This window comes from Microcoleus sp. Pol11C3, from assembly GCF_036701485.1.
Lineage (GTDB): Bacteria > Cyanobacteriota > Cyanobacteriia > Cyanobacteriales > Microcoleaceae > Microcoleus.
Genome location: NZ_JAUBQW010000036.1, coordinates 1 through 48,179 on the forward strand (window position 1 = coordinate 1; position 48,179 = coordinate 48,179).

The 48,179-nt window shown below is 46.0% G+C and carries 41 protein-coding genes, 1 tRNA gene and 1 pseudogene; 23 read left to right on the forward strand and 20 right to left on the reverse strand.

Going from position 1 to position 48,179, the window contains the following annotated elements; all coding sequences use genetic code 11:
• Nucleotides 1–298 (forward strand): transposase (locus QUA40_RS10955; RefSeq protein ID WP_333125153.1); only part of this gene is annotated, 298 nt, incomplete at its 5' end.
• Nucleotides 299–1,413: 1,115 nt separating this feature from the next.
• On the forward strand, nucleotides 1,414–3,036 hold the full coding sequence (locus tag QUA40_RS10960; RefSeq protein ID WP_333125156.1) for an MBL fold metallo-hydrolase: 1,623 nt from the start codon (nucleotides 1,414–1,416) through the stop codon (nucleotides 3,034–3,036).
• A gap of 460 nt (nucleotides 3,037–3,496) precedes the next feature.
• Here the strand turns inward: QUA40_RS10960 and QUA40_RS10965 are convergent, their stop codons facing one another.
• Complete coding sequence (locus QUA40_RS10965; protein WP_006633466.1) at nucleotides 3,497–3,808, reverse strand: DUF6679 family protein; 312 nt, start codon at nucleotides 3,806–3,808, stop codon at nucleotides 3,497–3,499.
• 752 nt (nucleotides 3,809–4,560) lie between these two features.
• Here QUA40_RS10965 and QUA40_RS10970 point away from each other — a divergent pair.
• From QUA40_RS10970 to QUA40_RS10995, 6 genes are all read left to right on the forward strand, one after another.
• A complete protein-coding gene (locus QUA40_RS10970) occupies nucleotides 4,561–4,716 on the forward strand; it encodes a hypothetical protein (RefSeq protein ID WP_333125159.1) in 156 nt (51 codons plus the stop codon).
• Between the two features lie 12 nt (nucleotides 4,717–4,728).
• Nucleotides 4,729–6,807, forward strand: coding sequence for a CapA family protein (locus tag QUA40_RS10975; RefSeq protein ID WP_333125161.1), 2,079 nt, complete (start codon nucleotides 4,729–4,731; stop codon nucleotides 6,805–6,807).
• 137 nt (nucleotides 6,808–6,944) lie between these two features.
• Complete coding sequence (locus tag QUA40_RS10980) at nucleotides 6,945–7,814, forward strand: aldose epimerase family protein (protein ID WP_445301144.1); 870 nt, start codon at nucleotides 6,945–6,947, stop codon at nucleotides 7,812–7,814.
• A 67-nt stretch (nucleotides 7,815–7,881) separates the two neighbouring features.
• Nucleotides 7,882–7,953, forward strand: a tRNA-Lys gene (locus QUA40_RS10985).
• A 193-nt stretch (nucleotides 7,954–8,146) separates the two neighbouring features.
• On the forward strand, nucleotides 8,147–9,226 hold the full coding sequence (gene fba, locus QUA40_RS10990) for a class II fructose-bisphosphate aldolase (RefSeq protein ID WP_333125165.1): 1,080 nt from the start codon (nucleotides 8,147–8,149) through the stop codon (nucleotides 9,224–9,226).
• A 206-nt stretch (nucleotides 9,227–9,432) separates the two neighbouring features.
• Nucleotides 9,433–10,071 carry a type I restriction endonuclease gene (locus tag QUA40_RS10995; RefSeq protein WP_333125168.1) on the forward strand — a complete coding sequence of 213 codons (639 nt, stop codon included), beginning with the start codon at nucleotides 9,433–9,435 and terminating at the stop codon, nucleotides 10,069–10,071.
• A 1-nt stretch (nucleotide 10,072) separates the two neighbouring features.
• Here QUA40_RS10995 and QUA40_RS11000 read toward each other — a convergent pair whose 3' ends face one another.
• Both QUA40_RS11000 and QUA40_RS11005 read right to left on the reverse strand, forming a co-directional pair.
• Nucleotides 10,073–10,414 (reverse strand): DUF5615 family PIN-like protein, encoded by a 342-nt coding sequence (locus QUA40_RS11000; protein WP_333125170.1) that lies wholly within the window; start codon nucleotides 10,412–10,414, stop codon nucleotides 10,073–10,075.
• 3 nt (nucleotides 10,415–10,417) lie between these two features.
• Complete coding sequence (locus QUA40_RS11005; protein ID WP_333125172.1) at nucleotides 10,418–10,759, reverse strand: DUF433 domain-containing protein; 342 nt, start codon at nucleotides 10,757–10,759, stop codon at nucleotides 10,418–10,420.
• Here QUA40_RS11005 and QUA40_RS11010 point away from each other — a divergent pair.
• The gene (locus QUA40_RS11010) at nucleotides 10,758–10,925 is read left to right on the forward strand and encodes a hypothetical protein (RefSeq protein WP_333125174.1); all 168 of its coding nucleotides are present in this window, start codon (nucleotides 10,758–10,760) and stop codon (nucleotides 10,923–10,925) included. The two genes, QUA40_RS11005 and QUA40_RS11010, sit on opposite strands and share 2 nt — an antisense overlap.
• Here the strand turns inward: QUA40_RS11010 and QUA40_RS11015 are convergent.
• Nucleotides 10,884–12,260, reverse strand: a complete 1,377-nt coding sequence (locus QUA40_RS11015) for an NB-ARC domain-containing protein (protein WP_333125176.1) — start codon at nucleotides 12,258–12,260, stop codon at nucleotides 10,884–10,886. The genes QUA40_RS11010 and QUA40_RS11015 overlap by 42 nt on opposite strands.
• A 205-nt stretch (nucleotides 12,261–12,465) precedes the next feature.
• Between QUA40_RS11015 and QUA40_RS11020 the strand changes: the two genes are divergently transcribed.
• Complete coding sequence (locus tag QUA40_RS11020; RefSeq protein ID WP_333125180.1) at nucleotides 12,466–13,047, forward strand: RNA polymerase subunit sigma-24; 582 nt, start codon at nucleotides 12,466–12,468, stop codon at nucleotides 13,045–13,047.
• A 67-nt stretch (nucleotides 13,048–13,114) separates the two neighbouring features.
• A complete protein-coding gene (locus QUA40_RS11025) occupies nucleotides 13,115–13,459 on the forward strand; it encodes a hypothetical protein (RefSeq protein ID WP_333036310.1) in 345 nt (114 codons plus the stop codon).
• Nucleotides 13,460–13,763: 304 nt separating this feature from the next.
• Here the strand turns inward: QUA40_RS11025 and QUA40_RS11030 are convergent, their stop codons facing one another.
• The 7 genes from QUA40_RS11030 to QUA40_RS11060 form a co-directional block, all read right to left on the reverse strand.
• Nucleotides 13,764–14,828: an NAD-dependent epimerase/dehydratase family protein gene (locus QUA40_RS11030; RefSeq protein ID WP_333125183.1), complete on the reverse strand. Its 1,065-nt coding sequence runs from the start codon at nucleotides 14,826–14,828 to the stop codon at nucleotides 13,764–13,766.
• Nucleotides 14,821–15,582: a glycosyltransferase family 2 protein gene (locus QUA40_RS11035; protein ID WP_333125186.1), complete on the reverse strand. Its 762-nt coding sequence runs from the start codon at nucleotides 15,580–15,582 to the stop codon at nucleotides 14,821–14,823. Before QUA40_RS11035 ends, QUA40_RS11030 begins: the two co-directional genes overlap by 8 nt.
• 3 nt (nucleotides 15,583–15,585) lie before the next feature.
• Entirely contained in the window at nucleotides 15,586–17,361 is a 1,776-nt protein-coding gene (locus QUA40_RS11040) for a hypothetical protein (protein WP_333125189.1), read from the reverse strand.
• A gap of 226 nt (nucleotides 17,362–17,587) precedes the next feature.
• Entirely contained in the window at nucleotides 17,588–19,594 is a 2,007-nt protein-coding gene (locus tag QUA40_RS11045; RefSeq protein WP_333125192.1) for a chromosome partitioning protein ParA, read from the reverse strand.
• 45 nt (nucleotides 19,595–19,639) lie between these two features.
• Nucleotides 19,640–22,645: a peptidase domain-containing ABC transporter gene (locus QUA40_RS11050; protein ID WP_333125195.1), complete on the reverse strand. Its 3,006-nt coding sequence runs from the start codon at nucleotides 22,643–22,645 to the stop codon at nucleotides 19,640–19,642.
• A 133-nt stretch (nucleotides 22,646–22,778) separates the two neighbouring features.
• Complete coding sequence (locus QUA40_RS11055; protein WP_333125198.1) at nucleotides 22,779–23,528, reverse strand: peptidylprolyl isomerase; 750 nt, start codon at nucleotides 23,526–23,528, stop codon at nucleotides 22,779–22,781.
• 295 nt (nucleotides 23,529–23,823) lie between these two features.
• A complete protein-coding gene (locus QUA40_RS11060) occupies nucleotides 23,824–27,624 on the reverse strand; it encodes a glycosyltransferase (protein ID WP_333125200.1) in 3,801 nt (1,266 codons plus the stop codon).
• Nucleotides 27,625–27,993: 369 nt separating this feature from the next.
• Between QUA40_RS11060 and QUA40_RS11065 the strand changes: the two genes are divergently transcribed.
• From QUA40_RS11065 to QUA40_RS11075, 3 genes and pseudogenes are all read left to right on the forward strand, one after another.
• Nucleotides 27,994–29,667, forward strand: coding sequence for a methyltransferase domain-containing protein (locus QUA40_RS11065; RefSeq protein WP_333125202.1), 1,674 nt, complete (start codon nucleotides 27,994–27,996; stop codon nucleotides 29,665–29,667).
• Between the two features lie 75 nt (nucleotides 29,668–29,742).
• Nucleotides 29,743–30,609 (forward strand): calcium-binding protein, encoded by an 867-nt coding sequence (locus QUA40_RS11070; RefSeq protein WP_333125204.1) that lies wholly within the window; start codon nucleotides 29,743–29,745, stop codon nucleotides 30,607–30,609.
• A 43-nt stretch (nucleotides 30,610–30,652) separates the two neighbouring features.
• Nucleotides 30,653–31,480: pseudogene (locus QUA40_RS11075) on the forward strand (Uma2 family endonuclease).
• 12 nt (nucleotides 31,481–31,492) lie between these two features.
• Here the strand turns inward: QUA40_RS11075 and QUA40_RS11080 are convergent.
• The 3 genes from QUA40_RS11080 to QUA40_RS11090 all read right to left on the reverse strand — a co-directional run bounded on the left by QUA40_RS11080 (nucleotide 31,493) and on the right by QUA40_RS11090 (nucleotide 33,822).
• Nucleotides 31,493–32,299 carry an MOSC domain-containing protein gene (locus QUA40_RS11080; protein ID WP_333125207.1) on the reverse strand — a complete coding sequence of 269 codons (807 nt, stop codon included), beginning with the start codon at nucleotides 32,297–32,299 and terminating at the stop codon, nucleotides 31,493–31,495.
• Nucleotides 32,300–32,607: 308 nt separating this feature from the next.
• The gene (locus QUA40_RS11085; protein WP_333125211.1) at nucleotides 32,608–32,907 is read right to left on the reverse strand and encodes a putative quinol monooxygenase; all 300 of its coding nucleotides are present in this window, start codon (nucleotides 32,905–32,907) and stop codon (nucleotides 32,608–32,610) included.
• Between the two features lie 237 nt (nucleotides 32,908–33,144).
• The gene (locus tag QUA40_RS11090) at nucleotides 33,145–33,822 is read right to left on the reverse strand and encodes a hypothetical protein (RefSeq protein WP_333125214.1); all 678 of its coding nucleotides are present in this window, start codon (nucleotides 33,820–33,822) and stop codon (nucleotides 33,145–33,147) included.
• 142 nt (nucleotides 33,823–33,964) lie between these two features.
• On the opposite strand from QUA40_RS11090, the gene QUA40_RS11095 reads away from it, so the two are divergent.
• Nucleotides 33,965–34,444, forward strand: a complete 480-nt coding sequence (locus QUA40_RS11095; RefSeq protein WP_333125216.1) for a hypothetical protein — start codon at nucleotides 33,965–33,967, stop codon at nucleotides 34,442–34,444.
• A gap of 147 nt (nucleotides 34,445–34,591) precedes the next feature.
• Here the strand turns inward: QUA40_RS11095 and QUA40_RS11100 are convergent, their stop codons facing one another.
• Nucleotides 34,592–35,095 (reverse strand): hypothetical protein, encoded by a 504-nt coding sequence (locus QUA40_RS11100; RefSeq protein ID WP_333125218.1) that lies wholly within the window; start codon nucleotides 35,093–35,095, stop codon nucleotides 34,592–34,594.
• Nucleotides 35,096–35,522: 427 nt separating this feature from the next.
• Here QUA40_RS11100 and aroA point away from each other — a divergent pair, with 427 nt between their 5' ends.
• Complete coding sequence (aroA, locus tag QUA40_RS11105) at nucleotides 35,523–36,878, forward strand: 3-phosphoshikimate 1-carboxyvinyltransferase (RefSeq protein WP_333125220.1); 1,356 nt, start codon at nucleotides 35,523–35,525, stop codon at nucleotides 36,876–36,878.
• A gap of 134 nt (nucleotides 36,879–37,012) precedes the next feature.
• Here the strand turns inward: aroA and QUA40_RS11110 are convergent, their stop codons facing one another.
• Nucleotides 37,013–37,450 (reverse strand): CAAD domain-containing protein, encoded by a 438-nt coding sequence (locus tag QUA40_RS11110; RefSeq protein ID WP_333125223.1) that lies wholly within the window; start codon nucleotides 37,448–37,450, stop codon nucleotides 37,013–37,015.
• A gap of 196 nt (nucleotides 37,451–37,646) precedes the next feature.
• Nucleotides 37,647–38,654 carry a 2-hydroxyacid dehydrogenase gene (locus QUA40_RS11115; RefSeq protein ID WP_333125225.1) on the reverse strand — a complete coding sequence of 336 codons (1,008 nt, stop codon included), beginning with the start codon at nucleotides 38,652–38,654 and terminating at the stop codon, nucleotides 37,647–37,649.
• 244 nt (nucleotides 38,655–38,898) lie between these two features.
• Between QUA40_RS11115 and QUA40_RS11120 the strand changes: the two genes are divergently transcribed.
• Nucleotides 38,899–39,903, forward strand: coding sequence for an ion transporter (locus tag QUA40_RS11120; protein WP_333125227.1), 1,005 nt, complete (start codon nucleotides 38,899–38,901; stop codon nucleotides 39,901–39,903).
• 192 nt (nucleotides 39,904–40,095) lie between these two features.
• On the opposite strand, the gene QUA40_RS11125 is transcribed toward QUA40_RS11120, so the two are convergent.
• The 3 genes from QUA40_RS11125 to QUA40_RS11135 form a co-directional block, all read right to left on the reverse strand.
• Complete coding sequence (locus QUA40_RS11125; RefSeq protein ID WP_333125230.1) at nucleotides 40,096–40,830, reverse strand: ABC transporter ATP-binding protein; 735 nt, start codon at nucleotides 40,828–40,830, stop codon at nucleotides 40,096–40,098.
• Nucleotides 40,831–40,921: 91 nt separating this feature from the next.
• On the reverse strand, nucleotides 40,922–41,578 hold the full coding sequence (locus QUA40_RS11130; RefSeq protein WP_333125233.1) for an energy-coupling factor transporter transmembrane protein EcfT: 657 nt from the start codon (nucleotides 41,576–41,578) through the stop codon (nucleotides 40,922–40,924).
• Nucleotides 41,571–42,500: an energy-coupling factor ABC transporter permease gene (locus tag QUA40_RS11135; protein WP_333125236.1), complete on the reverse strand. Its 930-nt coding sequence runs from the start codon at nucleotides 42,498–42,500 to the stop codon at nucleotides 41,571–41,573. The genes QUA40_RS11130 and QUA40_RS11135 overlap by 8 nt, the downstream gene beginning before the upstream one ends.
• 628 nt (nucleotides 42,501–43,128) lie before the next feature.
• Here QUA40_RS11135 and QUA40_RS11140 point away from each other — a divergent pair.
• From QUA40_RS11140 to QUA40_RS11165, 6 genes are all read left to right on the forward strand, one after another.
• Nucleotides 43,129–43,764 carry a hypothetical protein gene (locus QUA40_RS11140; protein ID WP_333125239.1) on the forward strand — a complete coding sequence of 212 codons (636 nt, stop codon included), beginning with the start codon at nucleotides 43,129–43,131 and terminating at the stop codon, nucleotides 43,762–43,764.
• Between the two features lie 66 nt (nucleotides 43,765–43,830).
• Nucleotides 43,831–44,304, forward strand: coding sequence for a hypothetical protein (locus QUA40_RS11145; RefSeq protein WP_333125242.1), 474 nt, complete (start codon nucleotides 43,831–43,833; stop codon nucleotides 44,302–44,304).
• An 18-nt stretch (nucleotides 44,305–44,322) separates the two neighbouring features.
• Nucleotides 44,323–45,066: a hypothetical protein gene (locus QUA40_RS11150; RefSeq protein WP_333125246.1), complete on the forward strand. Its 744-nt coding sequence runs from the start codon at nucleotides 44,323–44,325 to the stop codon at nucleotides 45,064–45,066.
• Nucleotides 45,067–45,182: 116 nt separating this feature from the next.
• Nucleotides 45,183–45,617 (forward strand): ferritin-like domain-containing protein, encoded by a 435-nt coding sequence (locus tag QUA40_RS11155; RefSeq protein WP_333125249.1) that lies wholly within the window; start codon nucleotides 45,183–45,185, stop codon nucleotides 45,615–45,617.
• A 96-nt stretch (nucleotides 45,618–45,713) separates the two neighbouring features.
• Nucleotides 45,714–46,676, forward strand: a complete 963-nt coding sequence (locus QUA40_RS11160; protein WP_333125252.1) for an FTR1 family protein — start codon at nucleotides 45,714–45,716, stop codon at nucleotides 46,674–46,676.
• A gap of 313 nt (nucleotides 46,677–46,989) precedes the next feature.
• Nucleotides 46,990–47,727, forward strand: a complete 738-nt coding sequence (locus QUA40_RS11165) for a response regulator transcription factor (protein ID WP_333125255.1) — start codon at nucleotides 46,990–46,992, stop codon at nucleotides 47,725–47,727.
• Nucleotides 47,728–48,179: the final 452 nt, after the last annotated feature.

A 48,179-nucleotide genomic window follows, 5' to 3' on the forward strand; every position in this document is an offset into this window, starting at 1 on the left:
ACCAATGCTCTTTATGGGTAGTTTGAATGCAGAAGGATTTGAAGGATGGTTATCTTTATATTTGTTGCCAGATTTAACAAGTCCATCTATATTAATTATGGATAATGCACCCATTCATCGTAAGACGGTCATTAGACTATTGGTTGAGGAGGCGGGTCATCAGATAATATTTTTACCAAAATACTCTCCAGACTTAAATGATATTGAGCATGATTTTAGTGCATTAAAGAGAGCTAAAATGTATGCGTCTCCTGGCACATCTCTTGATGAAATTATTCGTGCTTATTGTGCAGTGTAATGTCTCATACTTATTTGAAATGACTATAATTGCTGCGTTATATAACTTTGAATTGGCTCAGACAGCTTTAGCTGGCTAATCTGCAAGAGGTCTATTGTCGGGATTGATGTGGCTATGTTTGGGGTAAAACAAAAGAACGTATGGTTTTGTCCCCTAGTCAATGAGCGGAGTAAACAAACTTCTTATGGGGCAGTCAGTCGATTTGAGATTTGAGGTTTGAGCCTTCGGCGTAAGACTTCGCCGAGAGGTTCGACGCTCAATCGAGCCATGCTCAGACGTTCGGCGAGCACTCAGCCGAGTCGCGCTGAGTCGAACAATTTGAGATTTACTCCTGATGAATCTGGGAGCTAGAACAAGAGTCTACAACTTTGGGTGGCTGGCGACTACTGTCGGAAACTTGTATCCGTTTTTGGGCGGGGTCAAAAAGCCATTTAAACTCTCTCGTGGATACCCACAAGGTTTGCTTAGAAGAATGTATCAAACTTTTACAAAGCAACCGCTCAAACTCATAAAGTCTCTCTCTGCCCTAGCAAAATCAGTTAGCTCGCACGATGCTGGTTCTCCGTTTTTCAGATTGGACAATACACGGCCCTCAGCACCCTAAAAATGAAGAATTGTAAAGTTTTATCAAGATCTTTGGACATCTGAATTAAAATCTTCTCATAAAAAAGACTAGCTTTTAGCAGGCGCAAATTGTGGAAAAAGATTTAAAACTCAGAATATGAGATCGAGTTCGCTGGTCTTACATGGTGCAATAAAATGTAACTTTTGATGCCAGAACCAGTAGCATGAACTTTGTCGAAAGCCTAATGCCCGTCCGGCCAATGCCTTCGGAAAATCGCTTTCTTGGCGCTGCATCAAATCTTAAGTGCAATGACTTCCCTTTGACGGGAGCCGGAGCCTTCGAGCAAACATTTAGCTCCAGGGCTTACGCACCAGAACTGTGATAAACCGGGTTTTTTAACCGGGAGCGAGGGCGGCAACAAAGTGTTTTCGTTCATCAAACCCGGTTTCAGCGTCCGAGACTGAACTCGATCGAATGAATGCAGTCGCAACCAATGTTTAAATGTGGCGATATTGCAAGTTGCGTGCAAAGCAGGGAGCTAACCGCAGTGATGGATCTCGATTGTTTACCTTACGGCGCAGGCCACGCACAGGAAGGGGTCTGTCTGCTAGTGCGAATGGGGCCGCACCGCATTTTACTCGACTGCGGTGTAGAGGATATTGCACCCCTGTCAGCGACACTAAATCGATCGCTGCCAGCCGATTTCGTGGTGTGCAGCCACGCCCACTCCGACCACGCCAGAGGTTTGCTAGCACTCCATCAATCTTTCCCCCACTTGCCAATTTACGCCAGCGAAGTGACAACGCGGCTGCTACCGCTTAACTGGCCGTCCCGGTCTCAACAGCCAGAGTCCCGGTTCTGTCAAGCACTGCCCTGGCAGTCGCCGATCGAACTGCGGCCGGGACTGAGCGTGCAGTTGTTCCCGTCGGGCCATTTGCCCGGAGCGGCGACTGTGGTGCTGACTTATGCCGCCCCCCACCGCACCTACACCCTGGTGTACACCGGCGACTTTTTCCTGTCCAATTCTCGTTTGGTGGAAGGTTTGCCCTTGGGAGAACTCAGGGGGATGAAGCCGGATGTGTTAATTTTGGAAGGCAGTTACGGCACGGCGCGCCACCCTCACCGCCGACAACTGGAAAATCAGTTAGCCGATCGCATCCACCGCGCCATCGCCGACGGCTACTCGGTACTACTGCCCGCGCCAGCGCTAGGTTTAGGTCAAGAACTGCTGATGCTACTCCGCAGCCACCACTACTTTACTGGCCGCGACTTGGATATTTGGGTGGACGGCACTGTCGCCGACGGGTGCGACGCTTATCTGGAACTCCTGCCCCAATTTCCCACCGCCGTCCAAAATTTTGCTCTGCACCAACCTTTATTTTGGGACGAAAGGGTGAAACCCCGCGTCCGCCGGTTGTCGGCCGAACAGCGCCCCGGATTGGGTTCCACGCCGTGTATTGTAATTACAGACAAGTTTGCTGATTTGGCTTTGTATGTTGCCGATCGCACAAATCCTTGGATTTTGCTCGCACCTCAAAAGCCCGGATATCCCGTCAGCAACTGGCCCGAATCTGGAGTCAGAAGTGTCGAAACTTATCTGCTAGCCGAACACTGCGACGGCCCAGGCACTACCCAGCTCATTCACAATTTGCGTCCCCAGCACGTAATTTTGCTCCACGGTTCCCCTGCATATTTGGCTGACTTAGCTAACTTGGACGAGCTGCGAAACCGATACCAGTTGCACACTCCGGCGGTCGGAACACTTGTCGAACTGCCGATCGGGGAAATGTTTTTGCAGCCTGCTATCCCGGAAACTAACTATGAGGGAGAACTCAGCGAATTGGGGACAGAGGTAGCAATTAGTTTGCCGAGTCCGATTACAGCCGATCCTCGGTGGGCAAATTTTGCCGATACCGGTTTGGTAGAAGCGCGGTGGCAAGGCGAAGAACTGGTACTGCGGGGCATCTCCCAGCGGGAACTGCTTTTTCAAGGCAGCGCCGTTCAGGCCAACCTCGAATGCTGCGGCAATTGCCAGCACTACCGCGGTCAGCGCTGTTGGAACCAATTATCTGCTTTGTTTGGCTTTAAAGTTACCCCGGACGGTTTCTGTCCGGTGTTTCAAGCGATACCGGAGTCCGAACTTTTCCTAGATGGGGAAACAGACGGCGAATAATATCAATTCCGGTTGCACTAATACATGATTGTTGACTGTTGACTGTTGACTGTAGAAGGAGGGGTCGAAAAACTGAATGGTTGAGTGTTAACTGTTGACTCGATTTTATTATTCCGATGCAACCGGAAACGATATAAGCTGTCGGGAACCTCAAAACCAGCAAGCAGGCAAAGAAAACAAAAGAACAGTTTTGGACGCACCCAGACAAAAAACCCCGTTTAAGCAGGGGTAAGCTATCGCGTATTGAATTTTTAAACTACTGTGTACTTAAGCTCTTGTGGGGTGGGCAGGAGAGCCCGCCATAAAGCTTAAATTTAAAAGGCAAAATACCTTATGTGGTCACAACCCAGAATATTTTTGGTCTGAACCGGGTTTTTTGCCTAATTTCTCCAGGAAAAAGGGAGAAAAGTCGTTTTGTTTTCTATCAAATTTTCCTTGTGCCTCAAGCGCGAGTTCAAAACTATTCCAAATTCGAGTCCGGGTAGTGATTGCGAATTTGTTCCGCTTCGGGACAATCGTCAGAAACTAGGGGTTCGCAGTTAGTTCTGGACACCGAAGCCAACTTCTGGGACACAGCTCCAATACTTTCGAGACGCACCATTTCTTCCCAGGAGCTGATTTCGTCTTCTTCGTCGGTTTCGTAGCGCAGCGTGACTAGATCCCCTTCAATATCTAGGATACGAGCGCGCTCTATCCAACGTTGCTGATCTCGAAGAAAAATAGAAACCTCACGACCATCACAACAGAGTTGATAGATTTTGCGCTGTAGCATTTGTCAGTTCTCCTGCGCAGTTTAACTTGCTTAAAATATGGCCTGTTTACCGTAACGTACTTTGGGTTTTACATCGGAAGGCACAGCCGTATGGACTGGCCATTTTCACGTTTTCCGAAACTTTGGTACCGATGGGAGTTACCAAACTTGATTTTACCACCAAATCTATCTAGTACGCCATTTATCCAGTTACAGGTTATGCAGCCAGTCGCATCCCTCGCCGGAGGCATTTGCCAGCATAGAGCGGAGGATTAGAACTTGACTCCCGTGATCGCGATTAACAGCGACAATAAAAACAGACTCTGCCTCAGAAATCTTGCTCTCTTCTGCCTCAATTTCCCCAGAAACCTCTTGTTTCGACCTTTGTTCGATCGCCCACTAACGCCTCTTGGCTCAATCTCAAATCTCAAAGCGAAAGCTCCAAAACGACACTCAAACAGCGACAATAAAAACAGACTCTGCCTCAGAAATCTCGCTCTCTTCTGCCTCAATTCCCCCAGAAACCTTTTGTTTCGACCTTTGTTCGATCGCCCACTAACGCCTCTTGGCTCAATCTCAAATCTCAAATCTCAAAGCGAAATCTCTAAAGCGACACTCAAACAGCGACAATAAAAACAGACTCTGCCTCAGAAATCTCCCTCTCTTGTGCCTCAATTCCCCCAGAAACCTCTTGTTTCGACGTTGGTTCTGGCCCGGAGTACCCTCTGTGAACTCAATCTAAAATCTAAAATCTAAAATCAACAGACCTGAGTGTGATAAAAATCACTGACAGCAGGCAGCGCCTAAATGTAGAAAATGGTGGCGGCCAACAACTAGCTTCAAAACGGGCAGCGGAACCTGTGGCGGTTAAGCTAAAAGAATTGCGGTTCCGTTCAAAACAAATTGGAGTAATTGCTCGTGGGTATTAAGGAGGCTAATTGATGGTGTACGCAGAAAATTGGTCGCAGCCGTCTATCTTAGAGCTAGCGCGATCGGGCAACTTTCAAGCCCTGAATTACTGGATTGACAGCTTGCTGCGGCCCGAAGGGATTTATGCCCGCGTCGAACAGGCTCAGGCCGGCTGCGTCCAAATCCTCGTAGAATTTCAGCGCGAATTTGCGCCAGATACTACATTACTAGGGAGCACTCTCCGGGAAGGCTTAGTCAAATTTATTTGCCACCAACTCTGGAGACTAAACTCGCCAGCAGTAGAAGGAGTGCGAATTCACGCGCGCTTGGCTGGAGAACCAGACATTCTCTGGAAACAGTCAGTGCGAATTGTCACTCCGGCAAACCGCGAGCGGCGACGTTACCGTTCCCTACCGGCCGTCGATTGGGTTAAATTTAAAACGTATCGTTCTCTGCTGCTAGTGGGCTCGGCACTTGCCTCATTTATTTTAGGGTGTTGGGTGAGCTACCACGAAGCTCTGACCCTGCGGTTAGTATCCCCAGTATCCGGGTACCAGCAAACTGCGGTAATGTCGGGACCGCCTCCAAAACGTGCGGATACGGTGCAAGCGGCCTTAGAAGTGGTACCAGTAGTAAAGCAAAAGCAAGTTGCTAATCCTTACGACCCAACAGTAACGCTGATGTTCGGAGGAAATGTGAATCTATCGGATGCGCTCGGAGCATCTGCTGCCAACGATCACCAATGGGCTTTCGCCAATATGGACGAGTTCCGGCAAGCAGATGTGGCGATGGTTAACCTAGAAAACTCCCTGACTCGCTCTACATTGGGGTCTGGCAAAAAACAATTAAATTTTAAAGCGAATCCAGAATCGGTGAAAGTATTAACAGCCGGAGGAGTGGATATTGTCAATCTGGCAAATAGCCGCGCTATGGATTACGAGGAACCGGGGCTGGTGGAGACGATGAATACTCTAGATAATAGTGGGATTCAACACCTGGGAGCCGGCAGAGATATTAAAGAAGCGAGGCGTCCAGATATTATTGAAGTTAAGGGTCAGCGGATTGCTTACCTCGGTTATTACGATGCCGAGCTTAACGTCGCTGACCAAGGGAAAGCGGGCACTAACCCCCGCCGTAACAATCGCGTGGCCGAGGATATTCGAGCTATTAGGGGTCAGGTAGACTGGATTATTGTTAATTACCACTGGGGAGTCGAATTGGCCGATTATCCGGGGGACTGGCAGATTGATTTGGCTCGGTTCACGATCGACCAAGGAGCGGATTTGGTAGTGGGACACCATCCCCAGGTACTGCAAGGTGCAGAAATTTACAAGGGCCGCCCGATAGTTTACTCGCTAGGGAATTTTATATTCGGCGGGAATGCTCGCAGGGATTACGATACCGCAGTCCTGAAAGTATCGCTTAAAGACAGGAATATGAAGGTAGAGTTTCTGCCTGTGGAGGTGAAAAAGTTTCAGCCGAAGGTCGTGAAGGGAGCGGCAGCCGATCGCATCCTCAAACGCGTCGAGCAAATTTCTAGTATTTTTGATCGACCGATGGGATATTCTGTAGTTCTCGATGCCTTAGTCCAGCCAGGATTAGCACCAAAAACTCCAAATTCTCCATTGCCAGGAGCAGCAAAGAGTGGTACTTACGGGCCCGGGCGGGGTTCCGGGGGAACCTCCGGTGAAAGCAATCAGCAAGGCCCCGGACAACCCAAACCAACTTTGATTTTGCCGGCTTTGCCGGCTGCGCCCCAACAGCCGGACAACTCCTCATTTTTCCCAAACGGGACAGGGCCTGCAATTGAATCAAACCCGCCTCCGAATCAAAATTTGCCGCCGCGCATCTACCCCACTCAACCTCAAAATCCCAGCGGGGAAGCAGATCCGTTTACGAAAGAGCCCTTCATCAAAGAACCGTTTATTTCGCCCCCTTCTCCCAGTCAAGGAGCAGTGCCGAGTCCCCAAAGCTATCTGCCCCCCAGTCGGGCTGTATCTTTTGAAGTCGCACTCAAACAGCAGTCGGCCTCCGCGATCGTTCCAGCTAACAGCAGCAAACGCTCCAAGCACCGGATCGCCCTGCCTCCTATAGCTGGGAGCATTGGTTAGTCGGTGGGGGTCGGAACAACGAGGAGGCAGGGGGAGGATAGGGGCGGTAATGGGTGAACATCAACATACCAGCGACAAATTATTAATGACTGATTTACTGACAACCAATGATCAATGACCTACTACCGATGACAAATGTGTTTGCGATCGCGCTCAAGCAAAAGCAGTACAAAACCTATATCCTCTCCGACGAAACCGCTAACTCTACTCTAGAAGTTGTGCCGGAACGGGGCGGTATTGCCACTAGCTGGCTGGTTGAAGGCAAAGAAATCTTCTATTTGGACGCGGAACGGTTCGCCAATCCCGATCTAACTGTACGTGGCGGGATTCCCATCCTGTTTCCCATCTGCAGCAATCTCCCCGACAATACTTACACCCACAAGGGAGTGGAGCGTCAGCTCAAACAGCACGGCTTTGCTCGAGACTTGCCTTGGACAATAGGCGAACAAGTTACGGAGGGTTGCGCCGCTCTTACGCTGATTCTCGACAGCAGCGACAAGACGCTGGCTGTTTATCCCTTTGATTTCCAACTAGCCTTCACTTATCAGATAAAAGGCAATTCTTTGGAAATTTTTCAGCGATACACGAATCTGTCTGACGAACCCATGCCGTTTTCTAGTGGTTTGCACCCCTACTTTTTGGCGACGGACAAATCTAAGCTGCGCTTTGAGATTCCGGGGATGCAGTATAGAGATCAGAACACCCATGAAAAGGGTTACTTCACTGGGGTTTTTGACCCGACGCTGGATGAAATTGATGTTTCCTTTGACGAGCTCACTGGTCTTGCTGCTACTGTCACTGACGCGGCTTGCGGCTTGCGGCTCACCCTCAGTTACAACTCCAGCTATGGGAAGTTGGTTTTCTGGATGGTGAAGGGCAAGGATTTTTACTGTTTGGAACCTTGGACTGCTCCTCGAAATGCCCTCAACACTGGCGAACACTTGATTTATTTGCAGCCGGGAGCGACTTGCGAGATGCTGGTTCGCATGACTGCAAATTTTATTTAAAAAACACTTGCTATTTCAAATGAGGGGTGCTACTATTAGAAATTGTGTGCGGTAACAATGTTTTCGCGGGTCGCTAGCTCAGCGGTAGAGCATTCGGCTTTTAACCGATTGGTCTCGGGTTCAAATCCCGGGCGACCCATAAAAAATTTGTGAGTTAAAAATTTTGAGTTTTGAGTGGAATGCTCGGAACTCAAAATTTTGTTTTTTGAACTTTTAAGTAAATCTGGAAAGATAGTGCGCGATCGGTGGCAAATTGTCTTAATATTATCGTAAGAATTGAACTTGTCCAAAATCCACTGCCCAGAAATCACAAATAACTAGGAGGAATATCTATGGCGCTTGTACCTATGCGACTGCTGCTCGACCACGCGGCTGAAAACGGTTACGGCCTACCGGCTTACAACGTCAACAACATGGAGCAAATCCAAGCGATCATGCGCGCTGCTGACGAAACCAACAGCCCCGTGATCCTGCAAGCTTCTCGCGGCGCTCGCTCCTACGCTGGGGAAAATTTCCTGCGCCATTTGATTTTGGCGGCAGTTGAAACCTATCCTCACATTCCCATTACCATGCACCAAGACCACGGCAATGCCCCCGGCACTTGCTATTCTGCCATGCGCCAAGGTTTCACCAGCGTGATGATGGACGGTTCTCTGGAAGCGGATGCTAAGACTCCCGCCAGCTACGAGTACAATGTTCAAGTTACTCGCGATGTGGTGAATGTTGCTCATTCGATCGGCGTTAGCGTTGAAGGCGAACTGGGTTGTTTGGGTTCTCTGGAAACAGGGATGGGCGAAGCAGAAGATGGCCACGGCTTTGAAGGTGCGCTTTCTCACGATCAGTTGCTCACAGATCCCGAAGAAGCTGTTAATTTTGTTGAGCAAACCGGCGTTGATGCTCTCGCAGTGGCGATTGGCACTTCCCACGGCGCTTACAAATTCACCCGCAAGCCGACTGGCGAAATTTTGGCAATCAGCCGCATTGAAGAAATTCACCGCCGCTTGCCGAATACTCACTTGGTAATGCACGGTTCTTCTTCTGTACCCCAAGAATTGCTGGAAATTATCAACAGCAACGGCGGTAAAATCCGCGAAACCTACGGCGTACCTGTGGAAGAAATCCAAAAGGGCATCAAGTGCGGCGTTCGCAAGATCAATATCGATACTGACAACCGTTTGGCGATTACCGCTGCGGTGCGCGAAGCTTTGTTTGCCAAGCCCGATGAGTTTGACCCCCGCCACTTCTTGAAGCCGTCGATCAAGTATATGCAGAAGGTTTGTAGCGATCGTTATAACTCTTTCGGTTGCGCTGGTAACGGTACCAAGATTAAGCAAGTGTCTTTGGACGATTTTGCAGCTAAGTATGCTAAGGGCGAATTGAGCTCTTCTGCTAAGAAGACTGTAGCTGTTTAAGAATTTTAGGTTTTAGATTTTAGATTTGTCTGAGGTCTAAAGTGAGGATGGCCGGGTAGCTTTGAAGTTGCCCGGTTTTTGTTTTTGGACACAAATCAATAGAAGTGATATTGAAAAGTGCGATCGCTATAGCAGTATCCCTATTTTTGCTTACAATGAAGCTAATCTTCGTGGGAAATTCAACGGTTTGAATCAAAGGTGAACGAATGGCAAAGGTTATTGCAGTTACAGAAGCTATTAAAAGCCTGGCTGAGGCTGAATCAAGGTTGAATTTGAGCCGAAATGAGGATGAGGCTTTTTTTACAGAGTGGCAAACCCAATTGCCAAGTCTCAGCGATTCTGAACAGACTGCTTTGGATACGCTACGACGTAGATTGCTATATCATAGGGCAGATGGAGAATTGTTAGAAGGGGCAGTGACTTTGCTGGTGGCATCACCTTTGTTAGAACTGGCGGGATTCTACGATCCACCTTTCAAGATGAAGGCTGAAGCTGCTATCGAAATTGCGATCGATGATGGGGAAGAAACCCTGCGGGGACGAATTGATATCTTGATTTTGCAGAATCAGCTTTGGGTAATGGTTTTGGAGTGTAAAAAGACTACGATTTCGACGCGATCGGCGTTACCCCAAGCATTAGCATACATGATGGCAAATCCTGATTTGGATAAACCGAAATTTGGTATGTTGACCAATGGCGATGATGTGTTGTTTGTGAAACTCAAGGCTCAACCTACACCCGAATACGGCTTATCGCGGGCATTTTCGATTTATACTGTGCGAAGTGAATTGCGATCGGCTTTTCAGGTATTGAAGCATTTAGGCCAAGGCATCACTGCCATCTAAGTTACGGTGAAGGGCGCACAACACGAATCAGTTTACCTTGCAAAGATTCTTCTGCTGTAATAGCCGCGTTGATTCGGTTAGCCAGTGCTTCCCAATTGCGATCGTTCGTACAGGCGATAATGCCAGCATGAAGGGGCTGTATGCGGTGCAGTCGAAAGAAATCTTTACGGTTTTCGGTAATGACGGCACGTTTTTCGCTAGTAGCAAAAGCTAAAACATCCGGGTCAGGAATTTTCTGATTGACTCTGCCTGCTTCTTGAACAGTGAAAACATCCTGTCCTAAAGCTCTCAGTAATTCTACAACAGGATAGGGGTATTGCTCATCGGCATAGAGACGTGCCATCTGCTACAAATCCTCGTCCATCACTTCATTGTTTTCCCGAATTTCTGTTTCTATTTCATCGGGGAAGGCTTCAGCATAAGCCCAAGCGTTAGCAATATTAGTAGCAGACAGTAATCGATAGCTTGTGAGTAACTCGGCTTCGCTATAGCCAATGCGACGAGCTTCTACAAGTCCCCAAACGGTGATGCGAGTTCCAGCAATGCAGGCACTCCCGCCACAAACATCAGGCGTTTTTTCAATACCGCGCCAAGGAGTGATTTTGCCTTGAGATAGGAGTTGAACGACTTGAGCTTTTTCGTCGTCAGAGAGTGCCAGCAGTTGAGGCTCTAATTCTTTTAGCGTCATGGCAAACAATGGAATTGCGACTACCGATCATTCTATCGAACCGATCGCCCTATTTACGCGATCGCCCATTGCCACTCCTAGTAATTTGGGTGAAGCAGGACAATGTAAGCAATGGTTGTATCAATTACACCGCCTGGGCGATCGCATATTGCCTCAGTACAGGTGAAATCGTGTAAAAATTTGCTTGTTGTTCAATCAAGCAGCGTCGCGATAGAGATTGCAGGGCATTTAGCAAATCTGAAGCCGAAATTCTGTCATTTTCTAGCAATTTTGCCCGGTTGATTGGCTGGCTTGCTTTCGCTAACAAGGAGATTACTTGTTTTTCTAGTTCCGATAGGCGATCGAACTGCTGCTGTAAAACATCTTTCAAATCTTCGGGCAACAATATGGTATCATTTGGTAATAACTCTGTCAGGCCTCCTCCTAAGTCTTGAATCAGATTCGCCACGCTTTTTAACCATAGGGGTTTGCCTTGGTAGCGATGAATGAGTGTTTCACTGTTGTCGCTTTCTTCTAACCCATAATCTCTCAGTATTTCCCGTCCGGCGGCGATCTCTAAACCTTTGACTTGTAAGGTGTGAATAGAAGTATTTTGGTTTTTAACTTGAGTCACTTCTCTCGGTTGTTCCCAACCAATTAACATCAAGCAGCTTTGATGGGATAATTTTTCTATTTGTTTGAATAAAGAGCGATATTCTTCGGATTGTGGTTTATATTTTCCTGCCAATTCGCCGCTACAAAAAAGGTTGTGAACGTCATCTAAGACGATTAAACAGCGATGGTTTTGCAAATACTTAATCAGCGGTAAGCGTTTTTGGTTTGTTGGGGATAAATCTGGTTTTTCGGAATTGGAAAAAAGCTGTATTAGGTTAGATTGAAATTTGTCTATACTGGGGAATTCGTCTAGCGTGTACCAAACTGCGTACTCAAACTCGTCTTTGATTTGTTGTACGAGTTGCACTGCTAAGGTGGTTTTGCCGATACCGCTGATGCCGGTGATGGTGATGAGGCGGCACTGTTGTTGTAAAATCCAGGTGGTGAGGGTGTGGAGTTCGAGAGTGCGATCGAAGAAATCACCCAACTCTGGCATTTCGCTTAAATCTTGATGTAGAGTTTTGGTTTGTTTTGGGTTAGCTGTTTCCTGATTTGGTGGGTGTGAGTTTGGGATATTTGGTGGGTGTCTTCCTTCTGCACAGATGTTGAAAATACTGCTCACGTTGTTTGCAAAGTTTAAAGCATTAGAGTTTTGCAACCTCTCCATTGTGGAGCGAAAATTTGTTTTACTGACATCTTCCCCTAACTCCTCTGAAAGTATCTGCCATAATTCCGAGCCGATTTCCCTGATGCGACTTTCAGAACAGTCAAAGTCTTTCGCTATTTCTTTGTATGTCTCGCGTTGTAGAGTTCCCCGCAGTACCGCTGCTTGTAAATCGTCAAGGTGCTGACCTGTTTTCTCGAAAACTATGCGATCGGCGACATTTAACATTTCTTTAAGATTCATCTGGCAGGGAGATGCGAGAGTTTTGTGTATTGTAGCTCACAACTGCCAACATTTTCGTACATTGTCGTACATTGTTATACAAACTTAGCTTAAAGTTAAAGTAAAAGCGAGGGAAAATTGGCGGCATAATAGAACATTATTGGGCTAGACAAACCTTTAATTTATTAAGGATAATAGGACAAGTATTAAAAGGATAAATTGATTTATGAATTGGGAAGATTTTGCCAGTCAAGTCGGTGACGAAGTTGTAGAAAATGTTGTTGAAAAAACTATGGGCATTGATGGAAATACAGTTAAAACAGTCAAAGCGGTTGCAGAAACTGGTGCTGCGGTAGGTGCGGCTGCCAGTGCTGCAACAGGGTTGACTGTTGCAGCAACTTCAGGAGCAGGAATTACTTCGGGTCTAGCTGCGGCAGGTGGTGTGGTTGGTGGTGGTATGGCGGCGGCTCCTGCGGTATTAGCAGCAGGCCCTGCTTATCTGGGGGCAAAAATAATGAATGAAACTTTGTTCAAAGAGCAATCGAACTTGTCTGAGGAAGAGAATGATGCTCGTGCAGCGGCAAGAACAGCTACAAACATTGGGGCTGCTGCTGGTCTAGTTGGTGCTGGTGCTGTAACGGTAGCTGGCGGTGCCTCTGGTGCTGCAATTATGGGCACCCTTGCGGGTATCGGTGGCGTTGTCGGGGGAGGCGCAATTGCTGGTACTGCCATAGTTGCTGCTGCACCTGTTGCTGCGGCGGCTGCTGTTGGATACGCAATATATAAACTGTTTGGAGGTAAAGGGTAAAGATAGTTAGTTCAGTTTGACTTTGAAGGTCTAATTAATCTGAAGTTTAGCTCAGGACTTAATTATTATGGATGAGATAGTCAATAAGTTAGCTGGTCTAGGAGTTGCTGGTTTAGTCTTAGTTGGGCTTGTTGCAACCTCTTCTTATGCAGGAGCCGTAGCAATTACAACTTCGTTAGCTTTTTTAGGTGGTCCTTTTGGCATGATTGGGGGCGCAGTTGCTCTCACCTTGATTGCAGGCGTTTCAAGCATGATTGCAAAGGTTGGGGTTGAGACTCTAGCAAAGGCTGTAGTTCAAAAGCTTAAGGAGAGTGGCAGATCGGAGAGTTCTATCATTCAAGAAATCAATAATTTTCCAATGATTACTCAAGGTCTACGTTCCCAACTACGTGAATATGTCCGCCTAGTATAAAAGGAATAAGTGTGATTGCTGCTCTCCATTAGTGCGCTCACCCTTCCTTGTAGCTTAGGTTAACCCAAGGAAACCCAACCTCTTTTGGCACTCACAATCTTATCCATTTCTACAATAACAATGTGATGATTGCACGGATGGCGATCGCCCCAGCAAAAAAATGGCGATCGCGGCAACAATCCTTAAGTTGACACCAATGGGCACTGCGGTGTTCTAATGCCGGACACGGCAGTGCCGTTTCCCTACCACAGAATAAATGGTTTTATTACCAAATTCCACAAAACATCTATAATGCAAAAAATTGCTACAAAATCGAACTTAAAACCACCTCATTAGCAGCAATCCAATCATAAATATCCTGCAAAGCCGCTTCCGGCCCAATAACAGGCCGCCATCCTGTCTTCTCCATCACCCTAGAAGAATCAGTAATAAAAATCGGAATATCCCCGGCGCGTTCTTCCAAAACAGGATGAATCGGAATCGATTTACCCGTAATCTTTTGGCACAAATCAGTTGTCTCAACCAAAGAAAGACTGTTGCTAAAACCGCCGCCAACATTAAAAACTTCGCCGTCAAATTCAGCAAAATGTTCTAACTGATAATTAACTAACCTCAACAAATCTTCAACGTGCAGTAAATCCCTAACTTGCTTCCCGCTGCCGCCAAAACCGATATAATTCAGCGACTTTTGAAAATAGTGAGCCGCTACCCACAAACCGCAAACTCCCTGATCCACTTTACCCATTTGCCAAGCACCAGTAATTAACCCGCAACGGTTAATAATTGCCGGCACATTGTATGCTTCTCTGTATTCCTCAATCAGTAATTCCGAAGCTAATTTAGTTGCTCCGTAAAGCGAACGGTGTCCTTTTAAAGGGAAGTCTTCTGATATGCCCAACTCGGATATACCGGGTAAAGTTTGCTCAGGGGCGATCGCAAATCTATTCGGCAACTCTAACAGCTTAACAGATTTGACACTGGCGATCGGGTACACCCGACTCGTAGACAAAAACAGCAAACTCGCACCCGTTTGTCTCGCCAACTCCAAAACATTCACAGTACCCAGTAAATTCGTCTGCAAAACGTACTGAGGCGAACTAAAACCAGCCAGCACAGAAGGCTCCGCAGCACAATCTATAATGCAGTCAGCATTCAGTGCAACTGGATCTAAATCCGCCGCTGTACGAATATCCCCGTAAACAAACTGAATCCCGCAACTTTTAAGCCGAGGCAGATTCAATTCTGAACCCCGGCGACGCAGGTTATCTAAACAAATTATTTGCCCTTCCGGGTGCAGTTTTTTCAGGCCAATTGCCAAACAACTGCCGATGAAACCCGCCCCGCCCACAATTAAAATTCTCTCAGGCATTCACTTTTAACTTTGCTATCTTTCTAGTCCGGTGGTAGTCGCCGCGAGAGAGATGTTTTTCGAGCCAGACATACAAGACAATAAACAAATACCGACTCCCCATCTCTTTTATTTTTAGTTTAGAAATGCCGGCAGTCCGATTGTACCATCTCAAAGGAATCACCGTATAGGAAAAACCCCGGACAATTGCTTTTAAAGGCAGTTCCACTGTCAAATTAAAATGATGGCTCAAAATCGGTTGCACGCCTTCAATCACTTCTCGGCGGTAGAGTTTAAAAGCATTGGTGACATCGCTGTACCGCAAGCCGAAAATACCTTTGACAAACCAGTTTGCTAAGCGGTTAATTGCTAACTTGTGAATTGGATAATCAACTATAAAGCCACCTTTGATAAAGCGGGAACCGAAAACGCAATCATATCCTTCTTGCAGCTTGCGGTATCCTGCTACCAAATCTATCGGATCGTCGGAAGCATCCGCCATCACAATTGCTGCTGCATCTCCGTCAAATTCCGCCAAACCCCGGCGCACGGCAAATCCGAAACCATTCGGAGGTTGATTGTTGATGTATCTAACTGTGGGAAAAGTCTCTGACAACTCCTGGCAAATATCAATAGTTCGATCGACACTGTTGTCATTCACAATCAAAATTTCGTGCGGAATGCCTTCTAAATCGAGCGTCTGGGCGATCGCCCGCACAGTACCGTACAAACAGCCCTCCTCATTGTGGGCTGGTATAATCACCGAAATTTTCACTCCTCATCCTCCGCGCAACTGGACAAACTGGTTGTCAACAGGATTATACACCCAAGCTTTAATTTCGGTTTTGGCGATCGGCAAATCATTAGCCGACAAATGGACAGCCCACCTCGCATTGTTGTATAACTCAGATTTTAAACTCTTAGCTATGTCGGGACTGTCTGAGTTGACATAAGCGTTAGCAAAAAAAGATTGTTTATCCCCTACAGATAGCAGTACAATATTAGGCTGTTTCAAATTTTCTGGCAAAACCGCCCAACCAGCAGCCTTGACAGCATCATTTTTCTTAACCTTCAAGGATTTATCGCTGGTTTGAGGTTGATCTAAATAGCCGTAAACTTTCTCAGTATTAGAAATAAACTCTACATTTTTCGCGAACTTGAGCCAACCTATTTTGTCGATAATTGCAGCGCCTTCTCTCACTAGCCAAGTTTTTTTGCTCAGCACCCTCAAACAGCTTTCCGGCGAATTTTTGAAAAAAGTCGAAGGTTCCAGATAGTTAATTAACTGCAAACAATCTTGAGCGCCTTGTTTGTAAAGAAGTGCCGAGCGAGATTGGCCGATCGCCTGCTGAGAGTTTACAATAATTGTAGCAATTAATAGCCCTGCAACTACGCGATAAATGAATTTATAATTACCTTTTAACGTGGCTTTGGTTTCTTGATAATTACCTCTGACAAACAATTGCCCTAGCTGAACCAAAGCAATTAACAGCAAAATCGAATTAGTCGTATATCTCGACGATTCGATCGCGTGAATTGCCCCAAATTCGGCCCTCCCAGCCGTAATAAACAAAGCCGACAAAACCGAAAACAAACCTATTGACAGCCAAGGCAAAGCCTGATACAGCAATCCCAAATGAGTTGTGGGATGGGCATCTTGCCCGTCTCCGCCCACTCCCAAATCAGTTGATAAAATCTTCTTCGCAAAATGCCATACAAAAAATACAAAACTAGCAAATATTACCAATCCCACCAATGCCGAAATTCCAGGTAATCTAACAATTGGCGAACCCAGCAAACTTAAAAAGTAATCAATAAGCACAAGCGGCTTATTCAACAATGAAATAATATTTGCTTTCCGACTAGGATGATAATCAATTGAGTAAATAGCACAAGTTGCCACAAATAGCAGCATCCAGGCGATCGCTCTTTTTCGTTTCTGCGCTGTATTTCCCTCCAAAGCCACCACAGCCGGAATCGCAGCCAACCAAGACAGCAAGCCTTGAGCGAGCGAAAAACTCGCAACAAAGCAGAATACAGCAGCAATAGAGATTCTAATATTAGGTACTAATTTGTGAGGTGAAACCAGCGCATAAACCGCAGCTACAAAACACAAGTTTACGAAAAACCAAGCTAATTGAAATCCCCAAAGCCAGTTTTCGTGCTGAACTAGAGAGAAAACCAAAATACAAGTTAAAATATTAGCTAAATGCCACAAATCATCCGCGACATTCTTAACTTGCATTGAGGATAACTTGTACATAGCGATAAAAGTTATCGCAGCCAAACCTATGCCGAGACACAACTGATAATTAATATTCCATCGGGAAGCAAAAGCCAGCACCGCAATAATTATTTTAGGGAAAAGTATGCGGTGGTTGCTGTGCAAAGCCCAAAAATCGTTAAAAGTTACATTTCCCGCAGCTATTTTTTCAAAAAGACTCGCTAACCTCCACTCGTCATCAACGGGAACGTTAACGCTAAAATTCGCTACAAATCCGATTAACAGGACAACAGGAATTAGGTATAAAGTAAATAAGATGATTTTTTTCATGAAAGTGCGATCGCACTGATTGCCCTCACCATTTTATATCAAACCCGGTTAAATAATTTTTATCAAGTTTGTAGTGAAGACTTTACTCCTCATAGTTTGGGCCGATCGGGACTTGCATTCCTTACTATAAACAAGTTGAAAAACATAACACCTATAAACCCGGTTTCTTCAAGAAACCGGGTTTCCGAACAGCCTAAAAGTCTCGCGTTCAATTCGGTTAACCGAATTACTTAACAGTCTTGAACGTATCCAGTTTCCCAGTAAATCGGTTGATAAACATCTGCAAAACAGTCCGCTTGCCGATATTGATATTAGAACTCACGGACATTCCCGACTGCAAGTTAACCTCCACTTGATTGGGCTTACCCTTGTTCAAAACAAACTTTTGATTCTTGAGCTTAATTTTGGTTTTGAAAGCGTAGTATTTCCGCAGTTCGGTAGGAGGCTCAGCATCGCTGCTAATCTCTTTCACTTCACCCTCAGCAGTACCAAACTCCATAGCCGGGAAAGCTTCTACATTCACTTCCACAGGAACGCATTGGTATTTTGTCAAACCCAGTTTCTCTCTGTTAATTTCCTTCTCTGGACAAACGCAACTTTTACCTTTTTCGCAGTCAACCTTTTCTCCGTCTAATTGTTTGCCGTGATACGGCTCCAATTTTTCCCGCTTCTGTCTCAAAGCATCCAATACCAGAGCCACATTGCTGTTTTCTAGGTAAACAACTGCTTCCAGACCGTTTTCGTCATCCAAAACCTTGAGTAGCTTCTCTGTTTGCTGGGCTTCGTAATAAGCTTCTTCGCAGCGTTTTGGGCGCGGTTCACCCGGTTTGATCACTGAGTTAATAATGGATTGGCAGATAGGATCTTTAGCCATATCCAACTTAGATTTCTCCTTCGTAGAAGGCTTTAAATCAAAGATTACCCCCGATACAGGAGACTTCAAAATTTGAGTGTCGCGGTTTTGTTGAGCCTTTTCTAGCTGACCGTTCACCTCGGACAACTTTTTCAGGTTTTCCACTTTGAAGCGGCTTAGCTGAGAATCACTGCTGGCAATTTGTTTCTGGTTTTCAGCAATTTTGGTATAAAGTTCTTTCGCCCAGGAATCCTTGGTGTTTTTCAACTGTTCTTCGGCGCGGCTGATGGACTCCTGAATGCGTGCTTGCTCTCCTTGCTGACGCTGTATTTCAGCAGTAATTTTTTGGATATCACCTTGACGCGCGTTAATTTCGCCTCGGCGCGTATTTATTTCACCTAGGCGCGTGTTAATTTCGCCTTTGCGAGAGTTGATTTCACCTTCGCGCTGCTTGATTTGATCTTGCTGTTTGAGAACGTCGCTTTGGCCTCTGAAAACATCTTGTTCCTGTTTTTCTTTTTGCAGTTCAGCGATGGCTCCTTCGTCTACCAGGGGGCCTAGTCTGCCTAGAATGTTTTGATTCGACTTCAATACTTGTTGAGATTTCGCTAACTGTTCTTGGGCTAAATCTTTCTGGGCTTCCGCCGATTTTACTTGCTCTTTCGATGAAGTTAACTGCTGCTGGGCATAATTTAATTGGTTTTGGGCAAAACCCAATTGTTGCTGTGCTACGGTCATTTGATCGCCTGCTGCTTTCTCAGCATCCTCAGCTTGCTTGAGTTGTTTTTCCAACTCCTGAACTTGCCCTTGGGCTGCGGCTACGCGAGACAGAAACTCCGATCGATAATTAACATAAAGTCCTTGCTGGGCTGCATCAAAATTTCCGCTAGCTCCCCGATTGAGGTACAGTTCGTCAATCAAAGCTTGCAGCACTTGGTTTTGTGCCGTGAGGCTCTGTCTATCCTTGATTGTTGATTCTAGGTTAGAAGGAATAGCGCCTTGAATTTTGCCGTTGACAACATCTTCGTAAAATTTATTTTCCTTTTCCAGAGCTTCTTTAGTTTTCTGTATCGATGTTAAATCGGCACTGGGTGCAAGGGGGTTGAAAGTGAGCAGAGGCTGGTTTTTTTCCACACGATCGCCATTTTCAACGTGAAGTCTCACCACAGCGCCCGTAGCAGGTGCTTGGATGTCTCTAGCACCATCTTTGAGTTCTAATTGGCCCACAGCGGGGACAGCTTGCTCTACGCTAGCAAAATAGGCCCAAACTACAGCAGAAGTGGTCATCAGCATGATCATCCACAAAAACAAGTGCGACCAAATCGCTGGTTTTTCGAGAATGATTGGTTGCTCAGAAAGTATTACCGATTTCATAGCCATTTGTTACTTCTCAATTGTTAGTTGTTCGTTGTGAGTTTTTAGATATCAAGTATTCGATGACTCTTGTTGTTGGAAGAGGCAATAGTAACGTCCTTTAAGAGCCATTAATTCTTTATGAGTTCCCCGCTCGACTACAGAGCCTTGATCCATCATAATAATTATGTCGGCGTTTTGGATTGTAGTCAGGCGGTGAGTAATGAAAAACACCGTGCGGCCGGCGAAAGCTTCTGCTAAGTTATTGCAAACTTGGCGTTCGGAATGGTAGTCGAGGGCGCTTGTAGCTTCGTCCAAAATCAGCAGTTTCGGGTTTTGCAAAATCGTGCGGGCGATCGCCAAACGCTGCCTTTGACCCCCAGAAAGCGACGAACCCCGTTCTCCCACCACCGTATTGTACCCAGCGGGCAAACCCATAATAAAATCGTGAGCTACCGCTAATTTCGCAGCTCGCACAATCTCATCCGTACTCGCATCGGGATTGCTCAGAGCAATATTTTCTTGGACAGTACAGTTAAAGAGCAAAGTATCTTGCAGTACCACTCCTAGTTGGCTACGGAGCGAATATAACTCCACCTTGGCAATGTCGTAACCGTCAATAAAAATCCGGCCCGACAGCGGCGGATAAAGACGCTGTAACAGCTTCATCGCCGTACTTTTACCGGAACCGCTTCCCCCCACAATTCCCACAAAACTGCCAGCGGGAAATTCCAAATTCACATTCGCCAGTTGCAGTGGCCCGCTTTCGAGGAATCGGAAGGAAACCTCCTCATAAGTAACCTGCCCTTGAATTGCCGGCAGCGGGATATTGCTGCGGTCTTCATCGCTAGTTTCCGTCGGCTTATCGACGATATCCTTGAGCATATCGATCGACATCGAGACTTCTTGGAAACTCTGCCACACGCTGACAAAACGCAGCAGCGAACCAGTCACGTTCCCGGAAATAATTCGGAAAGCAATCAACTGACCCAAAGTAATTTGATTTCCCAGTACCAAATAAGCTCCCACCCACAACTGAGCTAAGTTACCCACCTGGTTTAAAAAGCTGCTAACCGTACCAGCCGTAGTTCCCGTGATAATTGTTTTAAAACTGGCTGTAATGTATTTTGCGTAGCGGCTCGACCATTCCCAGCGGGATTTCAATTCAATATTTTGAGCCTTAACAGTTTGAATCCCGCTGACTACTTCCACTAGATAAGATTGAGAGTCAGCAAAACGCATATTTCTCTGTTTGATCAGGCGCAGCACCAGCGGATTGATTAGAACAATCATCAGCGCCAGTATCGGTACCACTGCCAAAGATACAAACGTTAGCTGAATGCTGTAAGAGATCATAACGGCGACGTAAACCACCGAAAATACAGCATCGAGAACCACTGTCAGAGCTGTACTCGTCATGAATTCCCGAATGTGGCCCATCATGCTGAATTTGTAGACCAGATCTCCCACACGCCTATTGTCAAAGTAATTCTGGGGCAGCCGGAGCAAGTGGTCGATTACCTCCGCACTCAATTTGACATCAATGCGGTTTGAGGTGTCTATAAACAAAAAGGTACGCAAACCGTTGAGTAGTCCTTCAAACAGGGCAACACCTAACAGAAATGCCCCCAAAATATCCAAGGTGTCAATGCTGCGCTGACCTAAGACTTTATCAATAATTACTTGGCTGATTAATGGGTTGGCAAGACCAAATAACTGTACAAAAAACGAAGCAAGCAACACCTCAAAAAACACTGTCTTGTGTTCCATCAGTGCCGGCACAAACCACCAGAAGCTGAACTGCTCTTTTTGTTCGACTTGCGGAGCTTGCAGCAGCAGGACTTCTCCCTGTTCGCCCCAGACTTCTTTAAACTGAGGTATCCGCTTCCGCATCAGCCCCTGTTCGGGCGTGGCCATCACCAATTCTTGCTCGGTGATGCTGTAAATAATGGCAAAGCTATCTTGCCATTTAATCATTACGGGGGCTTTGATGCGGTTGATGGCATCGGCTGGCACTTGCGCCAATTGAGGCGTGAGGCCGATGCTTTGGGCGATCGCCCCGCAGGCCTGGATATTGATAGAACCAGCGGTTTTTAACTGATTTTCTAGAACTTTGCGGATGATATCTCGGCGAAATTTGAGGCCGAAATACTTGCTCAGCATTTGGAAGCAAGCTAGCGGGCTGTCTATTTGCCCTTTGGCGCGGAAAACTGGGTATTTCGCCGCATCCTTTGGTTGGTCGGTTTTGGGTTCTGGGGGACGGTCTGGGCCCGGTAGAATCTCGATCAATTTTCCGCCGATCGGCGTGGGCCCTGGGCCTACTATATCTGGCGTGGGATTTAATGGGTCTGTTTCTTGAGGTTCTGGGGGTTCCCGGAAGCCGACCAATCGGGCGCCGAGGCGACCTTCTACTTTTAAGGATTTGGCTGCGTTTTCCACAGAGAAGCGGCTGCCGGTGGGAAAGTCGCCCAAGACGCCGCTGCTGACGAGCCAAACTCGATCAGCATCTAGCTCTTGGGCGAGGTCTTGAGTTTTTTTGTTGCCGTTTGGTACGTTGACAACTGTCGCGTCTTGCCAAGCTTGCAGGGTGAGTTCTTTGAGATTGGAAGTGCCGTCCGCTTGGCGCTGCAATTCCAGGCTCAATAGTTCAAACACTTCGCTCAAGGAACAATGTTCGCGAAAGGCTTCTCCAAAGGTCGGCTGTTTTTCCACTACGCTCAGGAAATCTTCGGCAGGTATGACGATCGCGATCACATCTGTAGAGGCGATCGCGGTTTCACAGGGTACTCCCCTGAGCAAGCCAGCCCAGCCGAGAATTTGCTTTGACTGCACCAAGCACAAACTTACGTGTCGCTGCGAGCGCTGGTCAAAGCCCAGCAGCCGAGCCTGGCCTTGATAGATAATTGCCACCTGAGTCGGCATTTTTTCCCGTTCAAACAGCGGTTGCCCAGTGCGGTAGCCGAGGAGTTGGCATTTCGCCACCAAGGCTGTGAGAGCCGTCTCTGAGAGCCGGTCAAAGGGAGCTGTTTTAGCTAAGAAATCCTGAATTTGGGAGAGAGAAACAGCGGAAGAAGTCATCCGATTTTAGATTTTAGATTTTAGATTTTAGAATTGAATCCACAGATGAATCCGGAGGCGTTTTGTCTGGATGCTACGCTTTTTTAAGTCTCCACGGGTAAATCCGGGGGCCCCAGAGCCAAATTGCTTTCGGTCATGATATTGAAGACACGGAAGAGAGGGGCTGTAGCGGGCCTATTTGCGATATCTGTTCGGCGAGCCAGCTTTCAAAGAGTTCGTTAATCAAGTGCAGCCGCATCGATTCATCGAGCTGGGCCGGCATGAACTTTTCTAGTCGAATAATTACCATCCATTCTGCCAGAGGACGCGGCGTCCAGAGCTGATTAGGCTGGCTGACGGACAAAAGTTTGCTGATTGCCGGGTGGGGCTGGCTGAGGGGTACTGGGCCCAACAAGCCACCGGACTTGGACTCCGGCCCTTCGGAAAAGTCGCGGGCCACTTCTGCAAAGGTTTGTTCCCCTTCGAGGATGCGAAAGTAAAGTTCGTTTGCCAGTGCTGGATTTTTGGTGCGTACCAGGGAATAGACTACGTGGTCTAGGCTGGCTTTGCGGGTTAAAAAATAATTATCTACTTTAGGTCTCCAAGTGGCTTGCTTAAATTTTTCGATCAGCAAGGGCCGGACGGCCATCTCTTGAAGTTCTTCTTCCGTCATGTTTTGGCCGCGCAGCCAAGCTTCTTTGGCTTCGGGGGCTGTCAGTTGGTGTTGTGCCAGAAAGTTCTCGACGGCGGATTGGCGTTCTTCGTCGCTGCAACTATAGGATGCGATCGCTTGGTCTACTATTACACCGCGCAAGAATTGCGGCATTAACTGGTACCGCTTCAGGAGCGATGGCATATCCTGAGCTTGCAGTAATTTATCGCCTATTTGAAAAAGTCCTGTCATTTTTTTATCTCCAACTGACTTGCGCTTCCCCTTTTAATTTAGCTGTGGCAGGAAAAGAGCGACAACCACTAACCCCTCGATTCCCCGATGATAGCAGACCGTCTGTGGGCTAGCGCTATTGCTGTCTATTTCTTGACGCTCTGCCTAGCGAGGGGTTCCCCGTGGGTCTCATAATGGTAGCGGGATGCGAGAGTGGGAGAGTGGGAAAATCTTTACTTCTGCCATCTTCCTTCTTCCCTCAACATCCATCCGTTAAATCCCGTACACTCCTTAGTTGCTGAACTTCCTTCTTCCTTCACTCTCGGAATAGTCTTTCAAAGAGTGTTCCCAGTTGGGTCGAGCAAGCGCGACTGTCGAGATATTTGGGGTTTGCCGCCATTTTTTGGTGGATTTGATCGCGGTAGTGCCGGCGCAGTTCTGGGTTGGTTCCCAGTGCTATGCTGAACTCTAAATAAGAGTTCTCGCTGTTTGCTACCAGTTCCGGAAGTAGCAGTTCTTCGAGCACGGCGGCTGATTGTCGCGATCGAGTTGTTTGCCCTTTTCTTACCACTACAGGCAACCCCACCAACAGGGGTTCTGCTAAGGAGCAGGCACTGCTGTATGGATAGGAGTCTAAATATATATCAGCCAATTCCAGACATTTTATGCAATCTGCGCGAGATGGCAGTGCTTTAATCACCACTAAGCGCTTTTTGTCAATATCGTATTGGGCAAAAAGCGATCGAATTTGGTTGTAAAAAGGCACCGTCGGATAGTTTTTTGAGCGGGAACTAAAGGGATACAAAACTAAAATAGAATTTGGTACCGCCGCAATAATTTTTGCCCAAGTTTCTGTCAATTCTGGGATAATTGTAAAAGCTTGAGCGCCGGACATGAACACTACAGATTCGTCTGTAGCTCCCCAACTGCTGCGAGTCGGTTCAACTGTGGCAGGTGCTGATCCTACAGTATAGCTTAAACAAACTCCCGAACCTTTTAAAGTAATTAATTTTTCGCGATACTCTGCTGCTGCACCTGCGGGCAATGTCAAATCTCCAGCAAGGAAATAATCGATATTTCGGGTGCCGGTGGTTGCGGGGGTTGATGCACCGCTAGCTATTTGCACTCGCGCTAGTCGATGCAGGCACAGCAGCGCACTTGGTTGAGAAGTGTCGGTAGTATTGGTGCAGATTAGCAGAATATCTAAATCGTGCGATCGCATTTCTCGGACTTGCTGGGGCAAATCTTCTGACAGTTGCACCAGTTTGTCGGCGCAATTTTCGCAATATTTCCTCAGTCGTTCGTCTTGTACCTGGAAATAGTACACGATAATTTCAAATTTGTTTCTGTCTAAATATTCAAAAGTGGGAATTGCAACACGAGTCTCGGATTCATCACTAATTTTATCAAGCAAAAAGCCAACTCTGATTTTAGTTATTTCAGGTTCTCTGTGAGGAAAATTCCATTCTATTTGACAGCCGATATTTTTCAAATGAAATTCCACAATATCAGCTCGCTGAATCAATATATTGAGCAGATTAAGCTCGCTCAAATACAAAGCTTGGGAACTAACATTTTTCGCAATAAAAGCCGCCAAATAACGCCAAACTTCTGAATCTGGAAAACTGGCGATATTAGCAGCGACGTAGTTGATTAACTGCTGGAAATATTCCGAGTACCTTTCTACTTCCCAGTTTTGTTTAAAATAACCGGGAGACTGAAATATAAATTTCAAAAAGTCGTCAAAAAACCACTGGGGAATCGCTGCATTGTTATACTCAAGTGGCAACTGATAAGCGTCGCGGTACAGCATCGCTGCGAGGAGATATTGCATCTTCTCGGCAATTTCCCCTCCTTCAGCAAGTTTCGACGATAACTGCTGGACAAAACTTTGTTCTTCTTCAGTTAAAGTTTCCTTTTTGAAGGCGCTATCTAGTAGCAATTTATGAGCTTTACCCATGTCTTTCGAGTAAGCAGTTTCTAATTTTTTTGCTGGCAAATTCAGGCAATATTCAGCTAGCTGTTGGCGGTATGGGCGCAGCGCGAGAAGAGGCTGTTTTGAGGGGAATTTATTGTATTGCTCAAGCATTGCTGACAATTCCGATAAACTCGGCTGGGTTCTCAATGCCAACTTTTGGCGGATTGTCTGTTTAATTTGTTGATTCAAGAAACTGTAATCAGGACTATTTAGTAGTTTTTTGTAAAATCTGACTACATCCTTATGATTTTCCCCAGCAGCGAAGTTTTTCCAAGTCTGTTGTTCGGGATGAATCCGCAGTGAGGACAGTTTTTCGTCTACAAATCCAATGTGATAATTACCCATGATTCGCCACCACATATCTAAGTCTACATACTGAGATAATCCAGAATCAAATAATCCTATTTCGGTAAAAACTCGCGCGGCAATTAAGACGGTACTCGGTTCGCCGATTTTGTTGATGGGGTTGCTCAAGCAGTTAGTATCTGCCAGTAATTCTTTTCCGGGCTGAATAGACTTTAAATTCGACCAACTTTTATGCAAATCTTTAATTGATTGGGAAGCTCTCCGCAAAATCGGGTTAGATTCATCTTCAGCTATGGTGATGCCGCGCGGGGAGAAAACCATACCTATTTCTGGGTTTTGTTGGGCGACTGCGACCATTTTCTCAATACATTCTGGTGCGAGCAAGTCGTCTTGAAAGAGAAATTTAATGTATTGACCTTTTGCTTGGGATATGCAGAAGTTCCAGTTTTGTGATAAGCCGTAGTTGCGGTGCAGGATGGTGCGGAAATCGACTGAGGTTTGCGATTGGAATGATTGGGCGATCGCAATTGTTTCGTCTGTGGAACCGTCGTCGGATATAATCAGTTCTATGTTAGGGTAAGTTTGGGCCAAAGCGCTTTGAATCGCTTCGCCAATAAATGCCGCTCCGTTGTATGTCGGAATGCAGATGCTAACTAAAGGTGGTGCATTTTTTACTGTCGCTGGCTGAGACGCTTTTTTCCGTATTCCACGATCAAAGGTTTTGAAATTATCTGTAATTTCGGCAATATATTCGAGACGGTTTTGAATTTTTCTCCCGACAGTTGGCGGATTCAGTAAAGTCTTAATTTCATCAGCAGCTATTCTTCCAACTTGCTGAGCTTCCCGGTAATTGTTGAAGACATGACGCATTAAATCAGCAGCGTGTTCGACATCCGGTTCGGCCCAAACATTGCCTTTTTTGTAAGGCCCGCAATCTTTCTCAATTGGGATTAACTTATACTTGACTAAATAGCTATTGCCGACATTCATAAATTCTGTATTTGATGAATAGCCGGTGGCAATTACGGGTTTCCCGTAAAACATGGCTTCAGCCATGCTTAAGCCAAACCCTTCGCAGCGGTGCAGGGATACATAACAGTCGCAATTGTAGAGCAAACCGTTAAGTTTATTTTTGGACAAATACCCGTCTAGATGTTTGATATTGGAAGAATTGGCGATGGCAGACTTTAATAAGTTTTGCTGCTCTAAATTTTTGTTTGAATTAGAAGATTTGATAATCAACAAGAGGCGGCTATCTTCGCCAAAAGCTTGTTTAAAGGCTTGAATTGTCGCTAAAGTATTTTTGCGCTCGATGCGGCTGGAAAAGTCGAATACAAACAAGAAAATAAATTTATTTTTCGGTAAATTCAGTGCTTCTCTGTTCAGGGAAGGTGCGGGAAGAGCAATACTGGGCATGATTTTGATGACGGGAATTGGCGCAAGTGCAGTAATTGCCTCGGCGCAATAGTTGCTGTAAGTCCATATTTCGTGAAAGTGATTAAATGCTGGCTGCCATTCCGGGGGAAATGCGGGAAGTTCCCAGGCCCAAAAGCCGATATTGTATTTGTTTTCAAAATAGCTGAAACCTGTATGTTTAATAAAGGTTGCAACTTGATCGGCGTTGACTTGAATTAAGTTGACGGGATGGGGATTGTCTTGGCTAAAGTTTTGATAGGTGGTGTCTTGTTTGCGGTGGGGACTGCGGGTAAAATTGTTGATGACGAAGGGAATCCCGGCGGCTTCTGCAGCCCTGATATTTGCTCGGACACCTTCTCCTATGCCAAATTCGCCGTTAATGTAGCCGGCGATGTTAATTCCTAGATTTTGGTTCATAGTTTATAATGTATTCAGCAAATTGTTGGGTGGATTTTTGGGAAAAAAGCCGAATTAATTGAGAGCCTCAATCGCGCTAAAGGAGGGTAGGGGTTGAGAATAAATTATAATTTTGCTCAATATTTGCTAAGATATAGCAATCGTTGCAGGATTGGTGAATAAGATTAAATGAATAGCAGAGGGCGCAGAGAACGCAGAGGAAGAGAAGAGAGGGAAGAGAAAGAGTTGGAAACAGAAAATTGGGTGCTTGACAAAGATAGCGATCGCCATTGTATACTGGCATCACAATGCTAACCTTCGGCTGGTTGTCTGTCGGCATGGGTTGCTCTGTTTGATTTTAGGATAAACTAATCAGGAATTTTAGAGAAAGTGATCGATCGCGTCAACCACGACCTCTTGAAGCTGCTCCCGCCGGATGCTAAAGTCATTGTTGAAATTGGTTGCGGTACGGGTTCGATGGGCGAAGAGTACAAGCTGATCAATCCCCATTGTCAGTATATTGGCATTGAATGCGATCGAGAAAAAGCTAAAATTGCAGTCGATCGGCTAAACTGGGTGACGGTAGCCGATATTGAAGAAATTGCCCTCGAAAGTCTCGAAATCGCCCCAGGAACGGTCGATTGTTTGGTTTTTGGCGACTTGCTACCCTACCTCAAAAACCCTTGGGAAGTCCTCAAGCAGTACAGTGCTTTGCTGAATCCAGAGGGGCAAATTCTCGCCAGAATCTCTAATGTTCAATACTGGCGGCGAATTGTCAATCTGCTGCGGGGACAGTGGGAAAATCCCGACAGTAAGATGCAGCACTGGTTTACCCTAGAAAGTATTAAATCACTATTTGCTCAAGCCGGATTGCAGGTTTACGAATTTCAAGGAAAGGGACACAAAACCGAAAATTTTGTCCACTTTCAGGAATTACTGCATCCAATGGTAAAGGCTTTAGAGCTCACATCGAGCAGTTTTGCTACGGAAACGGGTGCTGAATATTATATCGTGCGATCGACAAAATCGACCGTACCTGCGCGCAGACTGCTGATTCAGACTATCATTATGGCTCCTACAGGGTGCGATCGTGTGCGAGTTTTGGAACCGGACAAATTTAGCGCCACAATTCCCGGTGTCCGCACCGTATCCGGCGTGAAAACAGCAGGATTAATTCCTCCTCTGCCGGAAGAAGAAAAAGTTTTCATCTGGCAGCGGACAATCATGCAATATCCCGCCTATATACCCCAACTCAAAGAACTCCTGCAACAAGGCTATTTAATAGTAGCTGAAATTGACGACAATCCCATCCGTCGCCGCGAATACGCCGACAATAATTACCTCAGCTATCGCGGCTGTCACTGCGTTCAAACTTCTACGGAACCGCTAGCAAAAATTTTGCGATCGTACAATCACAACGTTGCTGTATTTCCCAATCAATTAGCTTATTTACCTCCGCCGCGAATTTATCCGGCAGAAGATACAGTCACCATTTTTTTTGGTGCACTCAACCGCGAAAAAGATTGGCAGCCGATTATGGCAGCATTCAATCGAGTTTTATTCGCACACAAGCACCGGATTCGAGTTAAAGTAATCCACGACAGAAAATTTTTTGAATCCTTAAAAATACAGCAAAAAGAATTTGAACCGTTTTGCAGTTACGAACGGTATCAAGAAATTATGTACAGTTGCGATATAGCTTTGCTCCCGCTTGTTTCCAACCCCGTTAACGAAATGAAATCAGACTTAAAATTTATTGAATGTGCAGCGCGGGGAGTAGCGGTGCTGGCAAGTTCAACCGTGTACGAACATTCGATTGTCGAAGGTGAAACCGGATTGATTTATAGATATGAAAAAGAGTTTGAAACTAAACTAAATTCGCTGATTTCTGACACTTCTCGGCGCCGGGAAATAGCAGCGAATGCTTACGAATGGGTGCGCGACAACCGCTTGCTGTGCGGGCACTACCGGCAGCGGCGAGATTGGTATTTACAGATGCGGGACGAGTTGCCACGTTTAAATGCTGAGTTGCGCGATCGCCTGCCGGAGTTATTTGGTGACTAAATGCGGTAAGATTTATAGGGTTATTGTGCGATCTTACTGTTTTATTGTTTAATTTCTAATTGTTACTCCACACCAATGCGAATTCTATTCACTATTGCTCACTTTTACAATCCCAGCGGCGAGGGGAAACACGCTTCCCAGCGAAATGATCCGCAACCACGACTAAATGCTTTAACCGCTTGCGTGACATCGCTGCAAGCTTTGTACGGCCAATCTCAGTCGATGATTGACATTCGTGAATGTGCAACTATCCCAGCCAATCAATCTCAACAGCACGAAATTGACATTGTTGTTTGTACTACTCAAGGCTATCATCTGTTGCCTCAACTGCCCGTGCAGCCCAGATGTTTTATGCACCACGCTACCAAATGCGAACCGCTGCTGTTGGGGTTTGAGTGTCAAGCAGTTTTGCGAGCTTGTCTTGACAAATACGATTATTTCTGTTATTTGGAAGATGATTTAGTTCTGCATGATCCGTGGTTTTTTAGCAAATTAAATTGGTTTACGCATCACGGAGGAAATGGAAATTTGCTGCAACCTAATCGCTATGAAATAGCGCCTAAAGGCGCGGTTTTTAAAGCATATGTTGATGGTGATTTAGCTGACTCAGCTACTTCTCCGTTTCAAAAGGTAGAGGAGCAGCGGCAGTTAATGGGAAAAATTATGGAACAAACAGTCGCTTTTGAGCGGGCGTTGAATCCTCATTCCGGCTGCTATTTTTTGAATGCGGAACAGATGGCACACTGGGCTAAGCAGTCTCATTTTTTGGACAGAGATACTAGCTTTATCGGCCCGCTGGAAAGTGCCGCGACTTTAGGAATTATGCGGACTTTTAGAGTTTACAAGTCAACTCCTGCTTATGCTAATTTTTTGGAGATTCAACATTTTGGCACGAGTTTTCTGAACTTGATTGGTAATAAGGTGAGGGTGCCGGAAGCATGATGAGTTAAGATATTCAGGTAAGCTGCAATACTTGAGAGGTAGCATGACCTCGGCAACCGAAAAGATTGTCCTTCCCTCTCCCTTCCCCGACCACACTCAACTGCCAGAGGAAGATGGCACTTTTGTGAAGAATTTCCAGGAGCATCCCCAGAGTATTATTTTGACTGATTCGATCGGGTCGGTGTTGCAAGGGCTTCATCCCGATGGACAATATCCTATAGGGCAAGACTGTGGCATCTACTGGCGAGAAACTGACCCGCTTGAAAAGGGAGCGGAAGCTCCTGATTGGTTCTAAGTGCCGAACGTGCCACCCACACTAGGAAATCAGATTCGTCGCTCTTACGTGCTGTGGCGGGAATTCATGGCTCCGATGATTGCTTTGGAGTTCGCATCGGGAGATGGTTCAGAAGAGCGGGACACAACCCCACTATCGTACTCGGAAGTTGGAGCGGCGCAAAGGCCTGGGAAGTTTTGGGTATATGAGCGGATCATGCGGATTCCGTATTATGGCATCTATGAAATCAATAATGGCAGGCTGGAGGTTTACAACCTGAACAATGGGTTTTACCAGCAGTTGCTTGCGAACGATCGCGGTCATTATCCGATCGCGCCAATGGGCCTAGAATTAGGACTGTGGGAAGGCAGTTATCAAAACCAGACACTTCTGTGGCTGCGGTGGTGGGACAGCGATGGTAATTTGCTGCTGACAGGTACAGAACGAGCTTCCTTAGCAGAGCAGGCTTTGAGTGCAGAAGCCCAAGCGCGGCGGGATGCCATCCCTCGATTGTTGACAATGGGATTGAATACAGAGCAAGTGGCAGAAGCACTGAGTTTATCAGTAGAGGAAGTTAGGCAGCATTCACAATCTTAATGTCGCTTTTTATTAATAAGAAGTCAAAACATCGCCGATTTTAACTGTGCCGCTGTTAATAATTTTGGCTAAAACTCCAGTTTGTGCGTGACCGAATTCCTGTTGCAGTAAACTGAGTAGGGAAATATCCCGATCGCCTGTTTCTGGATTCACTTCTATATTGACACAGCGACCGATTCGTGCTGTAACTTCTATGCGCGCCGTGCCTAATTGAAACTGTTTTCCGATCAACTCAAATTCTGACCAAGCTGCCATACCTTCTAACACAATGTTCGGGCGAAATCTGCCCACGTCAATGTTTTGAACAGCAATTTCTGTTAATTGGTCTAATGTGGCTTGGCTGAGTAAAGAAATGTGTACGGGTTCTCGATCGGGATAGCGAGTTTCGCCGCTGGTGTCGCCGACTAACTGCAAAGGTGCAAACTGCGGGTGTCTCGCTTCTTTTGTGGGTTCAATTGCCGCCAGATATTCTGTGAAAAAAGCCCCGATACGATCGCGCCCCGCTGCTGTGTTCGTTTCTGCGGATAACACTGCAACTCCTTGACGCTGGACTGTTAAAACGGCCGTTTCCGGTTGATAATGACATTCCAAAGCTGCTAACAGAGGCCAATCGTTTTGAACAGCAAAATGTTTTTTGCTCATCCAAGGGACATTTTGGGCAGGCATCTTTGCAGCTTCAAGATTATCTGCAAACATTAAGGCAAAAGCTCGATCGCCCTTAATTCCGTGCCCTGCTGTTAAAGCAAACTCCGACATTTCTTGCGGTGTCAGCCCTTTTATTGGATAAATAAATAACTGTTTTATTGTTGCTACTGTCATAAAATTTCCCGAAGTTAGTAAAATCTAAGATCTTGCACCATTGTCAATAATCCTTTTTTGAACAGGCAAGATGCCTGTTCCACAACAAAATCTACTCTTTGTGGAACAGGCATCTTGCCTGTTCAGCGAGAATAGTGCAAGATGTGAGTAGAATTGGACTTACGCAGAACCTATATATGTAGGGTGCGGCGCGGCGCACCTTACCGCTTGTCCCGCCTTGCAAGGGCAATCCGCGCGTGGTTCCCCACAAACTTTGGGGGAGTCGAAGCTATTTCACAAACATTAATAAAATTGCTATAAAAACCGGATTAAGCTAGCAATTCATAGCGGCGGATATCTGGAGGCCCAACAGCCAAACCGTCTAATTTCTGCACGGCCTCTTGAAGGTGAGTTGAACCGAGATGTTGTTCGAGCAAAGCTACACTTTCCCACTCTTCAACAAACGTAAAATCTGTGGGATCGGCTTGATTTTGCAGGAGTTCGTATTTGATGCAGCCTTTTTCTTTGCGAGTGGGCTCCATAATGCTCAGCAGCAGAGATTTAAGTTCTGCTACTTTGTCGGGAAAGGCGGCGAGGCGGGCGACTACTCGCAAGGTTGTTTTGGACATAGGAGAAAAAAGTAATTGATAGGACGATCGAATTTACCGATGTTTATTTGGCAAACTCAGCTATAGAGGATTTTACTTAAAATAACCTACACAGGTCGATCGGTCAACTGCAGTAAAATCAATCCAGGACGCGCTCAAGTCTGAGAAACCCCGTTTATTCCAAAATTCTTCGTTACCAACCCCAGAACGTCATATAAACCGGGTTTCTTGGTATATTTTGGCAAATACGGGAAGAAATCAATCTTTGGGATAAAATCGCTTGTTTTCTGTAGAATATTCCCAGGCGAGGTCCTCCGGGTCTTTTTCGCGACTCCACTGAGCAAACTCCGGCTTAAGTTTCCATTTGCCGATCGTACTTGCGTGAACTTTGAACCTGCGGGAGAGTTCCGTTTGGGTAAAAGAGATTTTGGGTTTTTCAGGAGTCTTGGTTTGAGCAATGGGGAATAAATTTGGTTTTTTATCTTGTGCTTTTTCCCGATTTGTGGGAGGCTCTTGAACAGCTATTGCCGCATTAGGTGTTTCGCTTGGAGTGACAGTTGGAGCTATTTGAAAATAATACAAAATTCCGCCTTGTTCTGTCACCTCAAAATCCGCTGCAAACTCAGAGGCTCGTTCGTCCAGATACTCTTGAACCTTTTCTCCAGGGAGTTTCGCATTCATTGCCAAATCCAAAGCCGTAACTCGCCCTTGATTTTCCTTGATCAACTTGTAGAAAACCGAGTCTAAATGAGCGAGTTTATGTTTTTGCTGCTGTTGGTAGAGCTTGTAAGCCCAAGCAATGCCCGCTGTGGTGGCGATCGCCCAAAACATCGTTCCCGACTCGAAACTGGCAACCGCCGTCAAGGAAATAGGCAAAAGCAGGGTAAGATATCCCCAAATGCTTCCCTTCTTTAGGTTATTGCTGTTTTTGACCATAGTTCCTAAACAGGTACGTAGTTTAGCTTAGTAGAGCGTGTCTGAATGCCGCGAAAGTTTTTCGACAGTCGATATATCGGCTAATCGCTGAGGCACTCTACGACCAAATCCCAGAATCTACTTTTTTTGCAACCGAGGGCTCATGTACTTTTTTCGCAAACAGATTGCCATCCTGCTGATAGTTTTTGCTTGCTGTACCCTGACGATTAGTTGCAGCGATAGCCGAGCTGTCCAGTGTACTAAATTTACTGCAATTGTCAACAAAGGCAACGCTCTCATTGATGTTGATAAAGATAGCAACGATGCTGCAACGACCGACAAGTTAGCTAAAAATTTGAACCAGATAGCGAATGAACTTGAGCATCTGCGAATAACAGATAAAACCCTCAAAGAAATTCAGGAGCCCTCGGTTAAATCCTTCCAGGAAATTAGTCAAGCACTCGGCGACATAAGCAAAAGTCTTCAGGCTGGAAATCTGGCTTCTACAAGTATAGAAGGTCGAGAGCAAATCCAAACAGCTCAAGCAGATATTATTAAAGCCGGACAGCAAGCGAATCAAGCAGCCGCAAATCAAGACGCTTTGACTAGCAAACTGATTAATTATTGTAAGAGCAGTTCCTAAAGGCTAAGAGTTTTTAGTTTTGAGATTGCTTTGCGGAGCGCCAACAACGCACTGCGGGTAAATGAGTTTGAGGAATGCGCGGCCTTCACCTAGCATCTACCCATTCCCAATTACCCCTTTCCAATTACCCCTTTCCAATTACCAAGTTTAGTGATGAATTTCTAGATTCAAAATATAGCGACCGAGTTGCACTTTCTCCGACCACAACTCGTATTCTAACTGCAAGTGTTCCGGTTCCGGCTTTCCTGTCAGCGTCAAGTTGCGAGTGAAGTTGCGGAGTCGCAACTGTTCGGGAGTCGCCAGCGAGTCGCCCTGAAGCCAATAACGGCTCAGGCCGTACATTCCTCGTTCCCAGCAGTGGCGGTAACTGTATTTGCCGTTTCCTTGCATAGTCATAATGACTCGATAGGGCGAAACTTCTAGCCAGAGCAACCGGGGTTTTGTAGTTGGGGGCAAGATTGTAACTTGCTCGGCAGATTCGTCGGAGCCGTCGGAAAATTCGCGATCGATTATTGCTGGTTCGTGCAACAACAAGTGAAAGCGATCCTGGTCTTTTTGATAAAGGGTAGCACCGGTTTCAACGAATGACCACAAAGGTAAATCTGTGGATACCAGCGATAAACTTACAGGCTTGCGGTGATGGGTCAGCATAAATAAAAGTTTAGGAGTTGTTGTGGATCGGGCGGTTTGAGATTTGAGATTTTAGACTTTAGATTTTAGATTGGCTGGGTTCCCAATTCCGGAGCTTTTGCTTAAAAAAATGAAAAACCTACAACTCGCAATCGAAAATCTAAAATTGTTCAGTCAAAATTCAATCATCTGGTCGATAACTCAGAGCAGGAGATGAAATCTAAGCATATACACGGATAATATTTGTGAAATTAAGGTGAAATCCGTGCCGTGCCGTCCGCACTCCTGTGTCCTCGATAACTGACAGCGGAGTCTCCGGGTGAGTTTAATCAGCCTTTAAGTTAACCGGACACATTGGGAAAAAACCCGCAGGCCGTACAAACGACGACTGACTTAGGACTGGGAAAAAGGTAGGATAGCTAACGCCATCTAATCCTAGTTTATCTCAATGCAAGCTGACATTATAACTACTACGCTTCTTGACAAAAGCCAAACTTTAAGCATTCAAAAACCGGCCTCGGGCTTGTCGCTGGTGGGGAGGATTCGAGTTCCCGGCGATAAGTCGATTTCTCACCGAGCTTTGATGTTGGGTGCGATCGCCCGAGGTGAAACTACAATTGAGGGACTGCTGCTAGGAGAAGACCCCCGCAGCACCGCTAAATGTTTCTCGCTCCTGGGAGCCAAAGTTTCTGAACTCAACGCGGAACGGGTGACAGTCCGGGGCGTTGGAATTGGCGAGTTAGAGGAGCCTGTGGAAGTCTTGGACGCGGGTAATTCCGGCACGACGATGCGGCTGATGTTGGGAATTTTAGCCTCTCATCCGGGGCGTTTTTATGCAGTAACGGGTGACAGTTCTCTGCGCTCGCGCCCGATGTCGCGCGTCATTAAACCGCTGCAACAAATGGGAGCGCAAATTTGGGGTAGAAAAAGCAATTCTTTAGCTCCTTTAGCGATACTCGGACAGCAGTTAAAACCGATTCACTACCATTCTCCGATCGCCTCGGCTCAAGTTAAATCTTGCATTTTGCTCGCCGGTTTGATGGCAAGCGGAGAAACTACAGTCACAGAACCCGCTCTGTCGCGGGATCACAGCGAGCGGATGCTGCGAGCGTTTGGAGCCCAATTGAGCGTCGATCCAGAAACTTGTAGCGTGACAGTTACTGGGCCGACACAACTGCAAGGGCAGAATGTGATTGTACCGGGGGATATTAGTTCGGCGGCATTTTGGCTAGTTGCTGGGGCGATCGTCCCGGGTTCCGAGCTCGTAGTCGAAAATGTCGGCGTCAACCCAACTCGTACAGGCATTTTGGAAGCTTTGGAAATGATGGGGGCCGACATTGAACTGCAAAATCAGCGAGAGGCGGCTGGGGAACCTGTAGCCGATATTTTGGTTCGCACTTCCGGCCAATTGCGGGGATGCACCATTGCTGGCGACTTAATTCCCCGACTGATTGACGAAATCCCGATTTTGGCAGTAGCGGCGATCTTTGCATCCGGTACTACAATAATTCGAGATGCGGCCGAGTTGCGAGTCAAAGAGAGCGATCGACTGGCCGTGACTGCTGCGGAACTAAACCGCATGGGAGCTAAAATTACCGAGTTACCCGACGGTTTAGAAATTACCGGGGGAACTCCTTTAACCGGCGCGGATGTTGACAGCTACACCGACCACAGAATAGCGATGAGTTTGGCGATCGCAGCCCTCAACGCCACAGGTATTACTAACATTCACCGGGCAGAAGCTGCTGCCATTTCCTACCCGAACTTTACCGCCACTTTGCAACAAGTTTGCCATCCAAATTAAGATTGGGCATTGGGCATTGGGCATTGGGCATTGGGCATTGGTTGCTGGCTACTTGTTATCGGTTATTGGTATAGCCTCACAAATAACAAATAACCACTAACTAATGACTAATGACTAATGACTAATGAATTCCTCTAAGAATCGTTGCCTACAACTTGTTCTTTTAAAGAATCAATTTCCGTTAACAACTCTTGGCGGTTAGCAGCCTTGAGCAGATAGCGGTACACAAACCAACCCGTATATCCCATGCCAATCAACTCAAAAACAGGAGCTACCAAAGGAACATCATTAAGAGCCTCTAAAACTCCCAGCATTACCTTAATACTAATACCGCCGGCCAGAATTAAACCAACAGTGATGAGGGGCTTTTGGTAGTCAGCAAAAAAATTGGAGACATAGGCTGGAAGTTCCGACAAAATTGTAAGAACTTGGTCTTTAATATCTTGGAACTGGCTCGTCGGTGTTTCTGCGGTTGTCACTGTAGTCATGACTCCCGCTTGATCCGCCACTAGGTCTAATGTGACTATTTCAGTGACTGTTTGTGCGTCGTCAGAAAAGTTAGCTTGTGTCATTTGATACTTCCTCCGGTGTCAAGTAAAATTGCAGGCTTTGAGTGGCTGCCAGTATAATTCTCCGGCAATTAGCACAGCATTCGCGCTGCCGGGACTAATTGATGAGACTAAGGCAGAGCTTCCCAAATTGCAAGCAAAAATAACGATAAGACTTGATTCTAAACAATTTCCCTCGTTGCCAACTCGGTCTTTTGACTCATTTTTTTACTTGATCGAGGTCGATTTGATTCGGGCAAGGGCGCCCTTGTTCAAAGTCGGTGATATTGCCGATCGTGGTTTCGGCGATATTTTTCAAAGCTTCCTCGGTGAAAAAAGCTTGGTGTCCGGTAATCAGGACGTTGGGGAAAGTCAGTAAGCGCTGAAATACGTCGTCTTGAATCACCTGATTGGACAAATCCTCAAAAAACAGATCCGTCTCTTGTTCGTACACATCTAATCCGAGGTAGCCAATTATACCAGATTTCAGTCCTTTGGTAACAGCTTTAGTGTCAATCAACTGACCGCGACTGGTATTGATCAACATCATTCCCGGTTTCATTTGCTCCATCGCCTCTGCACCGATTAAATGGTAAGTTTCCGGCATCAGCGGACAGTGCAGACTGACAATATCAGAGGTGGCGAACAGTTCCGGGAGTGCGACGTATTCCATGCCTAGGGCGAGGCAATCTACGTTTTGAAAAACATCGTATCCCACCAGGCGACACCCGAATCCGTGCAGAATTTGGGCAGTAATTGCGCCAATTTTGCCAGTCCCGACGATTCCCACCGTTTTGCCGTGGATGTCAAAACCCAACAAGCCGTCTAGGGCGAAATTGCCTTCGCGGACGCGGTTGTAGGCCCGGTGGATTTTGCGGTTGAGGGACAAAATCAGAGCGACTGCGTGTTCGGCGACGGAATAGGGAGAATAAGCCGGAACTCGGAGGAGAGTTAGATCTAAATCCTTCGCTGCTGCTAAATCGACGTGATTGAATCCGGCCGATCGCAGCGCCAGCAAGCGCACGCCATTTTGGGCGATCGCCCCGAGCGTTTTCGCGTCCAAGCAGTCGTTCACGAACGCGCAGACGGCCGGAAATCCAGCAGCCAAAACGCTGGTTTCCAGGGTCAGATGCGGTTCAAAAAAAACCAAGTCATGTTTACCGCCGACATTGGCTGCTGTCAGAAAAGTGCGATCGTAGGATTTGGTATTAAATACGGCTACCTTCATGCTTTTTGCCTGCAAATCCCGTAATAGTTGGAAATTCTTTCCAGATTAACTCTAAATTTTACTAGAGCCTCGTTGCCCCAAACAACCCAGTTTCCCTGAGAAATATGGAGTTTCGCAACGATAGCATCTCTGAAGGCACCAAATTTTTAGCTTTAGGGCAAGTCCTGCTTAATTTTTTTAATCTAATTGCTTAGACTGTAGTAAAGCGCGATCGTTAATTGCTAACTTTTCAGGAGAAACTCAGATGCGTAAACAACTAAAAACTATAATTTATGAAATTTTAGAAACCTCAGAAAGCAGCAATTTATACAGTTTAGCAGATGACATTGTTATTACAATTTTGATTTTGATAAACGTCGGAGCTTTTATTGCTTCTACTTCGCCCGTATGGTCGCACGAACAGCAATCTCTTTTGGCAAACATCGAAATTGTTTCCTCCTTAGTATTTACAATAGAATATGTTTTGAGGCTGTGGGTGTGTACAGTCGATGGCAGATACAGCCACCCGCTTTGGGGAAGATTGAGATACGGTCTTACACCGCTAAGTCTGATTGATTTAATATCAATCGTACCTTTTTACTCCTTGCTATTATTTCCGAGTTTAAACATCGTTAATTTAATTCGCCTCCTGCGCTTGTTGCGCTTGCTAAAAATGAGCCGTTATTCAGAGTCAGTCCGAACTCTGGGAGCAGTATTGTACGCTAAAAAAGAGGAGTTAATCGCCACTGCATTTGCAGTTTTTATTCTGTTAATATTTGCCTCTAGCATCATGTATTTTGTGGAACACGAGGCGCATCCCGAAGTTTTTGGGAGCATCCCCGATGCAATGTGGTGGGGAGTTGTGACATTAACTACTGTTGGTTACGGCGATATTTATCCAATCACTCCTTTAGGCCGATTTTTAGGAGCAATATTAGCATTTTTGGGAATCGGAATTTTTGCGTTACCTGCGGGGATAATTGCTGCGGGTTTTTCCGAGGAAGTGCAAAGGAGAAAGCAGGAAAAAATGACGGCAACTTTAGAGCAATCTGCGAATTATCAATCGGTCAAAAGGCTGGCGGAAATCGAGGTCGGCTTTGAACAAAAACAAAGGGCGATCGCACTTCACATAGAAAGTTCATCCGAGTTGATGAAAATGTGTGTTCAAACGGCGAAACAGAAATTAGGAAGTGATTTTCAAAATGAACAAATTCTTTGCAGTTTAGCTATTCATCTGTACAATGAAGCAGTTGGAAAATTTGATCTGTAATTCGAGCTAGATATTATACCACTTGCAAACCTCGCCAACAATCTTGAAATCATCTGCGTTGCATCTGCGGTTTCCGGATACCTCAAAGATTTATTAGTAATAAGTCTATTACCATTCATATCACACCCTTTAAAATCACCCTTATTAGGTTGGTAGAGAGGAATAAAATCCTCACTACCACCCAATAAATGATTACCAATCTGGCGGCAAATTGTAATATTCTAGAGTTGATTTATCTGCCAGCAAATCTTTAGTTTTTCTGTCAATTTTAATCTCACCATCCGCCAAAACTAATGCCCTTTGAGTCGTTTTCCCGATCCAATTCAAATTGTGAGAAGCGATCAAAATTACCTCTATCGGCAATTGGGACAAAACCTTAGCTAAGTGACGCCGCCACGAGGGATCGAGTCCGTTAGTCGGCTCATCTAAGATTAAAATTGCAGGCTCTAATGCTAAAATTGCAGCCAAAGCTGCTAACCTTCTTTGACCTCCCGAAAGTTCGTGAGCCGAACGGTTGGCAAATTCTACTAAACAAAATTCGTCTAATAGCGATAAAGCTCGATCGCGCGCAACTCCCGGCGGCACCCCATAATTGCGCGGCCCGAACATTACATCCTCCAAAATAGTCGGCATAAATAGCTGGTCGTTAGCGTCTTGAAAGCAAAATCCAATCTGCCTGCGTGCCTGGGATAAAGTCGCCGGTTCCAGCTTTTTGCCCTGCACTCTAATCTCGCCGGATTGAGGCATTTTTAAACCGATTAAATTTTCGAGCAAAGTGCTTTTACCAGCACCTGTCAGGCCGAGCAGGGCAACTCTTTCTCCCGGTTGCAAAGTAAAAGAAATTCCCCGCAATACTGGTTTTTGCTCGGTATAGCCGAATACTAAGTCTTGCACTTCGATTGTTGGTGTCACTTTGAGAGTAGTCAATTTTTATATGCCTCGATTTTAGGATTAAGAGTATTTAACCGCAGAGGGCGCAGAGGCCGCAGAGAGGGGAGGCCAAGGAATTATGCCAAAGTTACCAATTAGCGTAAGAAGCTATTGTTAATCCGGCTGCTATTAAAATTGTTATTGTCAACCAGAGTCGCTCTTTAGGTGTCGCTTTTGAGTCAGTAGGTAAAGCTCCTTGATAGCCACGAATTAGCATGGCTGCGTGTACTCTTTCTGCCCGATCGAGACTTCGCAAATAGAGAGCTCCGATCATGGAAGCACTTGCATAACGCAGCCATCCTCCGGCGCCGGACAAGCCTCGGAGTTGGGCAGATATTTTCATGCGGTTGACTTCGGCCAGCAGGATTTCTAAGTATTGTCCCGTTAAAAGTACAATCTCTTGCAAACCTGCTGGTAGGGGTAATCCTTTGAGGGCGATTCCCAAACTGTGGGGTGGCAAAGTTAGCAGAAAACTATTCATAATTAGCAGGCAAATTAGGGAACGCAGCAACAGAAAACTGGCCCGTTCCCAACCTTGGGGCAGCACTAATAAGGAGAGAAAAAGCAATTCTGCTCCCAACAGTTGCGCTAGGGTTCGTACCGGAGCCCTGAGCCAAAATGACCAAAAAAGTGCGATCGCCCCATAAATCCCCAGCCACAGCCAAGCGCCAGTCTTCATAAAACCAATGCCGATGACAATTGTCAAAGACAGCCGCAATCGAAAAGGTATGGAGAGTTTAGACATCTTTAGGTTTTACCACCAACTGAGCAATCCCAAAAGCCGCGCCGAAGCTGAAGGCAGACCCCAAAAGTCCAGCAATGCTAGTACCAATCGGCTGTTCTTCTAATCCTTTAACTGTGTAATCTGCTAAAGGAGTAGGATTTTCGATCGCGGGAGCTTCTTTATCTTTAAAACCGTGTTTTTCGGCTACCGCTTCTAACCCGTCAGGCCAACTTGAAGCGAACAGCGAAAGCACGCCCGAAATTAATAAAACTCCGATTACTGGCACTACCCATTTCTGCAATTGTGGCTGTTCTCCCGGCAATAAATCCGGCCGCACTTTGACGAGATAAGTTAAAACGCCGCCTGTAATTACCCCTTCGCCAATGCCGATTAAAATATGTACGCCTACCATTGCTGGGAGTGCTATATTCAGCGGTACTGTACCAGAAATTGCCAGTTCGATCGCGCAGCAAACAGAAGCAGTAACAACGCTGAGGGCGGCAGCGATACCCGCAGCGAGGGGCAAACGATTTCGGGAACCTCCCAAGAGTTGCTGCAACGGCTGCAACAGCCACCAGCCCACCCAAATGCCAACTAGCCCCATGTTAAAAATATTGGCTCCCAAGGCGGTGATGCCCCCGTCGGCAAACAAGACGCTTTGAATTATAAAAACCGTGCTCATTGCCAAAGTTGCCGCCCAAGGGTTCCCCAAAACGACGGATGCCAGCGCCCCTCCCAACAAGTGGCCGCTGGTGCCGCCGGCTACGGGAAAGTTGATCATCTGGGCTGCAAACACGAAAGCTGTAGTTAAGCCCATGATTGGGGCTTGTCGGAGTCCAAGACTCGCGCGGGTTCGATTCAGGGCAACAGCAATTACTGCTGCACTTGCTATGCCGGTGGCTATGGCTACTGGCGGTGAAAGAAAACCATCAGGTATGTGCATCGATGTATCCCAAATAAGAGAACTTCCAGCCCTTTAGTCAACTATTTTTTACAAAAATTTACCATCCCCTGTAGGGGTATTTCTGCGATCGAGCGATCGGGGGATTTGCGGCGGGCGATCGCTTATTGGATATAGATTAGCGCCTCAGTGGCTGAATTTTGAGGAGGAAAAATTTTACATTAAATAATCCTGAAGAATTATTCGGATATTTTACAGACAACCGGCATATTGAAGCTTTTTGATAAGAATTATCAATATTTGTTTACTGATTCACAAGCAAAATCTATTCACAGTCCAGCTCAAACAAAAATATTAAAAAAATATAAAGAATAAACTGAAAATCCCTAATTGGTTTTATTCTCAACTCTTGAGAATAAGTTGCATTAATATTTTGACTACAGCAGCAGCAAAATTGCCTTAAAGCTAGTCAAACCGAAATTATTGGGTGTTCTCGAAACGAAAAAGCCTAAATTATTGCGAGTTAATATAGTTAGGAGTAGGTTTGTAGTTGTCACTCGTGCCAATCTGCGCTCGGCTCTGCCCGCACGAGCTGGATTATTAAGGAACTCAAAATACTAATGCGCTTATTCTCAAGTAATTTTCCGGACAACCTACAGGAGGTTTGCCAGTGGTGCAGCACTCAACCCAAGACTCAACTACCGATTTAGTTCCATCTGAATTTCCCAAACAGTTAGATATCGCTCAAGTGTCTGTCTACGGACTTAGCTTTTTATCCGGTGGTTTATTTCTGTTTTTACCTCTAGTTAACCTACTGCATCCGAGCCCTTGGCAGCGGTGGATGGGAACCATTCACGGCATGGGTGCAATGTTGGCATTACTGGTAATGGTTTATACGGGACATTTGGCTTTTCCCTTGCTGCGGGGTGCTGGTAAAATATTGCCGCAAATGCGTACTTTAGCCTTTTGGTCAACTCTTTTGAGTTTTTTGGCGATCGCTACTGGTAACTGGGCTTATATGCGTTATCGAGCCGGCGCAAATTTCGGGGGAGCTAGGGCTTTGCTCAAAGAAAACTCACCTTTAGGGCAGTATGTTTTGATGGAATATCACGAATTTAGCGTACTGTTTACATTGCCTTTAACAGTAGCTTGTGCGTGGATTTTGTGGAACTATGGCGACGCAATTTTAGAGAAAAAAAATCGCCCGGTTTTAACAGCTACCTCCGTGGCTTTGATGGCAATCATGTTTTTTGCAATGGGCGGCATGGTGAGCGGGCTTGGCGTTGCGAAAATTCAAGCCTTGTAGTTAATAGTTAGTTAACTCTATTAGCAACGGCTAATTACCAATTACCAAAATTAGGACACTTGTGCAATGACTCGACAATTATACCGCCAAAATGCTCCGGACAATGAACCTTTATACGGCAAATTTTGGAGGCAATTAAAACACTTTCCCAGCGGTTTAGCCGAAGGAGCAGAAACAGCACCTAGTGTTTCCGGGCCTGCAGCAGCCGCAGTAATTAGTGCAGCAATTGGTTGTTTTACAATGATGGTGACTCACCACTTGTCAGACACATCGAAAGCCACAGAAAAAATTGTTTGGAATCTCGGCACTTGGATTCCAGGAAGCAAGACAGATAGCGAATTGTGGGGAAATATCGGCAGTTACACAGGCAAAGAAACTATGTTGCTTGTGGGTTGGCTGATCAGTTGGCCAATTCTCCATACTCTGTGGAAGAATAAGAACATTAAAAGCCGCACCATATTTTTCTGGATGTTTGCTTTATTGGTTGCTGCCACAGCTATGTGCTGGCACCCTCTATTTCCCTATTTGCCGTTAACTTAAGTAATGTGAGGTTTGATAATGGAGACAAAAAATAAGCCACTTCCAGCCAGGGAGATGCACAAAATAGTTTGGGTTAGCGTCGGAGTTTTGACTCTTTTCTTTATCACTTTTCCCATCGCAATGTGGCGCGTTAGCCAAAAAGAAAAGTTTCGCGGTTTTCACGTCAAGTCTTTCACAATCGAGGGGCAAAGTCCCGCTAATGCTGTTGCTAATGCTGTCACTAATGGGCTGGCCCAACCAGCTATTGCCAGTAGCAGTGCGCTTCCGGCTGCAAATAATTCGAGTTTAGCAGTTGACAGCCAAAAAAAGCTGCCTGACAAGTCTCCACAGGTTGTACCTTTCACTAATAAGTCTACTGAAACGGCTATTGCGAGTAGCCCTACAGATAAGACTGTCCAAGCTGTACCTGTATCAGCAGGCCAGCAGGAAGTTCAGGCGGTGGATGGAACAAATCAGACAGCAGAAATTACAGATCGCGTAAAACTAGATGAGTTAGCTCTAAAAGTCTACGATCGCATCGATCGAAGTTGGCAAACTAGCCCTACGTTCACTCAAAATCTAGTCTATCGAGTCAGCACACGTCAAGATGGGGCGATCGCCACTTTCGAGCCGCTCAATCAACCCGCCAAGGATTACACCAAAGAAACTCCTTTGCCAAATCTGCGGAAATCTTCCGAAACTAGCACAAGTAACAGTGGAGCACCTGTCGCTAAGTTTACTGTAGTGTTTGCTCCTGCGGGAACCTTAGAAGTTAACCCGTAACTCACATACAACATCTCTCCGGTAAGGTGCGCCATCAGCACCTTACTTTTAATTTTTAACTTAAATGTGATATTATAAACAGCGCCCTCTAAGGCATTCTACATCTAAAACAACCAATGAAAGAACTTGACGACAAAAAAACCCAGGAACTGCTATGCACCATCATGGAATGGGAACTAGCAGGTGTCGTGCGCTACACCCACTATTCCCTAATGGTGACAGGGCCAAACCGGATTCCCATCGTGCAGTTTTTTAAAGCACAAGCAACGGAATCCCTACTCCACGCCCAACAAGCAGGAGAAATTCTCACCGGCTTAGAGGGGCATCCTAGTCAGAAAATTGCTCCTATCGAAGAAACCTACAAACACTCGGTGAAAGACTTATTGGAAGAAAGTTTAAATCACGAGAAAAAAGCGCTCAAAAAGTATAAATCTTTACTTGAAGTAGTGACTGACTCTAGCGTTTATTTGGAAGAATATGCCCGCAATCTGATTGGACAAGAAGAATTGCACCAAGTAGAATTGAAAAAAATGCTGCGGGATTATAGTTGATTTAATCATTGGTTATTGGTGAGTTGTTATTTCCAATGACCAATGACCAAGGCCCCATGCCCATGCCCCATCCCCCATGCCCCATGATTATAAAAAATGAATTTTAGTGAAGCGGTACCGACTTTTGTAATTACCCTGCGCGAAGGCGTAGAAGCCGCCTTAGTCGCCGGAATTGTACTAGCTTGCCTCAAAAAAGCCGAGCAAACTCACCTCAATTCTTGGGTTTATACAGGTGTCGCAGCCGGCATTGCTGCTAGCGGTTTTGTGGGTGTTCTATTCAATGGATTGCTCGCAGCACTATCAATATCCGAGCAGCCTTACGCACCAGTAATTAAACAGCTATTAGAGGGCGTGCTGGGAATTGTGGCGATCGTAATGCTAAGCTGGATGCTAATTTGGATGACTCAGCAAGCGCGCTTTCTCAAAGCAGAAGTTGAAGGAGCTGTAACAGCAGCTTTGACAGAAAATACCAATGCCGGCTGGGGCGTATTTGGCTTAATTTTTATTGCGGTACTGCGCGAAGGTTTTGAAACAGTTATATTTGTCAGCGCTCAGTTTCAACAAGGTTTGAGTCCCGCTTTGGGAGCTTTGGGCGGTTTGACTGGGGCTGCAATAATTGGGGCGCTACTGTTCAAGTGGGGTGTCAAAATTGATATCCGCCTGTTTTTCAAGTTTATGGGGATTTTGTTGCTGTTAATCGTGGCAGGTTTGGCAGTATCTGCACTCAAACATTTTGACCACGCCGCTGGGATTTTGTCGCAGATGAATAGCAAGTATGCAGCGATTTGTTTTTATTACGATCGCTCTGCACACATCCACTCTTGTATTTTAGGCCCGATGGTGTGGAATGCAGCGGAAATTTTGCCCGATCGGCAATTTCCAGGAGTCGTTCTCAAAGCACTATTTGGCTACAGAGATCGACTTTATCTCGTCCAAGCGATCGGTTACATAACATTTTTAGCCACAATCAGCAATCTTTATTTCCAAAAACTAGGCGCTAAGGCAACCGTTTCGGGCAAAAATACTCAGCCTACTCAAGAGACAACTATTGCTCCCTAGTTGTCATCCCTTTGCCTCCCCACCCACCCAGAATCTTCTCTAAAATCTCAAATCGTAGGAAAAATTCCTTTTCCCAACTCTCGCCGACAGGTAGAGGTTCAACTCCCGGCGAGATTTTTGGCGCTCGCGCTTTCTGATACACACCCTTAGCACTTATAATTAGTATAACAATTTTTACATAGCTCAAAAAGTTCTTAATCAACCTTATAATTCTTAAATGAAGCTTAAAATTAAAAAATTGGTTGTTAAAGTTACCTGGAACCCCCAAAAGGCTGTAGGCTCTGCCATGCGGTTAGCGGTGAGATAAATAATGATGCCTCGGATACTTGTTATTGATGATGACGCGGCGATCGCCGAACTCGTAGCCGTCAACCTAGAAATGGCTGGCTACGAAGTCACCCAGGCAGAAGACGGCATCAAAGGTCAGGCCCTAGCCATACAACTGCTGCCCGACCTGATCATGCTAGACCTCATGCTGCCTAGAGTAGACGGATTCACCGTATGTCAGCGGTTGCGGCGTGACGATCGCACCTCAGATATTCCCGTCTTGATGTTGACAGCCTTAAGTCAAACTCAAGACAAAGTAGAAGGCTTCAACTCCGGCGCCGACGACTACCTGACCAAACCTTTTGAACTAGAAGAGATGCTAGCCCGAGTGCGAGCCTTGCTGAGGCGCACAGACCGCATCCCCCAAGCTGCCAAACACTCCGAAATCTTGAATTACGGCCCGCTGACCCTTGTCCCGGAAAGGTTTGAAGCTGTTTGGTACGCTAAGACCGTCAAACTAACTCACCTAGAGTTCGAGTTGCTGCACTGCTTGCTCCAACGCCACGGTCAAACAGTCTCTCCCAGCGAAATTCTCAAAGAAGTGTGGGGTTACGACCCCGACGACGACATCGAAACTATTCGTGTACACATCAGACACCTGAGAACCAAGATGGAACCCGATCCCCGCCATCCTCGGTACATCAAAACCGTCTACGGGGCGGGTTATTGCCTGGAGTTGCCCAACAACGAGCAAGTAGCTGAAGAAACCAAATCCTCTGCTTGAGCTAGCCTGCCAGATGCAACAAGCAGTTAAAAATCCCGCTAGAAAAGCCTGAAAGCACTTGCTCTCAGGCTTTGTTGTTTGAGATGAATAGGTCAACAAGTAGGCATTAACTCCGTTGATCCTGAAAAAACAATCCCACACTCCCCTCTACCCTCACTTTTATAGAAGCTTGCCCAGAGGAAAGTACCGGATTTCTTTTCCCACCTTGTCTTTTCCGAGAAAATTAAATAGCTACTTAAACAATGCTATAGCCTTAATAATACTATTTATCAATAACTTCTGAACTATTCCTTTACTGGCTATTTTTGTTAAGGCGAAGCAAACTGCCAATTAAGCACATACAACAGTTATAACCTTTATTTTACGATGTTTTTGGGCTCTTCAGAACTTATGGTGATAACTTTATCTAATAAAAGATAGACTCGTGCATAAGACTAGAAGCTGAAACTCAT

Excerpts from the sequence above, each read along its gene's own strand:
- QUA40_RS11060 (WP_333125200.1), bottom strand. The coding sequence starts at position 27,624 with ATGAACCAAAATCTAGGAATTAACATCGCCGGCTACATTAACGGCGAA.
- QUA40_RS11160 (WP_333125252.1), top strand. The coding sequence starts at position 45,714 with ATGAATTTTAGTGAAGCGGTACCGACTTTTGTAATTACCCTGCGCGAA.
- QUA40_RS11150 (WP_333125246.1), top strand. The coding sequence starts at position 44,323 with ATGGAGACAAAAAATAAGCCACTTCCAGCCAGGGAGATGCACAAAATA.
- QUA40_RS11155 (WP_333125249.1), top strand. The coding sequence starts at position 45,183 with ATGAAAGAACTTGACGACAAAAAAACCCAGGAACTGCTATGCACCATC.
- QUA40_RS11045 (WP_333125192.1), bottom strand. The coding sequence starts at position 19,594 with ATGGCTATGAAATCGGTAATACTTTCTGAGCAACCAATCATTCTCGAA.
- QUA40_RS11025 (WP_333036310.1), top strand. The coding sequence starts at position 13,115 with ATGGATGAGATAGTCAATAAGTTAGCTGGTCTAGGAGTTGCTGGTTTA.
- fba (WP_333125165.1), top strand. The coding sequence starts at position 8,147 with ATGGCGCTTGTACCTATGCGACTGCTGCTCGACCACGCGGCTGAAAAC.
- QUA40_RS10975 (WP_333125161.1), top strand. The coding sequence starts at position 4,729 with ATGGTGTACGCAGAAAATTGGTCGCAGCCGTCTATCTTAGAGCTAGCG.
- QUA40_RS11015 (WP_333125176.1), bottom strand. The coding sequence starts at position 12,260 with ATGAATCTTAAAGAAATGTTAAATGTCGCCGATCGCATAGTTTTCGAG.
- QUA40_RS11005 (WP_333125172.1), bottom strand. The coding sequence starts at position 10,759 with ATGACGCTAAAAGAATTAGAGCCTCAACTGCTGGCACTCTCTGACGAC.
- QUA40_RS11100 (WP_333125218.1), bottom strand. The coding sequence starts at position 35,095 with ATGCTGACCCATCACCGCAAGCCTGTAAGTTTATCGCTGGTATCCACA.
- QUA40_RS11135 (WP_333125236.1), bottom strand. The coding sequence starts at position 42,500 with ATGCACATACCTGATGGTTTTCTTTCACCGCCAGTAGCCATAGCCACC.
- QUA40_RS10995 (WP_333125168.1), top strand. The coding sequence starts at position 9,433 with ATGGCAAAGGTTATTGCAGTTACAGAAGCTATTAAAAGCCTGGCTGAG.
- QUA40_RS11050 (WP_333125195.1), bottom strand. The coding sequence starts at position 22,645 with ATGACTTCTTCCGCTGTTTCTCTCTCCCAAATTCAGGATTTCTTAGCT.
- QUA40_RS11115 (WP_333125225.1), bottom strand. The coding sequence starts at position 38,654 with ATGAAGGTAGCCGTATTTAATACCAAATCCTACGATCGCACTTTTCTG.
- QUA40_RS11165 (WP_333125255.1), top strand. The coding sequence starts at position 46,990 with ATGCCTCGGATACTTGTTATTGATGATGACGCGGCGATCGCCGAACTC.
- QUA40_RS11000 (WP_333125170.1), bottom strand. The coding sequence starts at position 10,414 with ATGGCACGTCTCTATGCCGATGAGCAATACCCCTATCCTGTTGTAGAA.
- QUA40_RS11120 (WP_333125227.1), top strand. The coding sequence starts at position 38,899 with ATGCGTAAACAACTAAAAACTATAATTTATGAAATTTTAGAAACCTCA.
- QUA40_RS10960 (WP_333125156.1), top strand. The coding sequence starts at position 1,414 with ATGGATCTCGATTGTTTACCTTACGGCGCAGGCCACGCACAGGAAGGG.
- QUA40_RS10965 (WP_006633466.1), bottom strand. The coding sequence starts at position 3,808 with ATGCTACAGCGCAAAATCTATCAACTCTGTTGTGATGGTCGTGAGGTT.
- QUA40_RS11055 (WP_333125198.1), bottom strand. The coding sequence starts at position 23,528 with ATGACAGGACTTTTTCAAATAGGCGATAAATTACTGCAAGCTCAGGAT.
- QUA40_RS11040 (WP_333125189.1), bottom strand. The coding sequence starts at position 17,361 with ATGAAAAAAATCATCTTATTTACTTTATACCTAATTCCTGTTGTCCTG.
- QUA40_RS11010 (WP_333125174.1), top strand. The coding sequence starts at position 10,758 with ATGGCAAACAATGGAATTGCGACTACCGATCATTCTATCGAACCGATC.
- aroA (WP_333125220.1), top strand. The coding sequence starts at position 35,523 with ATGCAAGCTGACATTATAACTACTACGCTTCTTGACAAAAGCCAAACT.
- QUA40_RS11130 (WP_333125233.1), bottom strand. The coding sequence starts at position 41,578 with ATGTCTAAACTCTCCATACCTTTTCGATTGCGGCTGTCTTTGACAATT.
- QUA40_RS11145 (WP_333125242.1), top strand. The coding sequence starts at position 43,831 with ATGACTCGACAATTATACCGCCAAAATGCTCCGGACAATGAACCTTTA.
- QUA40_RS11080 (WP_333125207.1), bottom strand. The coding sequence starts at position 32,299 with ATGACAGTAGCAACAATAAAACAGTTATTTATTTATCCAATAAAAGGG.
- QUA40_RS11070 (WP_333125204.1), top strand. The coding sequence starts at position 29,743 with ATGCGAATTCTATTCACTATTGCTCACTTTTACAATCCCAGCGGCGAG.
- QUA40_RS11090 (WP_333125214.1), bottom strand. The coding sequence starts at position 33,822 with ATGGTCAAAAACAGCAATAACCTAAAGAAGGGAAGCATTTGGGGATAT.
- QUA40_RS11085 (WP_333125211.1), bottom strand. The coding sequence starts at position 32,907 with ATGTCCAAAACAACCTTGCGAGTAGTCGCCCGCCTCGCCGCCTTTCCC.
- QUA40_RS11020 (WP_333125180.1), top strand. The coding sequence starts at position 12,466 with ATGAATTGGGAAGATTTTGCCAGTCAAGTCGGTGACGAAGTTGTAGAA.
- QUA40_RS11030 (WP_333125183.1), bottom strand. The coding sequence starts at position 14,828 with ATGCCTGAGAGAATTTTAATTGTGGGCGGGGCGGGTTTCATCGGCAGT.
- QUA40_RS11095 (WP_333125216.1), top strand. The coding sequence starts at position 33,965 with ATGTACTTTTTTCGCAAACAGATTGCCATCCTGCTGATAGTTTTTGCT.
- QUA40_RS11110 (WP_333125223.1), bottom strand. The coding sequence starts at position 37,450 with ATGACACAAGCTAACTTTTCTGACGACGCACAAACAGTCACTGAAATA.